General features: G+C 60.4%; 50 protein-coding genes and 1 pseudogene (2 of these 51 cut by a window edge). 32 read left to right on the top strand and 19 right to left on the bottom strand.

Annotated features, from left to right (window positions below; all coding sequences use genetic code 11):
* Positions 1-700: the 3' portion of a fibril amyloid transporter FapF gene (gene fapF / locus AC3WWR_RS08015; RefSeq protein WP_432668192.1), read on the top strand. 581 nt of this gene lie to the left of the window's left edge; the window shows 700 of its 1,281 coding nt (coding positions 582-1,281); its start codon lies off the left edge, out of view; its stop codon occupies positions 698-700.
* A 160-nt stretch (positions 701-860) separates the two neighbouring features.
* Here fapF and AC3WWR_RS08020 read toward each other — a convergent pair whose 3' ends face one another.
* On the bottom strand, positions 861-2,186 hold the full coding sequence (locus AC3WWR_RS08020; RefSeq protein WP_020797154.1) for a sigma-54 dependent transcriptional regulator: 1,326 nt from the start codon (positions 2,184-2,186) through the stop codon (positions 861-863).
* 343 nt (positions 2,187-2,529) lie between these two features.
* Between AC3WWR_RS08020 and AC3WWR_RS08025 the strand changes: the two genes are divergently transcribed.
* The 3 genes from AC3WWR_RS08025 to nhaB all read left to right on the top strand — a co-directional run bounded on the left by AC3WWR_RS08025 (position 2,530) and on the right by nhaB (position 5,950).
* Entirely contained in the window at positions 2,530-2,796 is a 267-nt protein-coding gene (locus tag AC3WWR_RS08025) for a hypothetical protein (RefSeq protein WP_033041741.1), read from the top strand.
* 283 nt (positions 2,797-3,079) lie between these two features.
* Complete coding sequence (locus AC3WWR_RS08030) at positions 3,080-4,369, top strand: hypothetical protein (RefSeq protein WP_492598627.1); 1,290 nt, start codon at positions 3,080-3,082, stop codon at positions 4,367-4,369.
* A gap of 78 nt (positions 4,370-4,447) precedes the next feature.
* Positions 4,448-5,950: a sodium/proton antiporter NhaB gene (nhaB, locus tag AC3WWR_RS08035; RefSeq protein ID WP_168758220.1), complete on the top strand. Its 1,503-nt coding sequence runs from the start codon at positions 4,448-4,450 to the stop codon at positions 5,948-5,950.
* A gap of 115 nt (positions 5,951-6,065) precedes the next feature.
* On the opposite strand, the gene AC3WWR_RS08040 is transcribed toward nhaB, so the two are convergent.
* Genes AC3WWR_RS08040 through gnd form a run of 3 tightly spaced genes read right to left on the bottom strand, consistent with a single transcriptional unit; the run spans position 6,066 to position 9,384 of the window.
* Complete coding sequence (locus tag AC3WWR_RS08040) at positions 6,066-6,887, bottom strand: HAD family hydrolase (protein WP_492598628.1); 822 nt, start codon at positions 6,885-6,887, stop codon at positions 6,066-6,068.
* The gene (gene zwf / locus AC3WWR_RS08045) at positions 6,884-8,407 is read right to left on the bottom strand and encodes a glucose-6-phosphate dehydrogenase (protein ID WP_492598629.1); all 1,524 of its coding nucleotides are present in this window, start codon (positions 8,405-8,407) and stop codon (positions 6,884-6,886) included. The genes AC3WWR_RS08040 and zwf overlap by 4 nt, the downstream gene beginning before the upstream one ends.
* Positions 8,404-9,384: a phosphogluconate dehydrogenase (NAD(+)-dependent, decarboxylating) gene (gene gnd, locus AC3WWR_RS08050; protein ID WP_033044628.1), complete on the bottom strand. Its 981-nt coding sequence runs from the start codon at positions 9,382-9,384 to the stop codon at positions 8,404-8,406. Before gnd ends, zwf begins: the two co-directional genes overlap by 4 nt.
* A 273-nt stretch (positions 9,385-9,657) precedes the next feature.
* Between gnd and AC3WWR_RS08055 the strand changes: the two genes are divergently transcribed.
* The 4 genes from AC3WWR_RS08055 to AC3WWR_RS08070 all read left to right on the top strand — a co-directional run bounded on the left by AC3WWR_RS08055 (position 9,658) and on the right by AC3WWR_RS08070 (position 14,579).
* The gene (locus AC3WWR_RS08055) at positions 9,658-9,834 is read left to right on the top strand and encodes a DUF6026 family protein (protein ID WP_020797161.1); all 177 of its coding nucleotides are present in this window, start codon (positions 9,658-9,660) and stop codon (positions 9,832-9,834) included.
* Positions 9,835-10,031: 197 nt separating this feature from the next.
* Entirely contained in the window at positions 10,032-11,777 is a 1,746-nt protein-coding gene (locus AC3WWR_RS08060; RefSeq protein ID WP_492598630.1) for a phosphoethanolamine transferase CptA, read from the top strand.
* A gap of 236 nt (positions 11,778-12,013) precedes the next feature.
* Positions 12,014-14,254, top strand: coding sequence for a TonB-dependent siderophore receptor (locus AC3WWR_RS08065; protein WP_020797164.1), 2,241 nt, complete (start codon positions 12,014-12,016; stop codon positions 14,252-14,254).
* Positions 14,255-14,363: 109 nt separating this feature from the next.
* A complete protein-coding gene (locus AC3WWR_RS08070; RefSeq protein WP_020797165.1) occupies positions 14,364-14,579 on the top strand; it encodes a hypothetical protein in 216 nt (71 codons plus the stop codon).
* Positions 14,580-14,711: 132 nt separating this feature from the next.
* On the opposite strand, the gene AC3WWR_RS08075 is transcribed toward AC3WWR_RS08070, so the two are convergent.
* The 3 genes from AC3WWR_RS08075 to zapE all read right to left on the bottom strand — a co-directional run bounded on the left by AC3WWR_RS08075 (position 14,712) and on the right by zapE (position 17,060).
* On the bottom strand, positions 14,712-15,203 hold the full coding sequence (locus AC3WWR_RS08075; RefSeq protein WP_492598631.1) for a GNAT family N-acetyltransferase: 492 nt from the start codon (positions 15,201-15,203) through the stop codon (positions 14,712-14,714).
* A gap of 138 nt (positions 15,204-15,341) precedes the next feature.
* Positions 15,342-15,923 (bottom strand): DinB family protein, encoded by a 582-nt coding sequence (locus AC3WWR_RS08080; protein ID WP_033042461.1) that lies wholly within the window; start codon positions 15,921-15,923, stop codon positions 15,342-15,344.
* A gap of 18 nt (positions 15,924-15,941) precedes the next feature.
* Complete coding sequence (gene zapE, locus AC3WWR_RS08085; protein WP_033042471.1) at positions 15,942-17,060, bottom strand: cell division protein ZapE; 1,119 nt, start codon at positions 17,058-17,060, stop codon at positions 15,942-15,944.
* A 168-nt stretch (positions 17,061-17,228) separates the two neighbouring features.
* Between zapE and AC3WWR_RS08090 the strand changes: the two genes are divergently transcribed.
* Positions 17,229-18,281 (top strand): aldo/keto reductase, encoded by a 1,053-nt coding sequence (locus AC3WWR_RS08090; protein ID WP_168758225.1) that lies wholly within the window; start codon positions 17,229-17,231, stop codon positions 18,279-18,281.
* 24 nt (positions 18,282-18,305) lie between these two features.
* Here AC3WWR_RS08090 and speB read toward each other — a convergent pair whose 3' ends face one another.
* Positions 18,306-19,265 (bottom strand): agmatinase, encoded by a 960-nt coding sequence (speB, locus tag AC3WWR_RS08095; RefSeq protein WP_083349175.1) that lies wholly within the window; start codon positions 19,263-19,265, stop codon positions 18,306-18,308.
* 13 nt (positions 19,266-19,278) lie between these two features.
* Entirely contained in the window at positions 19,279-20,370 is a 1,092-nt protein-coding gene (locus AC3WWR_RS08100) for a polyamine ABC transporter substrate-binding protein (protein WP_492598632.1), read from the bottom strand.
* Positions 20,371-20,471: 101 nt separating this feature from the next.
* On the opposite strand from AC3WWR_RS08100, the gene AC3WWR_RS08105 reads away from it, so the two are divergent.
* Positions 20,472-21,365 carry a LysR family transcriptional regulator gene (locus AC3WWR_RS08105; RefSeq protein ID WP_492598633.1) on the top strand — a complete coding sequence of 298 codons (894 nt, stop codon included), beginning with the start codon at positions 20,472-20,474 and terminating at the stop codon, positions 21,363-21,365.
* 189 nt (positions 21,366-21,554) lie between these two features.
* Entirely contained in the window at positions 21,555-22,982 is a 1,428-nt protein-coding gene (locus AC3WWR_RS08110; RefSeq protein ID WP_020797175.1) for a nucleobase:cation symporter-2 family protein, read from the top strand.
* On the opposite strand, the gene AC3WWR_RS08115 is transcribed toward AC3WWR_RS08110, so the two are convergent.
* The gene (locus AC3WWR_RS08115; protein WP_179055670.1) at positions 22,972-23,895 is read right to left on the bottom strand and encodes a carbon-nitrogen hydrolase family protein; all 924 of its coding nucleotides are present in this window, start codon (positions 23,893-23,895) and stop codon (positions 22,972-22,974) included. The genes AC3WWR_RS08110 and AC3WWR_RS08115 overlap by 11 nt on opposite strands.
* Positions 23,896-23,979: 84 nt before the next feature.
* Between AC3WWR_RS08115 and AC3WWR_RS08120 the strand changes: the two genes are divergently transcribed.
* Positions 23,980-24,888, top strand: coding sequence for a LysR family transcriptional regulator (locus AC3WWR_RS08120; protein WP_083349179.1), 909 nt, complete (start codon positions 23,980-23,982; stop codon positions 24,886-24,888).
* 120 nt (positions 24,889-25,008) lie between these two features.
* On the opposite strand, the gene AC3WWR_RS08125 is transcribed toward AC3WWR_RS08120, so the two are convergent.
* Positions 25,009-25,260, bottom strand: coding sequence for a hypothetical protein (locus AC3WWR_RS08125; RefSeq protein ID WP_008061409.1), 252 nt, complete (start codon positions 25,258-25,260; stop codon positions 25,009-25,011).
* A 164-nt stretch (positions 25,261-25,424) separates the two neighbouring features.
* Between AC3WWR_RS08125 and AC3WWR_RS08130 the strand changes: the two genes are divergently transcribed.
* On the top strand, positions 25,425-25,742 hold the full coding sequence (locus AC3WWR_RS08130; protein ID WP_020797178.1) for an ElaB/YgaM/YqjD family protein: 318 nt from the start codon (positions 25,425-25,427) through the stop codon (positions 25,740-25,742).
* Between the two features lie 84 nt (positions 25,743-25,826).
* Here AC3WWR_RS08130 and AC3WWR_RS08135 read toward each other — a convergent pair whose 3' ends face one another.
* On the bottom strand, positions 25,827-26,867 hold the full coding sequence (locus AC3WWR_RS08135; protein ID WP_020797179.1) for an Ldh family oxidoreductase: 1,041 nt from the start codon (positions 26,865-26,867) through the stop codon (positions 25,827-25,829).
* A gap of 183 nt (positions 26,868-27,050) precedes the next feature.
* Between AC3WWR_RS08135 and AC3WWR_RS08140 the strand changes: the two are divergent.
* Positions 27,051-31,901 (top strand): annotated as a pseudogene (locus tag AC3WWR_RS08140) (dermonecrotic toxin domain-containing protein).
* A gap of 96 nt (positions 31,902-31,997) precedes the next feature.
* Positions 31,998-32,999, top strand: a complete 1,002-nt coding sequence (locus tag AC3WWR_RS08145; RefSeq protein WP_020797181.1) for a FecR family protein — start codon at positions 31,998-32,000, stop codon at positions 32,997-32,999.
* Between the two features lie 54 nt (positions 33,000-33,053).
* Here the strand turns inward: AC3WWR_RS08145 and pvdQ are convergent, their stop codons facing one another.
* Positions 33,054-35,390: a bifunctional acylase PvdQ gene (pvdQ, locus tag AC3WWR_RS08150; protein WP_020797182.1), complete on the bottom strand. Its 2,337-nt coding sequence runs from the start codon at positions 35,388-35,390 to the stop codon at positions 33,054-33,056.
* 255 nt (positions 35,391-35,645) lie between these two features.
* Here pvdQ and AC3WWR_RS08155 point away from each other — a divergent pair, with 255 nt between their 5' ends.
* Positions 35,646-36,017, top strand: coding sequence for a hypothetical protein (locus AC3WWR_RS08155; RefSeq protein WP_020797183.1), 372 nt, complete (start codon positions 35,646-35,648; stop codon positions 36,015-36,017).
* A gap of 23 nt (positions 36,018-36,040) precedes the next feature.
* Here the strand turns inward: AC3WWR_RS08155 and AC3WWR_RS08160 are convergent, their stop codons facing one another.
* Positions 36,041-36,229 carry a hypothetical protein gene (locus AC3WWR_RS08160; protein ID WP_020797184.1) on the bottom strand — a complete coding sequence of 63 codons (189 nt, stop codon included), beginning with the start codon at positions 36,227-36,229 and terminating at the stop codon, positions 36,041-36,043.
* A 380-nt stretch (positions 36,230-36,609) separates the two neighbouring features.
* Here AC3WWR_RS08160 and AC3WWR_RS08165 point away from each other — a divergent pair, with 380 nt between their 5' ends.
* The 7 genes from AC3WWR_RS08165 (at position 36,610) to AC3WWR_RS08195 (ending at position 41,545) form a co-directional block, all read left to right on the top strand.
* Positions 36,610-37,056, top strand: coding sequence for a DUF411 domain-containing protein (locus tag AC3WWR_RS08165; RefSeq protein WP_020797185.1), 447 nt, complete (start codon positions 36,610-36,612; stop codon positions 37,054-37,056).
* Positions 37,056-37,490, top strand: coding sequence for a YqaA family protein (locus AC3WWR_RS08170; RefSeq protein WP_033040427.1), 435 nt, complete (start codon positions 37,056-37,058; stop codon positions 37,488-37,490). Before AC3WWR_RS08165 ends, AC3WWR_RS08170 begins: the two co-directional genes overlap by 1 nt.
* 83 nt (positions 37,491-37,573) lie before the next feature.
* On the top strand, positions 37,574-38,596 hold the full coding sequence (locus tag AC3WWR_RS08175) for an alpha/beta fold hydrolase (RefSeq protein ID WP_083349186.1): 1,023 nt from the start codon (positions 37,574-37,576) through the stop codon (positions 38,594-38,596).
* A gap of 13 nt (positions 38,597-38,609) precedes the next feature.
* The gene (locus AC3WWR_RS08180) at positions 38,610-39,563 is read left to right on the top strand and encodes a D-2-hydroxyacid dehydrogenase family protein (protein ID WP_033040422.1); all 954 of its coding nucleotides are present in this window, start codon (positions 38,610-38,612) and stop codon (positions 39,561-39,563) included.
* A 138-nt stretch (positions 39,564-39,701) separates the two neighbouring features.
* Positions 39,702-40,235, top strand: a complete 534-nt coding sequence (locus tag AC3WWR_RS08185) for a tetratricopeptide repeat protein (RefSeq protein ID WP_492598634.1) — start codon at positions 39,702-39,704, stop codon at positions 40,233-40,235.
* Between the two features lie 66 nt (positions 40,236-40,301).
* Positions 40,302-40,787: a sigma-70 family RNA polymerase sigma factor gene (locus AC3WWR_RS08190; RefSeq protein WP_020797190.1), complete on the top strand. Its 486-nt coding sequence runs from the start codon at positions 40,302-40,304 to the stop codon at positions 40,785-40,787.
* Complete coding sequence (locus AC3WWR_RS08195; protein ID WP_020797191.1) at positions 40,784-41,545, top strand: anti-sigma factor family protein; 762 nt, start codon at positions 40,784-40,786, stop codon at positions 41,543-41,545. Before AC3WWR_RS08190 ends, AC3WWR_RS08195 begins: the two co-directional genes overlap by 4 nt.
* Before the next feature lie 104 nt (positions 41,546-41,649).
* On the opposite strand, the gene AC3WWR_RS08200 is transcribed toward AC3WWR_RS08195, so the two are convergent.
* Both AC3WWR_RS08200 and AC3WWR_RS08205 read right to left on the bottom strand, forming a co-directional pair.
* On the bottom strand, positions 41,650-42,948 hold the full coding sequence (locus AC3WWR_RS08200; RefSeq protein WP_083349188.1) for an ATP-binding protein: 1,299 nt from the start codon (positions 42,946-42,948) through the stop codon (positions 41,650-41,652).
* Between the two features lie 4 nt (positions 42,949-42,952).
* On the bottom strand, positions 42,953-43,654 hold the full coding sequence (locus AC3WWR_RS08205) for a response regulator (RefSeq protein WP_020797194.1): 702 nt from the start codon (positions 43,652-43,654) through the stop codon (positions 42,953-42,955).
* A gap of 264 nt (positions 43,655-43,918) precedes the next feature.
* Between AC3WWR_RS08205 and AC3WWR_RS08210 the strand changes: the two genes are divergently transcribed.
* The 8 genes from AC3WWR_RS08210 (at position 43,919) to AC3WWR_RS08245 (ending at position 54,547) form a co-directional block, all read left to right on the top strand.
* Positions 43,919-45,076, top strand: coding sequence for an efflux RND transporter periplasmic adaptor subunit (locus tag AC3WWR_RS08210; protein WP_020797195.1), 1,158 nt, complete (start codon positions 43,919-43,921; stop codon positions 45,074-45,076).
* A gap of 15 nt (positions 45,077-45,091) precedes the next feature.
* Positions 45,092-48,190: a multidrug efflux RND transporter permease subunit gene (locus AC3WWR_RS08215; protein ID WP_492598635.1), complete on the top strand. Its 3,099-nt coding sequence runs from the start codon at positions 45,092-45,094 to the stop codon at positions 48,188-48,190.
* 84 nt (positions 48,191-48,274) lie between these two features.
* Positions 48,275-48,916 carry a DUF1345 domain-containing protein gene (locus AC3WWR_RS08220; RefSeq protein ID WP_020797197.1) on the top strand — a complete coding sequence of 214 codons (642 nt, stop codon included), beginning with the start codon at positions 48,275-48,277 and terminating at the stop codon, positions 48,914-48,916.
* A gap of 290 nt (positions 48,917-49,206) precedes the next feature.
* Positions 49,207-50,232, top strand: coding sequence for a LacI family DNA-binding transcriptional regulator (locus AC3WWR_RS08225; RefSeq protein ID WP_151141968.1), 1,026 nt, complete (start codon positions 49,207-49,209; stop codon positions 50,230-50,232).
* A gap of 165 nt (positions 50,233-50,397) precedes the next feature.
* The gene (locus tag AC3WWR_RS08230; protein WP_020797199.1) at positions 50,398-51,180 is read left to right on the top strand and encodes a sugar phosphate isomerase/epimerase family protein; all 783 of its coding nucleotides are present in this window, start codon (positions 50,398-50,400) and stop codon (positions 51,178-51,180) included.
* Positions 51,173-52,147, top strand: coding sequence for a sugar kinase (locus tag AC3WWR_RS08235; RefSeq protein ID WP_033040412.1), 975 nt, complete (start codon positions 51,173-51,175; stop codon positions 52,145-52,147). Before AC3WWR_RS08230 ends, AC3WWR_RS08235 begins: the two co-directional genes overlap by 8 nt.
* A gap of 112 nt (positions 52,148-52,259) precedes the next feature.
* A complete protein-coding gene (locus AC3WWR_RS08240; RefSeq protein WP_020797201.1) occupies positions 52,260-53,555 on the top strand; it encodes an MFS transporter in 1,296 nt (431 codons plus the stop codon).
* 14 nt (positions 53,556-53,569) lie between these two features.
* A complete protein-coding gene (locus tag AC3WWR_RS08245) occupies positions 53,570-54,547 on the top strand; it encodes a 2-hydroxyacid dehydrogenase (protein WP_020797202.1) in 978 nt (325 codons plus the stop codon).
* Positions 54,548-54,688: 141 nt separating this feature from the next.
* Here AC3WWR_RS08245 and AC3WWR_RS08250 read toward each other — a convergent pair whose 3' ends face one another.
* Entirely contained in the window at positions 54,689-55,876 is a 1,188-nt protein-coding gene (locus AC3WWR_RS08250; RefSeq protein WP_033040407.1) for a pyridoxal phosphate-dependent aminotransferase, read from the bottom strand.
* A 40-nt stretch (positions 55,877-55,916) separates the two neighbouring features.
* A complete protein-coding gene (locus AC3WWR_RS08255) occupies positions 55,917-56,216 on the bottom strand; it encodes a hypothetical protein (RefSeq protein ID WP_042955339.1) in 300 nt (99 codons plus the stop codon).
* Positions 56,217-56,218: 2 nt separating this feature from the next.
* Here AC3WWR_RS08255 and AC3WWR_RS08260 point away from each other — a divergent pair, with 2 nt between their 5' ends.
* A complete protein-coding gene (locus AC3WWR_RS08260) occupies positions 56,219-56,503 on the top strand; it encodes a helix-turn-helix transcriptional regulator (protein WP_033040402.1) in 285 nt (94 codons plus the stop codon).
* A 313-nt stretch (positions 56,504-56,816) separates the two neighbouring features.
* On the opposite strand, the gene AC3WWR_RS08265 is transcribed toward AC3WWR_RS08260, so the two are convergent.
* Positions 56,817-57,422 carry the 3' portion of a glycerate kinase gene (locus AC3WWR_RS08265; RefSeq protein WP_432668206.1) on the bottom strand. Its footprint extends 537 nt past the window's final position, so only the last 606 of its 1,143 coding nucleotides appear in the window; its start codon lies beyond the right edge, outside the window; it ends in the stop codon at positions 56,817-56,819.

The raw sequence follows: 57,422 nt of genomic DNA on the forward strand, positions 1-57,422 counted from the left end.
CTATCGCGAGTCTACGTACTCCTCCGGTGGCGCCGGCGGCGCCGCCAACGGGGTTTCAGACGAAACCGTTACCCGCGACCCGGCCATCGGCGATGTGAACGTTGGCGTGGCCTACAAATTCCTCGACGAGTCGGCCAACCTGCCCGACGCGGTGGCGACACTGCGCATCAAGGCGCCAACCGGGGAAGACCCTTACGGTATCAAGCTGATCGAGGTCCCGGGCAACGATAACCTCGCGGTACCCGAAGACTTGCCGACCGGCAATGGTGTCTGGTCGATCACCCCGGGGATCTCGCTGGTCAAGACCTTCGACCCGGCCGTGCTGTTCGGCAGCTTGGCCTACACCTACAACATGGAGGACTCTTTCAGCGACATCAGCCCTCAGGTCAATTCCAAGGTGCCCGGGGACGTGAAACTGGGCGATTCCTGGCAGATCGGCGCCGGCATTGCCTTCGCCTTGAACGAGAAGATGAGTATGTCGTTCTCCTTCACCGATCAGTTCGCACGCAAGAGCAAGATCAAGCCGGACGGCGGCGATTGGCAATCGATCTCCAACAGCGACTACAACTCGGCCAACTTCAACATCGGCATGACCTTGGCCGCCACCGACAACCTTACGATCGTTCCCAACCTGGCCATCGGCCTGACCGACGACTCGCCGGACTTTTCCTTCAGCCTGAAATTCCCGTACTACTTCTGACCCACGACAAAGCCCCGTTGCGACTTCAATCGCAACGGGGCTTTTTCTTTCTGTAAGAGCGAGCATGCTCGCGATGGTCCTCAACGATTACGCGGGAAGCCTGGCACCCCGTGGTGTCCTGTGGTCCATCGCGAGCGGGCTCGCTCCTACAGTATCGGGTTCAGCGAATTTGATGCTTGTGCAACAACCGGTAGAAGGTCGGCCTGGATATCCCCAGCACCTTGGCGGCAATGCTCAGGTTGTCGCTGTGGCGGTTTAGTACATCACACAAGGCCTGGCGCTCTGCCCGGTGTTTGTAGTCTTCCAGCGTGCCCATCGGCGCGGCAACGGTGTGATGGCTGATCAGCCCGAGGTCACGCGCTTCGATCTGCCGGCCCTCGGCCAGCACCAACCCGCGCCGAACCCGGTTGGCCAGCTCGCGCACATTGCCCGGCCAGTCATGTTTGCCCATGGCTATCAGTGCGTCTTCGCTGAAGCTGCGGGGACGGCGGCCAGTTTCATGGCTGTAGAAATGGGAAAAATGGTTGGCCAGCATCGACAGGTCGCCATTGCGCTCACGCAGGGGCGCGGTCGCGACTTGCAACACGTTCAAACGATAATACAAGTCTTCGCGAAAGCCTTTTTTTTCAATCGCCGCTTCAAGATCGACATGGGTTGCCGCCAGTACCCGCACATCCACCGGAATCGGCTGACTGCCGCCCACCCGCTCGATGTGTTTTTCCTGGAGGAACCGCAACAGGCTCGCCTGCAGTTCCAGGGGCAGATCACCGATCTCGTCGAGAAACAGCGTGCCGCCGTTGGCCGCTTCGATCCGCCCGACCTTACGTTGATGGGCACCCGTAAAGGCGCCCTTCTCGTGGCCAAACAGCTCGGACTGGATCAGGTGCTCGGGAATAGCCCCGCAATTGATAGCGACAAAGGGCTTGCTGTGGCGCAGGGATTGTCGATGCAGCGTACGCGCCACCAATTCTTTACCAGTACCGCTTTCGCCACGAATCAACACCGGCGATTCGGTGGGCGCCAGCTTGCTCAGTAACTTGCGCAATTCGCGTATGGGCTTGCTGTCGCCCAGCAGTTCGTGCTCAGGCTGATCGATATGAACCGTGCCCTGTCCGCGCAGCCGCGCCATGCCAAAGGCCCGACCCAATGTGACCTGGACCCTGGAGACATCGAACGGCAAGGTATGAAAATCGAAAAACCACTCGCAGACAAAGTCCCCGACATTCTGTAGCCGCAGGACATCCTGATTGAGTACGGCGATCCACTCGGTACCGCTTCGGCTGATCACCTCTTTGACGGTATCCGGATGCTCAAGGTGAAAGGGCTGTAATCGTAACAAGCCCACGTCACAACTTCGATCGGCGGCGTTGTCCAGCGAACAGCTATCAACGTCCCATCCCACGGAGCGTAATCCCGGCAGCAAACGATGGCAGTCGTCGCAGGGATCCACCACTAATAAACGACGTAACGCAGGCGCTTCGTTCATGTGATTTCCTTGACGCCAAATTTTAGGATTTTTTATTAAAAACAGTCATTTGGCGGACCTGGCTGTAACGTTAGCAAGAATTTGACGGGCGCTTGTACCGTTTGACTATAGGGCTTCTAGATAAAGAGTTATAAGAAGCGGGATTTTCCAGCCATCTGACGAAAGTTTTCTTTCATTACGCTTTCAACGCGAGGCTGTATCCTTGGGATGCGAAAGAAAGTTGAAATTTCTTTTGCTTGAGTGTGACCTGAACCCCGGTTGCGGGCATCAGTACAAGTAACCAGCCGAACGGTAAGCCCAACCGACGGCAATTGACTTGACTGGGCCTATAGAGAGACGACCTATGAACGCCCCACTCCGTGTCAACGAAGCTCTTTTGATTGCCGACCGCGCATTTAAACCGTTCAAATGCGTGGCCTGGGCCCCACAAGACGGTAATGGCGAACTGACCCTCACCGTGATCGACCGCACCAATAACAATATTGGACGCAAGCAGATCCCGAGCAGCGCCTATACCGATCCAGCGCAGCTTGAGTGCTTGCTGCAACAGGCCCGCGCCGAGCTGAGCGAAGAAGGCTACACGTTGCAATCATGGTCGATGCCGCAATAACTGTATGGCGGATTACGCCAGGTAATCCGCATTCCTGGCTGGAATTATTTGGCTGTTTTTTCACGCCAAGCGCACTCAAGACGCTTTCTTACTTGAACTTCGACGCACCCTTAATTCTTTGCTGGCTTGCCATTGGTTCGAAAAGACACTGTTGTGGCACACAACGACCCTCCGTCTGTTAGTTCTGACAGTTGTGCATTTAATCATTCAGGGATTGAATATTCTTTAGAAAGTCGCCACCGCCCAACTTCTGGATAAGGACGACTCGCAAGGAGATGCGTGCATGTCAATCCAGTCTGTTTTGGCTTTCCCGGCAATTGTCCGTGATGCTGGAAAGCTAGACACTACCTTCGCTGCCAAAGGCACCGCCCAGGTGTATTTCTTCGGCAGCACTTCAAGCTTGGCCAACGACATCGCAATTGATTCACAGGGCCGGCTATTGGTGGCGGCTAAGGTTACCCTGCCTGGTGGCAGCCGCTTTGGCCTGGCACGTTTGCTCAGGGACGGTTCAGCGGACCTGGCTTTTGGCAAACAAGGCAGTGTCATCGGGCAATTCGAACCGGGTTTCGAGGCCATGGCGGGCAAGGTAAAGGTGCTGCCCAATGGGCACATCTTGATCGTCGGCCTGCAATACGAAAGCGAACACTGCACACTCCCCGCGCTGGCGCTGTTTGACTCGCTGGGTCAACCGGTCAAGCGTTTTGGCGACAATGGCCGTCGCGTCGTGCGGCTGCCAGGCAACTTCTCCCAGGGCATGCGCGACGTCTGGCTACCCCCGGGCGTACCAGGCGCCGAGGCCTGCGGCGTCGACGTGCAGGACGACGGTCGCATACTGTTGGTGACCAATCATCACTTCGAACTCGCCGATCATGCCGCCATGTTGATACGGCTGACCGCAGAGGGCGCGCTGGACAACAGCTTCAATGGCCGCGGCTTTGTGATGGTCAGGCACCTGCTGATGAATACCTGGCTCAGCAGTGTGACGGTGCAAGGCGACGGCCGCATCCTGGTGGGTGGCTCGATCAATTTCCCGGAAGAAGGCCTGGTGGCCCGCTATCATGCCGATGGCAGCCTGGACAGCAGTTTTGCCCTGGATGGCTTCATGAGTTTCCTGGCATGCGGACACAGTGCCCAGGTCAGCCAAATCGTCCAGCAGGCCAACGGCGACGTGCAATGTTTTGGCAGCAGCCGCGACCCCATGCGCTGCATGGCCATGAAAATGCATGCCAATGGACGCCCGGATCATCATTGCAATGGCGGCCAGGCGCAATTACTGGAAATCGGTCGCAGCGGTTGCCAATGGACTGCCGCGCAAATGCAGCCGGACGGCAGCGTGTTGACCGCGGGCGCCACCATTGGCGGCGTCGAGGCCGACTTTGTATTGGGCCGATACCTGCCGGGCGGGCAGCTCGATGGCGACTTTGGCGACGGCAGCGGATTTGTACGCACCCGACTGGGCCGCAGCCTTGACACGGCCACTTCAATCGCGGTGCAGAATGATGGCAACATCCTCGTCGGCGGCTATTCGCTGGACGGTACGTATCGGGCGATCGTCGCACGCTACTTGGGCTAACTCGATAGACTTTTCCTACGCTTGATCTTCTGTTCGGCTTACGGCAAGTTGCGCGCTTCTTAACTCAAGGAGTAGCCGATGTCCGGCTCGATGGCCCAGGCGTTCGCGCACAATTTTCTCGGCAACTCACCGCGCTGGTACAAGGCCTGCATTGTCGGTTTCCTGCTCCTCAACGCCGTGACGTTATGGACCGCAGGCCCGGTGGTGGCTGGCTGGTTGCTGGTGCTGGAGTTCATTTTTACGCTGGCCATGGCCCTCAAATGTTATCCGTTGATGCCCGGCGGCCTACTGTTGGTCGAAGCGCTGTTGTTGAAAATGACCACGCCCCAGGCACTCTATGACGAGTTGCTGCACAACTTCCCGGTGATCCTGCTGCTGATGTTCATGGTCGCCGGTATCTACTTCATGAAAGACCTGCTGCTGTTCCTGTTCTCGCGCCTGCTGCTAGGGGTACGCAGCAAGGCCCTGCTGGCGCTGATGTTCTGCTTTCTGTCGGCGTTCCTGTCGGCGTTTCTCGATGCCCTGACCGTAACCGCGGTAATCATCAGTGCCGCCGTCGGGTTTTACTCGGTGTACCACCGCGTCGCCTCGGGCAGCGATCCGCGCCAGGACAGCGAGTACAGCGATGACCAGCACCTGCCCACCCTGCATCACGCCGACCTCGAGCAATTCCGCGCGTTTTTGCGCAGCCTGCTGATGCACGGCGCCGTGGGCACTGCGCTCGGTGGTGTGTGCACGCTGGTGGGCGAACCGCAGAACCTGCTGATTGGCCATGAAATGGGCTGGCACTTCGCCGAATTTTTCCTGCAGGTCGCGCCGGTGTCCTTGCCTGTGCTGGTCGCAGGCCTGATCACCTGTGTCCTGCTGGAAAAGCTGCGCTGGTTTGGCTATGGCACGTTGCTGCCGGACAACGTTCGTACCGTGCTGGCCAACTACGCTGCCCAGGATAATGCCGAGCGCACTTCCCGCCAGCGTGCTGCGTTGCTCGTGCAAGGTGCGGCGGCCTTGATCCTGATTGCCGGGCTGGCCTTTCATGTGGCGGAAGTGGGCCTGATCGGGTTGATGGTGATCGTGCTGATCACCGCATTCACCGGCATCACCGACGAGCACCGCCTGGGTAACGCATTCAAGGACGCCATGCCCTTCACCGCATTGCTGGTGGTGTTTTTCGCCGTGGTGGCGGTAATCCACGATCAACAGTTGTTCACGCCATTGATTCATTGGGTGCTGGCCCTGCCCGCCAACCAACAACCGGGCATGCTGTACATCGCCAACGGCTTGCTCTCGGCCATCAGCGACAATGTGTTCGTGGCCACCATCTACATCACCGAGGTAAAACAGGCCTTCCTCTCCGGGCACATGAGCCGCGAACATTTCGAGACGCTGGCGATTGCAATCAACACGGGCACCAACCTTCCCAGCGTGGCGACGCCCAATGGCCAGGCGGCATTCCTGTTCCTGCTGACCTCGGCGATTGCACCGCTGATTCGCCTGTCGTATGGACGGATGGTGTGGATGGCGTTGCCGTATACCGTGGTGATGGGGATTCTGGGTTGGTACGCCGTGAGTTTCTGGTTGTAACACCTAACAAATGTGGGAGCGGGCTTGCTCGCGAAGGGGCCGTGCCAGGCAACATTATTGTTGAATGACACACCGCCTTCGCGAGCAAGCCCGCTCCCACATTTGGATTGTGTGGCTATCGAGGGAGGATGTAGCGCTCGATGGCCTGGGCCGCCCCGTCCTCGGTGTTGGCCCCCGTTACCACATCGGCCTGACGTTTGACTTCGTCCTCCGCCTGGCCCATGGCGATCGACAACCCGGCCACATGAAACATCGCCGGGTCATTGCCGCCATCGCCCATGGCCGCTGTCTGCTCCAGCGGCACACCGAGAAACTCGGCCAGCGTCGCCAACGCCTGCCCCTTGTTAGCCTGCATCGCAGTCACGTCCAGATACACCTGCTGTGAACGCGAGACTTGGGCCTGGCCTTCAACTTTCGCCAGCAACCGGGCCTCCAGCTCAACCAGCAACTGCGTGTTGCTGCTGGCGGCGACGATCTTGTCGATGCGGGCCAGGTACGGTTCGTAGCTTTCGACCACCACTGGCGGATATCCCAGCCCGTGCTGTTCGCGCGGCACCAAGGGGCCGGTCGCGTCTTTCACCAGCCAGTCACCGCAACTGAACACCCAGACTTCGATCTCCGGTTGATCGGCGAACAGCGCCAGGGTCATCAATGCCGCCGCGGTCGGTAAATAATGCGCGACGAGCAAACTGCCGTCGGGATGAACGACGGTGCCGCCGTTGAAGGCTGCCGTGGGCAGGTCAACGCCCAAGGCCTCGATCGTTTGCAGCATGGCCCTGGGTGGACGCCCCGTGGCCAGGCTGAACGACACTCCGGCTTCACGCAACGAACGGACCGCGTCGATGGTGCGTTGGCTGAGGCTGTGATCGGGCAACAATAACGTGCCGTCCATGTCACTGAGCAGCAAGCGGATGGGTTGTTGCGACTCGTCACTCATCCGAGGCCGTGCCAGACGCGACCATCGCGAGCCAGCAGTTCTTCGGCGGCTTGCGGTCCGTTTTCGCCTGCAGCGTAGCCCTGCACGCTGGCATCCTGCTGCCAGGCGTCCAGGAAAGGCTGCACCGCACGCCAGCCGTTCTCGATGTTGTCGGCACGCTGGAACAGGGTCTGATCTCCGGTGAGGCAATCGTAGATCAAGGTTTCGTAGCCGGTGGACGGCTGCATTTCGAAGAAATCCTTGTAGGCAAACCCCAGTTCGATGTTGTCCATCTTCAGGGTCTGGCCGGGGCGCTTGGCCAGCAGGTCGAACCACATGCCTTCGTTGGGTTGAATCTGGATGCGCAGGTAGGTGGGTGCCAGCTCATCGACTTCGGTATCGCGGAATTGCGCATAAGGCGCAGGTTTGAAGCAGATGACGATTTCGGTGTCGCGCACGCTCATGCGCTTGCCGGTACGCAGGTAGAAAGGCACGCCAACCCAGCGCCAGTTATCGATCATGACTTTGAGGGCGACATAGGTTTCGATGTTGCTGTCGGGCGCTACCTTGTCTTCCTGGCGATAACCGCGCAGTCGCTGACCATCGACTTCGCCAGCGGTGTACTGGCCACGCACCGAATTGGCCCGGGCCTCCTCCACCGACCAGGGACGAATCGCGCCGACCACCTTGGCTTTCTCACCGCGAACCGCATCGGCGCCGAACGCGGCCGGTGGCTCCATGGCCACCATCGCCAACAACTGGAACAGGTGATTAGGCACCATGTCCCGCAGGGCGCCAGTGTTTTCGTAGAAACTGCCACGGGTTTCGACGCCGACGGTTTCGGCGGCGGTGATTTGCACGTGGTCGATGTAATGGTTGTTCCAGAACGCTTCGAACAGGCTGTTGGAGAACCGGCTGACCAGGATGTTCTGCACGGTCTCCTTGCCCAGGTAATGATCGATACGGTAGATCTGCTTTTCCGTCATGACCTTGAGCAGGCAGGCGTTCAGGGCCTCGGCGGTCTGCAGGTCGGAACCGAAAGGCTTTTCGATCACCACCCTGCGAAACACCTCGGGGCTTTCCTGCAGCAAGCCGGACGCGCCGAGACGGCGCACCACTTCACTGAAAAAGCGTGGCGCGGTGGCCAGGTAGAACACCGCGTTGCCAGTGCCGCTGGCGGCGATTTTTGCCGCCAGCGCTTGATAAGTGCCATCGTCCAGGAAATCGCCCTGGACGTAGCTGATGCCTTTGGCGAGGTTGGCCCACACAACCGGGTCAAGGGACTGATCGCCCTTGCCGATTTTGCCGGCCACCTCATTGCGAATGAAGTCCTCGAGCTTTTGCGCGAAGCCTTCATCGCTGATGGCGTTATGGTCAACGCCGACGATCCGCAAGCCATCCCCGAGTAAACCGTCGCGCTTGAGGTTGTACAGCGCCGGCATCAGCAGGCGCTTGACCAGATCACCGTGGGCGCCGAACAGGAACAGCGTGGTGGGTGGCGCGGGTTCAGTCTTGGATTTCCTGCGGATCCCATGGGTCATTTTTTCGCGGTCTCCACGTGGCCGCCGAAGCCGAAGCGCTGGGCCGAGAGAATCTTGTCGCCAAAAGTGCCCTGGCCACGGGAACGGTAACGGGCGAACAACGAGTTCGACAGCACCGGTACAGGTACGGCCTGCTCCATGGCGGCCTCGATGGTCCATTGGCCTTCACCGCTGTCAGCCACGGAACCCGAGAAGCCGTCGAGTTTCGGATCGCTGGCCAGCGCGTCGGCCGTCAAGTCCAGCAGCCAGGACGACACGACGCTGCCCCGACGCCAGACTTCGGCGATGTCGGCGACGTTCAGGTCAAAACGCTGGTCTTCCGGCAGCTTGGTGCTGGACTTGGTCTTGAGGATGTCGAAACCTTCGGCGAAGGCCTGCATCATGCCGTATTCGATGCCGTTGTGGATCATCTTGACGAAATGCCCGGCACCGGCGGGACCGGCGTGGATGTAACCGCGCTCGGCGCGATCGTCATCGGATTTGCGGTCCTTGGTGCGCGGGATATCGCCCATGCCTGGCGCGAGGCTGTCGAACAGCGGGTCAAGACGCTTAACGGTCTCGGTATCGCCGCCGATCATCATGCAATAGCCGCGCTCCAGGCCCCAGACACCGCCGGAGGTGCCGACGTCGATATAGTGCAGGCCTTTTTCCGAAAGGGTCTTGGCCCGGCGGATGTCGTCCTTATAGAAGGTGTTGCCACCGTCGATGATGGTATCGCCGGCTTCGAGCAAGGTGCTCAGGGTGTCGATGGTGTCTTCGGTCGGTGCGCCTGCCGGCAACATGACCCACACCGCTCGTGGTTTGGCCAGGCCAGCGACCAGGGCCGGCAAATCGGCGACGCCGGTGGCGCCTTCGCTGCTCAAGGTATCGACGAAGGCGGTATTGCGGTCGTACACAACGGTGGTATGTCCGTTGAGCATCAGGCGCCGCGCAATATTGCCGCCCATGCGGCCCAGTCCAATAATCCCGAGTTGCATGTGCTGATGCTCCCTACTACAAATAAAAGTGTGTCAAAGGTTATAGCCCAACGCGACTCATGAGGTTAGTCCAGAGCGTTGGCATGAAGTTTCCGGGCATTGTGCCCGATCCTGATGGATAACGTCGGGAATCGTGCCGAAGACACAACGACCATGAAAAATAAAAAAGTTCCCTTCAGGGGCAAAAGAAATCAAAATTGGCGCCGATAGTAGATGAGCCACCGATTTCGGCGGCCAACCTACAGTTGAGACACGCCATTTGCGAGGTGAGCAATGGGCACAGTACACACCGCACTGCCAGCACAAACCCTTTACGTCACTATCCGTCGCGATGAATTGCGTCAGTTGAAAGACGAGCGTGACCAGTTGAAACAGGAGCTGGCGCAATTGCGCTTGCTGATTCAGGGCCAACAGCCCTTGCCATTGCCCCAGCGGGCACCGCACGCCTGATCTCCTCGCCTTTGTCGGAAGTAGTACTGCACTGCTTCCGGCGCGCCGTATCCCCTTTTGCCTGCGATCACTCACGAAATTTTCACATTCGCCTGTTGATACTCCGGCGCATTGTGCGCCGCCTGGACTGTGCGCGGCCGCCGTTTTCGGCGCTTGCGTGGCCTGGCGGTACGAGTGACTACTGGCTGGAGCGTTGAATGACTTGGTTTAAACGCAGCGATTCGTCTGCGGAAGGTTTCGATTGGGCAGGGTTCCTCTGGCTGTTCCTGTTCTTCTGGTATTTTTCCGGCATCACCCAGCTGTTGATCCAGCTGACCGGCACCTCCGGTTTCACCGGGTTTCGCCAGGCGTTCGTGATGAGTGCCATCTGGTTGGCGCCGATGCTGTTGTTCCCGAGGCAAACCCGAGTGATGGCCGCGGTCATCGGCGTGGTGCTGTGGGCGTGCTCGATGGCCAGCCTCGGTTACTTCTTCATTTATCAGCAGGAATTCTCCCAAAGCGTCATCTTCATCATGTTCGAGTCGAACGTGTCCGAAGCTGGCGAATACATGACCCAGTATTTTGCCTGGTGGATGGTTCCGGCCTTCCTCGCGCACACTGCGGTCGGCTATTTCCTGTGGACACGCCTGCGCCCGGTGTACCTGCCTCGCGCCAAGGCCCTGGCGGTGGCCACCGCCATACTGGTCGGCGTGGTCGGTTTTCCGCTGGTCAAACAAACCCTGCGTACCGGCAGCTTCGCCGAGGGCTTCGAGAAATTCGAAACACGCATCGAGCCGGCTGTGCCGTGGCAGATGGCCGTGGCCTATCACCGCTACCTCGATACCCTGGCCAACATGCAGCAGATGCTGCACAGCGCGAGCAAGGCCGCACCACTGCACAACTTCAAGGATTCGACGGCCAACCAGCCCGCCACCCTCGTGTTGGTGATCGGCGAATCCACCAACCGACAGCGCATGAGCCTGTACGGCTATCCTCGGCAAACCACCCCGGAACTGGACAAGCTCAAGGACCAACTGGCGGTCTTCGATAACGTCATCACGCCGCGCCCCTACACCATCGAGGCATTGCAACAGGTTCTGACTTTCGCCGACGAAGAAAACCCTGAGCTGTACCTGTCCACGCCTTCATTGGTCGCCATGATGAAACAGGCTGGCTACAAGACGTTCTGGATCACCAACCAGCAGACCATGACCAAGCGCAACACCATGCTCACGACCTTTTCCGAGCAGGCCGACGAACAGGTGTACCTGAACAACAATCGCAACCAGAATGCCGCCCAGTACGATGGCGATGTGATCGAGCCGTTCAACAAGGCCCTGGCCGACGCGGCACCGCGCAAGCTGATCGTGGTGCATTTGCTTGGCACGCACATGAGCTATCAGTACCGCTACCCTGCGACCTTCGACAAGTTCAAGGATCGCAACGGTGTTCCGGCCGGCGTAAGGGACGATCAACTGCCCACCTATAACAGCTACGACAACGCCGTGCTGTACAACGACTTCGTGGTGTCGAGCCTGATCAAGGACTTCGCCAAGTCTGATCCGAATGGCTTCCTGTTCTACCTCTCCGACCACGGCGAAGACGTGTTCGACTCCCCTGGCCATGGCACCCTCGGGCGCAACGAGAGCAAGCCGACGGCGCCGATGTATACCATCCCGTTCATGGCCTGGGCCTCGCCAAAGTGGCGCGAAACCCACGACTGGAACTTTGCCGGCGACCTGGGGCGCCCGTACAGCAGTTCGCACCTGATCCATACCTGGGCAGACCTGGCGGGGTTGAGTTTCGATGAACTCGATCGCAGCAAGAGCGTGGTCAGCGACAGCTTCAAGGCGCGCCCATTGCTGATCGGCAACCCTTATGAGCGGCAACAGCGGCCCTTGATCGATTTCAGCCTGATCAAGCCAAAAGCTGCGCCAGTCTTGCCTGAAGTCGTGCAAAAGTAGTCCTTTCAACACCATTCAAACCTGTGGGAGCGAGCCTGCTCGCGATGACGTCGGCACAGTCAACATTGATGTTGATTGATCCATCGCCATCGCGAGCAGGCTCGCTCCCACAGTTGTTTCGTGTTGTAGGAAGCAACGTCATAATAATAATTATTCTCGTTTACCCCTAAATCCCTCCCCCCTCCTTCGTCTTTGCATAAACGGAATTTTCCCTCGACGACAAGGAGTCGGCCGCGATGTTCGCGCCTATCACCCGTTCCATGACTTTTACCCTTGGCCTGTGCGGCGCCGCACTGAGCCCGGATCTACTGGCTGAATCCGAGACCGAGCCCGCCCCGCTGGCGTCCACCCTCATGCTCGGTGCCACCAACGTCACCGCCCAGAACCTGGGCAGCACTACTGAAAACACCGAGTCGTACACCACCGGTGCCATGAGCACGGCCACCCGCCTGAACCTGTCGATCAAGGACACGCCGCAATCGGTTTCCGTGGTCACGCGCCAGCAAATGGACGATTTCAAACTCGGTAGCCTGTCCGAAGCCATGAGCCAGACCACAGGCGTGGTGGTCCAGCACAACGACTCGGACCGTGTCAGCTATTCCTCGCGTGGCTACACGATCAACAATTTCCAGGTCGATGGCATGCTGAATACCTTCAGCTACATGAAGTCCGATTCCGACACCATCATCTACGACCGCATCGAAGTGGTACGCGGTGCAACGGGCTTGACCACCGGCGCAGGCGACCCTTCGGCCACCATCAACATGGTGCGCAAGCGACCGACTTCGCAGTGGGAGGCCAAGACCGGCGTCAGTGGCGGCAGCTATGACGACTACTACAGCTACCTGGACGTCGGCGGTCCGCTGGCTTTCGACGGGCGACTGCGCGGTCGTGGAGTGGTGGCCTATCGCGACAGCGATTCGTACCGGGACAAATACCAGCAGCAACGGGAAGTCGGCTACGGGGTGCTCGAGGCCGACCTGACCGACGACACCCTGCTGGCGGTGGGTTACGACTATCAGGACAAGCACGTGCAAGGTACGTCCTGGGGCACGGTGCCGTACTGGAACGCTGACGGCAGCAAGGCCAACCTTGGGCGCTCGACCAACATGGCCACGTCCTGGAGTTCCTGGCCGCTCAAGGACAAGACTGCGTTCGCCAACCTCGATCACCAGCTCGGTGGCGGGTGGCAACTCAAGGCCGCCTACACCCACCGTGAAAGTGACACCGACGGCAAGATCTACTATGCCGGTGGCGGCTTTCCCGAGGCGGACCGCAGCGGCATGGTCGCCAACGTCAGTCACATGATCGGCACGCAAAAAATGAAAGCCTATGACTTCAACGTGTCCGGCCCCTACACACTGCTGGGACGCTACCACGAAATGATGGTCGGCTATGGCGAGGCCGAACGCAGCGAAGAAAGTCCTTTCACGCAAGACGGCCCACGGGCCGCGGATTACGAAAACGTCCCCGACTGGAAGTACATGGGCAACATCGGCAAGTTTCCCGACACCGTCACCGGCCTTTCCGGGGCTAAAGACAACACTCGGCAAAAGGCCGGCTACCTGGCCACGCGCCTGAGCCTCACCGATGAACTGCACGCGGTACTCGGCAGCCGCTACGGCAGCTGGAAGGCCTCAAGCACCACCAACGCCTATGACGCCAACCTGCAACTGACCAGCGTCGACCACAGCAGCCAACAGCACAATGATATGTGGACGCCGTACGCCGGGTTGCTCTACGACCTCACCCCGCAGTACACCGCATACGTCAGCTACACCGATATTTTCAAACCACAGTCCAACCGCGACAGCAATCGCAAGTACCTTGAACCTGTGGTCGGCAGTAACTATGAACTGGGTCTCAAGGGCAGCCTGCTCGAAGAGCGATTGAACCTCGCCACCGCGTTGTTCTGGAGCAAGCAGGACAACGTCGCGGAACTTGACGATTCCGTTCCGCCGGACCCGGTCACCGGCGAAGAGTTCTTCAAGTCCGGCGGCAAGGGCAACAAAGTCCAGGGTTTTGAAGCCGAGGCGTCAGGCGAAGTCATGCAGGGCTGGAACATGACCGCCGGTTACACCTACACCCACTCGGTCAACGGTGAAAAGGAACGTAACAACACCAACCAACCGTTGAACATGCTGCGCTTCTCCACGGCTTATCACTTGCCCGGCGAGTGGCAGCCGTTGACCGTGGGTGCTGCAGTGAACTGGCAGAGCGACGTGTATCGCAACGCCAGTCGCCCGGTCGGGCGCGGCGCCGATGGCAGCCTGGTCACCGCGCGCACGGACATCCGCCAGCAGGCCTACACCGTGGTCAACCTGATGTCGCGCTACGCATTCGAGCGGCACCTGTCAGCCTCGTTGAACGTCAACAACCTGTTCGACAAGAAGTACTACGATAACGTCGGGTTCTATAACGGTGTGTATTGGGGCGATCCGCGCACGGTGACCCTGAGCCTGGACTGGACACTCTAGAGGCGATGTTAATTCCCATTTAACGGAATCGGCGGATAATGAGCGTTCGACTTTGATTCATTGACTCATGGACGAAAGGCATCCGACATCTGTAAGTGGGAGGCACACCATGAAAAGATCCACGTTGATCCTCGCAGTCCTGATGACGTTAGGCTCCGCCAGCGCCTTTGCCGAAGGCGGCGCCGAACGCATGCGCTACTACTACGAGACGTTGCACTACAACCAGCAAGTGGCGCTGGGCAACATCACGCCAGGCCAGGCGAAGGAACTGCGAGTGCCGGACGATCAAACCGCGCAAATGACCGAGTCCTATAGGCCGAAATGATTGACCTCTGACTGTCTGTCTTTCTGTAGGAGCGAGCATGCTCGCGATGGTGGTCAACGATGACGCGGGGCACCAGATACCCCTCGTTGTCCTTGAGTCCATCGCGAGCATGCTCGCTCCTACACAGGGGGATTAAAGCGGCTTGATCCAGAACATCATGCGCCCGTGCGCCGGATCGAACTCTCCCGGGGCAAAGCCGAACTTGGTGTAGGACGCCTGCGCCGGCCCATTGCCTTCCAGCACCTCAAGGGTGATCTTGCAGCAGCCGCGCTGGCGAGCGATGTCCTCGACCTTGTGCAGCATCCGCTGGCTCAGACCCAAGCCGCGAAACTTCGGCACCACCGCCAAGTCGTGCACGTTGACTAACGGCCGGCAGGCAAACGTCGAAAACCCTTCAAAGCAATTGATCAACCCGGCCGGCTCGCCGCCCACGAAGGCCAGCACGCTGAACGCATGGGGGCGCTTGGCCAATTCAGCCGGCAGATGTTCCAGTACTGTGGCAGGCAGGGAGTGACCACCCCCCATTGGATCTTCGGCGTAACTGTTCAATACCAGGCAGATCGCCTCGGCATGTACCGGATTGGTATAGCTGGCTTGAAGCACAAGAATTTCTGCGGAATCCATTTCCATCCTCGATCACATAAAGTAGTACCGGTGCGTAATTGGCATCGGAGTGCGACCCTATCCTGAGCGTCATGTGTGTTGCAAGATCAAAAGGCCGCAGCCTTCGGCAGCGCCTGCAGAGGCTGCGATCTTTTGATTTCAATGCCCCCAGATCAACGCTTCGGTCCATCCCAGCTCGGCAAAATCCTCAGCCCGCAGGTGCGACTCGCCGGCACAGAAAAACTCGTCCAGCTGCGGCGGCTTCACCGAAGTCCCACTGAACATCGCGTGCACCTGCCCGCGATGATGAATCTGATGCTCGAAAAGATGCGACAGCAGGCGCAGGCGGCTGTCGTATTGCGGTGTATCCCGGGCAATGGTCACGATCTTGCCGAGGTCGACGTCGCGCATTTGTTCGCAGTAGGCGATCAATCGCCGGTCGACCTGCGCCTGTTCGCGCTTGAGGTCGACGGCCTGGGTAAACGGCTCGTCGTCCTTGAAGAACACGTAGCAATCAGGATGAGGGTCGTCACCGCGCAACTCGCGCTCAAGGGCATCCACGTAAAACCAGTCGCAGGTCAGGATGTGGTTGAGGGTTGCGATGATACTGGGAAAGAAGCTGACCCGGGGGGCCGCCAACGCCTCCTGGCTCAACTGACACCAGGCCTTGGCCAACCGGTGATTGGCCCAGGCATTCTGATAGGCCATGGTCAACAAATGGTGTGACAGAGGTTGATTCATGTTCACGCCTCCTGGAATTCACGCCTCGGCAAAACGTTGCAGCTGCATTTCCTGCAGGCGACTGAGGGTGCGGCGGAACGGAAATTCCAGGTAGCCCTCAGTGTAAAGCGCGTCCATGGGCACCTGGGCTTCGAGGTACAGCGGCACTTTACGGTCGTAACACTCGTCCACCAGCGCGATGAAACGCCGTACGCCATCATCGTGCACCGACAACTGCGGCAATTCCCGGTCGCCTGCCACCACGCGCTCGACCCCGTCCTCAGTGCCCCGGGCAATGCGCCCGGCGCGCTTTTGCGCGCTGAGGTTGGGCACGTCACCTAGAAGAATAGCGCTGAAGGTGTCGCACAGGGTCATGAAATCCATCGCGGCAAAGGGCTGCTCGCAGAGGTCGGCATAACGGCACCAAAGCACGCTCTGGCTGGCCTGAACCACTTCCAGCGAACGGTAGCCGACCTTGATCGGCGCGCTGGAAACCGCTTGGCCCAGGGTCAGTACCTTGAATACGTCTGCCAGTGCACTGGGCTGACCGGGCGCCGCCACCCAGTAACGTTGCAAGCCCTGCCCCGGATGCAGGCGATGGTCTTCGCCGCCGTCCACCGCGATCACTTGCATGTGCTGCTTGATCGCGGCGATGGCCGGCGTGAAGCGATCGCGGTTGAAACCGTCGGCGTACAACTGGTCCGGTGGCAGGTTGGAGGTGCAGACCACCACCACGCCCTGTTCAAACATCACCTGGAACAGGCGCCCGAGGATGATCGCGTCGCCGATGTCATTGACGAACAATTCGTCAAAGCACAGTACCCGCACTTCTTCGCTGAGTTCGCGGGCCAAGGCCTTCAATGGGTCGGCGGTACCGGTCAGCTGGAATGAACGCTGGTGCACCCAACCCATGAAATGGTGGAAATGCTGACGCCGGGCCGGCACCCGCAGGTTCTGGTAGAACTGGTCCATCAACCAGGTCTTGCCACGCCCGACCGGACCCCAGAGGTACACGCCCATCATCGGCCTGCGGCCTTCATGAAGCGCTTCATGGCACTTTTGCAGAGCCCAGACGGCATGTTCCTGAGCTTCGTCCTGGACGAAACCCTTCTGTTCGATCGCGTGCTGCCAGGCACTGAGGGGAGAGTCGACATTCATGCGCGGCAGTATGCCACCCGTCGACAGCGTCATCTGTGAAATCTCACGCCGTTTGTGTGCTTTTCGCTAAAGGAAAATACGCCTTGACGGAAAATATGATTGGCATCATATTTAATAGATGACACATAACATATAAATTATTCGAACGGTCCCTCAGGAGTCTCCCCCATGCATTACAAAGTTTTCGGCCGTAAAACCGGCTTGCGGGTTTCCGAACTGGCGTTGGGTGCCGGCAACTTTGGCACCGGCTGGGGTCATGGTGCCGAGCGCGAAGAAGCCAAGCGGATCTTTGATGGTTACCTCGCCGCGGGCGGTAATTTCATCGACACCGCCAACGGCTACCAAGCGGGCCAGTCGGAAGCCATGCTCAGCGAATTCATTGCAGTCGAACGCAACCATCTGGTCATCGCCAGTAAATACACGCTGGGCACGACGCCGGACGCCGGCATTTCCCACACCGGTAATAACCGCAAGAATATGGTTCGCGCCGTTGAAGAGAGCTTGAAGCGGCTGAAAACCGATCACCTGGACCTGTTCTGGGCACACATGAGCGACGGCGTGACGCCGATGGAAGAGATCCTGCGCGGTTTCGACGACCTGGTGCGCGCCGGCAAGATCCATTACGCCGGGCTGTCGAACTTTCCGGCGTGGCGCATCGCCCGCGCCGACCTGTTGGCCGAAGTGCGCGGTTTTGCGCCGATTGCTGCGATCCAGGTCGAGTACAGCCTGGCCGAACGCAGCGCCGAACGCGAACAACTGCCCATGGCTGAAGCCCTGGGCCTGGCCGCGACCCTGTGGTCACCGCTGGGAGGAGGTTTTCTCACCGGCAAATACCGCACTGGCGATGGCGACAACCGCGCCAGCAAACTGGGGATGTTGGTTCACGCCGAGAAAAGCGCCCGCGAGACCGCCCTGCTCGATACCCTGCTGGCCGTCGCCACGGAGCTGGGCGCGAGCCCCACCCACGTGGCCATTGCCTGGTTGCGCGAACAAGCCAGGCGCTCGACCACCACGCTGATTCCGATCCTGGGCTCGCGCACCCGTGAACAACTGGATGCAACCCTGGGGGCGTTGAACGTAGAACTGGACGAAGAGCATCTGGCGCGGCTCGACGGGGTCAGTGATGTGCCCAAGGGCGTGCCGCACGAATCCATAGCCGGGTCGTTCGCGCGGTTCAGCGGGGGTGTAACCCTGGATCTACCGAAAATTCCGGTGGCCTGACACCGCCCCCTGTAGGAGCGTGTGTTACAGATCGAGCTTATGTTTCGCCGCATACAGGCACAGCATCTCCATCGCCAGCGTCGCCGCCGCCAATGAAGTGATGTCCGCATTGTCGTAGGCCGGCGCCACCTCCACCACATCCATGCCCACCAGGTTGATCCCGCGCAAGCCGCCGAGGATTTCCAGCGCCTGCACGGTACTCAAGCCGCCACACACCGGGGTGCCGGTGCCCGGTGCGAACGCCGGGTCGAGACAATCGATGTCGAACGTCAGGTACACCGGGTTGTCGCCGACCCTTGCACGAATGGCCTCGACGATCGCATCGACGCCACGCCGGTGCACCTGCCGCGCGTCCAGCACCGCAAAGCCCTGGTGATCATCGTTGGTGGTGCGTAAACCGATCTGCACCGAACGTGACGGATCGACCAGTCCTTCCTTGGCCGCATGCCAGAACATGGTGCCGTGGTCGATGCGCTTGCCCTCTTCGTCCGGCCAGGTATCGCTGTGAGCGTCGAAGTGAATCAGCGACAGCGCACCATGCTTGCGCGCATGGGCCTTGAGCAGCGGATAGGTGATGAAATGGTCGCCGCCGAAGGTCAGCATGGCACTGCCCGCATCGAGGATGTGCTCGGCATGGGCTTCGATACGTTCGGGGGTCGACTGCGGCGAACCGTAGTCGAAGTCGCAGTCACCGAAGTCGACCACCGCCAGATGATCGAATGGGTCGAAGGTCCACGGCCAGTGGCGCTCCCAGGCGATCCCGGTGGACGCGGCACGGATTCCCCGGGGTCCGAAGCGGGCGCCGGGGCGGTTGCTGGTCGCGGTGTCGAACGGCACGCCGCTGACCGCGACGTCGACGCCGCGCAAGTCGCGGCTGTAGCGTCGACGCATGAAACTTGTGATGCCGGCATAGGTGCTTTCGGCGGCGGTTCCATAAAGGCTGTCACGGGTGATGGCCTGGTCGTTCTGCAGGGGGACGTCCATTGAAGGTTCCTTGTTATTGGCGGCTACGGAAAGTGGTCCACACGCGGGTACGCTGGCGCATGTCCTTGAGGTTCATGCTGCGGTCGGCGTACAGGCGCTGACGGATGTCGGCGGGTGGAAATATGTCCGGGTCGCTGCGCACCGCCTCGTCGACCAGCGGCGTCGCGGCCTGGTTGGCGGTGGCGAAGAACAGTGTGTTGGTAAGCGCGGCGACGGACTCGGGGCGCAACATGAATTCGATGAATTGGCGCGCGGCTTCCGGGTGTGGCGCATCCTTGGGGATCGCCAGGTTGTCCTGCCAAACCAGGGTGCCTTCCTTGGGAATCCGATAGGCGATTTCATAGGGCTTGTTGGCTTTGCGCGCCTGATCGGCAGCCATGCTGGCATCACCGTTGTAAGCCAGGGCCAGGCAGACGCTGCCGTTGGCCAGGTCGTTGATCTGCCGGCCGCTTGCGACATACAGCACCGAAGGCTGTAGTTGATGCAGCAGCGCTTGCGCCGCGTCGAGATCTTTCTTGTCGGTGCTGTAGGGGTCCTTGCCCAGGTAATGCAATGCCAGGCCGATCACTTCCTGCGGCGAGTCGATGATCGCAATGCCGCAGTCCTTGAGCTTGCTGGCGTACTCGGGTTTGAACAGCAGGTCCAGGCTGTTGAGCGGCACGTTCGGCAGGCGTTTGTGCAGCGCCTCGATATTCATCCCCCACCCCAGGGTGCCCCAAGTGTAAGGCACGCCGAATTGATTGCCGGGATCAACCGCAGCGAGTTTCTCCAGCAAGTCCGGATCAAGATTGGCGTAGCCCTTCAAGCCTTCGTGGGCGATGGCTTGCAACGCACCGGCCGCCAGGCCACGGGCCAGGACACTGGACGACGGCACCACCACGTCATAGCCACTGCCGCCGGTGAGCAATTTGGTTTCCAGCACTTCCGGCGCGTCAAACGTGTCGTAGCGCACGTGAATACCGGTTTCCTGTTCAAAGCGCTGCAGGGTTTCGGGCGCGACGTAATCGGCCCAACTGTACAGATTGACGACTTTGTCCTCGGCCTGAGCCGCGGTGGCCATGGCAAGGAACAGCGCGGGAACACACAGCTTGAATAGGCAATTCATGACCAACACCTGACCGGGGGAAGTGGATGCAGGATGCGTCGTCGATTACATTGGTAAAATATAAAGATTGTTAACCTGACATTATCCCGGAGTAATGTTTGATGCTCGGTCAACTGCATGACCTGGACCTTCAATTGCTGCGCCTGTTTGTCAGCGTGGTCGAGTGCGGTGGCTTCAGCGCAGCCCAGGGTGAACTGGGCCTGAGCCAGTCGAGCATCAGCCAGCAAATGGCCAGGCTGGAGACCCGTCTCGGCTATCGCTTGTGCAGCCGTGGCAAGGGTGGCTTTCGGATCACGCCCAAAGGCGAACAATTGCTTGGCGCGACGCGCAGCCTGTTCCAGTCCATCGAGGCGTTTCGTCACCAATCCAACGGCGTGGCCGGGCGCTTGATCGGCGAGGTGCGCCTGGGCTTGTCCGAAGCGCTCGACCAATCGGTGCTGCAGCGGGTGGCCGAAGCGATCCGGCGCTTTCGCGAGCGTGACGAATCGGTGCGCATCGAGTTGATGAGCGCCATGCCCGGCGACATGGAGCGCTTGCTGTTGCAGCAGCGGCTGGACCTGGCCATCGGCTATTTCTCGCAGATCCAGGGCGCGTTTGACTACCGCGAGCTGTTTACCGAAACCCAGCACCTGTATTGCGCCGTTGGCCATCCCTTGTTCACCGACGAGGCGCCGGATGACCAGGCGCTCCAGGCATGCGACCGGGTCGATCACCCCTACCGCTTCCTGCGCAGCGACGAACCCTTTCAAGGCAAGGTCTGCTCGGCGCGCTCCGAGCAGGTCGAAGGCACCCTCGCCTTTATCCTGTCTGGCAAGCATGTGGGATATCTGCCCAGTCATTTCGCCCGCAGCTGGGAGGGCAAGGGCTTGCTGCGTCCAGTACGTCGCGACGACTTGAGTTTCGAGGTGGCGTTTCACCTTGCTCGCCATCGCGCGCAGGTACCGGGGGATGCGCAGAAGGCGTTTGAAGAGGACCTGCTCGCGGCGTTTGCCTGAACACTCTGTGCCTTGGGTATGTATCCGTGGCGAGGGGATAAATCCCCTCGCCACAGATAAATCCACCCACCACAGATGAATGCCCTCACTACGGGATTGGGACAATCCCGAGTTTCTGTTTCAAAGTCTTTCTGGCATCCTGCGCCTCCATTTTCTGACCCGGCCCCGCCTCCCGGCACATAAACCACCATGACTTCCCCTGAAAAAACCCCGCGCCACAGTGACCTGCTCTACGGCCTCGACGACCGCCCGCACCTCACCGCCACGGTGTTCGCCGCGCTGCAGCACGTGCTCGCCAGCTTCGTCGGGATCATTACCCCGACACTGATCATGGGCAGTGCCCTGGGCTTGCAGAGCGAAATCCCCTACCTGATCAGCATGGCGCTGTTCGTCTCGGGCCTGGGCACTTTCGTCCAGGCGCGGCGCTTCGGTCCGGTGGGCTCGGGCCTGTTGTGCCTGCAAGGCACCAGTTTCTCGTTCATCAGCGTCATCCTCAGTGCCGGTTTCATGGTCAAGGCCCGAGGCGGCGGCACCGATGAAATCCTTTCGACGATCTTCGGCGTGTGCTTCTTCGCCGCCTTCATCGAAGTGGTGTTGAGCCAGTTCATCGGCAAGCTGCGGATGCTGATCACCCCGGTCGTGACCGGCACCATCATCACCCTGATGGGCCTGTCGTTGATCAAGGTCGCCATGACCGACATCGCTGGCGGCTTCGGCGCCCCCGACCTCGGCGCGGCCAGTCACCTGGGCCTGGCAGCCCTGGTGCTCGGCACCATCGTGATATTGAACCGGGTGGACGTGCCGTTCCTGCGCCTGGGTGCGATTGTCATCGGCCTGACCCTCGGCTACGCCGTCGCCTGGATGCTGGGCCACGTCGATTTCACCAGCTTGCCGGCCGTGCCGCTGATGAGCGTGCCGGTACCGTTCAAGTATGGCTTTGCCTTCGACTGGGTGGCGTTCGTCCCGGTGGCGGTAATTTTCCTGGTGTCGCCGCTGGAAGCGGCCGGTGACCTGACCGCCAACTCGATGATTTCCCGTCAACCGGTCAAAGGCCCGGTCTACATTCGCCGAATCAAATCCGGGCTGCTCGCCGACGGCCTCAACTCAGCCATGGCCGCGGTGTTCAACAGCATGCCGATGGTGACCTTCGCGCAGAACAACGGGGTGATCCAGCTGACCGGCGTGGCCAGCCGCTACGTGGCGTTTTTCATTGCCGGCCTGTTGGTGCTGCTGGGGCTGTTCCCGATGATCGGCGCCGTGCTGCAGCTAATGCCCAAGCCGGTGCTCGGCGGTGCTGAGCTGGTGATGTTCGGCACCGTCGCCGTGGCCGGGATCAAGATCCTCGCCGAAGCCGGTTTGCATCGACGCAACATGCTGATCGTGGCGATTTCCATCGGCATGGGCCTGGGTGTGGCGGCCGTGCCGGAAGTGTTGCGCGAGCTACCCAAGGCGCTGCATAACATCTTCGAATCGCCGATTACCGTCGGCGCGTTGTGCGCTATCGTGCTGAACATCTTCCTGCCCGAGGAATTCATCGAGCTGGAAGAAGACGATTTCGATCCGGAAGCCTCGATCCTCCAGGTCATGGAAAACCCGGAGGTGCCGGTCAAGTGTTGAACCTGACGCCGGGTTTGGCACGCTCATCCACGGTCAACTCGAACACGTCGGGGCGCGCGTAATGACCGACGACGTCATAGTCGTAACGCGCGCGGATCAGGTCGTCGGTGTCGATTTGGGCGGTGAGTAATCCGCGCCCTCCCCGCAGCGGCCCGGCGAGTATGTCCCCCATCGGCCCGACGATCACGCTGCCACCGGCAATCAACGGACGGTCCGCCGGCCAATGGGGGATCTCCACGCCCAGGGCCTGCGGTGAGTCCTGGACCTGACAGGCGCTGACCACGAAGCAACGCCCTTCATGGGCGATGTGGCGCATGCTCACCTGCCACATCTCCCGCTCGTCCACCGTGGGTGCGCACCACACCTCCACGCCTTTGGCGTACATCGCGGTGCGCAACAGCGGCATCATGTTTTCCCAGCACACCACCGCGCCGATCCGCCCTGCCTGGCTGTCGATCACCGGTAAGGTCGAGCCATCACCCTTGCCCCAGATCAGCCGTTCGGTGCCCGTGGGCATCAGCTTTCGGTGTTTGGCGACCAGTCCAGCCTGCGGATCGAAATACAGCGCGGTGCAGTACAAGGTGCTGCCAGCGCGCTCGATCACACCAATGACCAGATTGGCCCCGGTGCGCGCCGACAGCCCCGCCAGCGCTTCGGTTTCCGCGCCAGGCACATCGATGGCGTTGGCGAAATATCGGGCAAATGCTTCCCGGCCTTCCGGCAGTCGGTAACCCAGTTGCGTGCCGAACCCCTCGCCCTTCGGGTAACCACCCAGCAACGCTTCGGGCATGACCACCAACGCCGCACCGGCTTCAAGGATGGCATTTTCGTACGAGAGAATCTGCTCCAGGGTCTCGGCCTTGCCGCCGGGTAGAGCGCCGATTTGCAGTGCTGCAACGATTGACTTGGGCATTGCCGTAACTCCATTCGAATCGGGTGTTGCTCATTCTCAGGCGCTACCGGATCATGAATAAAGCCCTGTTCACTGCTGAATGATATGAACCTGATGAATATCGCCACCGTCGACCTCAACTTGCTCAAAGTTTTCGAAGCCTTGCACGAAGAGTCCAGCGCCAGCCGCGCGGCGTTGCGCCTGGGCGTCACGCAGTCGGCGGTAAGCGCGGCATTGCGCCGGCTGCGCGAGCTGTATGGCGATCAGTTGTTTGTGCGCACCGGCCGCGGCCTGGCGCCGACGCTCAAGGCTAATCAGTTGAAGCCGGTGGTCAGCGACGCGCTGAACAAATGCCGGCAAAGCCTGGCGATGGTTGACCCGGCGGCCCATCACTACGAAGGGCGCTCGGTCACAGTGGGCATGTCGGATGATTTCGAAATCGCCTACGGTCGCCGTTTGATCGAGGAAATCGCCCGTTGCGCGCCGAAACTGAGGCTGATCTTCCGCCAGACCCACAGTCAGATCGTCGCCCACGCCTTGATGGAGCGCAGCATCGATCTGGCAATCACGGCCGGTGGGTTTGCCGAGCGGTTGCTCAGTCGCCAGGTATTGGGTGAAGGCGATTACCTGTGCCTGGTCGACCCGATGAGTCTCGCCGCGGGACAGCAAACCATCGAGCTTGAAGAGTTCGTCACCCGTGAACATATCCTGGTGTCATCGGGTGGCTTTATCGGGATCACTGACGAAGGATTGGCCGCACTGGGCCTTAGCCGCCGGGTGTGCGCTTCGACCACGCATTTCGCCGCGTTGCCATATCTGCTCAAGGGCAGCCAGGCGGTGGCGACCATTCCGGCCCATGCCGCCCGAAGCATCGCCACGCTCAGCGGCCTGGCACTACTGCCCTGCCCCCTGGCGTTGCCGCGCTACCCGATCGAAATGGGTTGGCGCACCAGCACCCAGCTCGATCCCGTAGTCGTGAAGGTGCGTGAAGCGATTGCCGCCAGCTTCCTGTAGGAGCGAGCACGCTCGCGAAAAACGTCTGGACAGCGTGGTCTCCCAGAAAGCCCTCGTTATCGTTGACGTCCATCGCGAGCTTGCTCGCTCCTACAGTAGATCGGGTACAGCCGCGAGAAATTATTTGGCGGCCATCAGCCGATTGACTTCACTTCGCACCATGTTCGAGAACTCCGGTGGCGACATGCCATCCAGCTCGGCGCGCACCCACTCGGCCCATTTGCCCTTGCGCTTGGCGCGCTCACCGAACAGACGTGCGGCTTCGCCCTTGGCCTTGCCCAGGTTGTTTTGCCAGAGTTCGAACAGACGGGATTTCTCGTCTTCCAGCGCTGCGCGCTCGGCAAGGGGTTTGTCGGCCAGATTGAAACTCATGGGAAATTACCTGCTGCGTAAATAGGCTACATCTTACACTGTAGGAAGAAATGTCCTGCGCTGGATTTTTCAACAGGATGGCGTCCGCACGCAATGTCACTGCAACTTTTTCTATCGCGGCGGACTCCATTGTTCACTGTCCATTACCTGCAAGGAGTCACCCAATGGCCCGCAAAACCGCCGCACAAGCTGCCGAAGACCAGATCAAGGACCAGGCTTTCAGCGAACTTCAGTCGCTGATCGAAGAGTCGGAAAAACTGCTCAAGAGCAGTGCGTCACTGGTCGGTGAAGAAGCGGACACGCTTCGTGGACAAATCTCCCAGAAACTCCAACAGGCACGGGACTCCGTTACCAGCGTCCGCGCTCGGACCCTGCCGGCGGTCGAAGCCACACAAACCTACATAGGTGGGCACCCATGGCAGACCGTGGCCATTTCCGCAGGTTTTGGGTTGGTCGTGGGCTTGTTGTTGGGGCGACGGTAAGCACTACCGACAAACAACCTCAAAATGAAATGCATTCCTTGTGGGAGCGGGCTTGCTCGCTCCCACAAGTCCACATTTCAATATCTAGTCGCCAGCCAATTCCCGCAAATTCGCCAGCGTATCCGCATCGAGCTGGATGCCGCCCGCACTGGACTTGGCGCGCTGATGATGACGCCGATCACCCGGTAACCGCTTGAGCCCCACACCGTGCATCTGCCGCACCAACTCCTGGCTGCGCTCGGCAAAGCTCTGCCCGGCCGCCTTGGCCGGATCGATAACGATCAACAGTTGGCCGGTCCACGGAGTCTTGGCCCCCGGGTGGTTCTTCCAGTCGAACTCGAACGAGAAGTTGCCGCCGGTCAACGCCGCCGCCAAGAGCTCCACCATCATCGACAGCGCCGAACCTTTATGGCCACCAAACGGCAGCAACGCGCCTCCCTCCAGAATTGCCTGCGGGTCCTGGGTCGGCTGGCCAAGGCTGTCGACGCCCATGCCCTGCGGCAAACGTTCGCCCTTGCGCGCGGCGATCTGCACATCGCCATGGGCAATGGCGCTGGTAGCCAGGTCGAAGACAATTGGCTCACCGTCTGCCCGTGGGGCGGCGAAGGCAATCGGGTTGGTGCCGAACAGTGGGCGATCGGCGCCGTGTGGCACCACGCAGGTCATGCTGTTGACCACGCTCAACGCCACCAGCCCTTCATAGGCGAACGGCTCGACGTCCGGCCACAACGCCGCGAAGTGATGGGAGTTACGAATCGCCAACACCGCAATGCCGGCACTGCGAGCCTTTTCCACCAGCAAGGCGCGTGCGGCGGCGAGCGCCGGTTGGGCGAAACCATTGCCGGCATCCACCCGGACAAAACCCGAGGCCACGTCCTCGACCACAGGCACGGCCTGGCCATTGACCCAGCCGCTCTTGAGCGTGGACACATAACCGGGCATGCGGAACACGCCATGACTGTGGGCACCATCGCGCTCGGCACCGGCGCAGTTGAGGGCCAGTGTCCTGGCAACCTCGTTGGAGGTGCCGTGCCGAACGAAAATGCGTTCGAGCAACAGGACGAGAGAATCGAAATCCAGGGTTGAGTTGGCCGAACTGACTGCCATTTCAGGCGAAGCGGTCATCTGAAGCTCCAGTTTTATTGTTAGAGGCGGGCGACATGTCGATTAAGCGCTTTCTTACCGGCGTCCTGTCAAGTCTCTCGCGCAAGCAATATGTACCGCACCCAACCTGATCCCGCTCCCTATTGTCGCCCCTCGATTCAACGACCTGCGCCGAACAGTGTCGCAGTCCAACGAGGAAGCATCATGACAATACCTGCATTGCCGTATTTTTTTGACGAGGCTGAGCGCGCGTCCAGTGCCAGGCAACCCGGCGAGCGGGAAAATGCGCTGGGCTTTACCCTGGACGATCTGAGTTGGCTGAAGACGGTTTACCTGCCGACCCAGGCAGCCCGCAAAAGCCATGTAAAACCGATGCAGGTCTTCAATCTGCTGTTGTCTTTGACCGACAAGGCCGACATCCCGTTGGCCGGCAGCTTTGCCATGAGCCGACCCGGCAATGGCGAGGTCACGCTCTACACACCGTGGAAAGGCTTGATCAAATTCGCGGACATGATCGACCTCAAAAGCAAACTTGAAGAGTGGTTGGCGCAGGCCACTGGACAACGTGAACTGTTGCGTTTCCTCTCCATCGAACAACGCATGGCCGCCGTCGCAGCACGCGATATTTCCACCCGCGAAATCGACGGTGCCGTGTTTGAAGATCAGGAACTCACGCTCAAGCAACAGCAGGAACACAACCTGAAGGCGATGATCGACGAATTGGTCAAGATGCCCACCTTGCAATCAATGCTGGACGACACCCTCAAGCACTCGCTGTACAAGTCGTTCCCCAAACTCGACCAGCGCCTGACGCAGCTGAAAAGCTTTGTCGGTACAGGTTCTGCGTTTGATGACGGCAAATCGACTCATACGGTTGCCTCGATGCCATTGAGCAGCGCGCTGCTGGTTTTTTACCTGACGAACCAGTGGCCAAGGGGCGACTCCCGGGTGTTTGCACACCCCGAGCACGTCATCAGCAGCGATGCCGACAACCAGGCCTGGGAAAGCGCAATAAAAGAAATCGCGCAGAGTCTCACCCCGCACCTGCACAGCCTGCTTGCGACGTTCTGGAACACGCCCATGGCCAATGGCTTGTCGCGACAGGCTTTTTTTGCCGAGAGCTTGCGTGACACTTTTCACGCGAGACTGTTACACCAGCGTCAACAGGGCACTTTGACCACAGAGCAATACCTGCGACTGATGAATGTCAGCCTCGCCCCCGCCTCGACTGACCCTCTTCGCATAGAAAAAGTACGGGTCACCGCCCCCTTCAAACATTTCGCGGAGCTTGCCTCGACCTAGATGATTGGCGGCGCCAACTCGTTGGGTTTCCTGTACAGCCCGTCCCGAGGCATCGAGGCCTCAATCGACCTGCCGGCGGTGAAAAAAATCGTCCTGCAGATGCTCGAAAGCGAGGGGCATGAAGACACGTTGCTCAATTTCATGTCATTGGACGAACGCAGCACCTTTCTGGGTCTGCAACCGAACGAACGGCTGATCATCGGTGAGCCCATCGTCGGCTCGGTGTTTACTCGCTTGATGCATGACATCGTGGATAAACAACGGCAAAACCTCAGCCATGCGTTGAGCCGTTACCGTGAAAGCGAAGGCATGCTGGACCCTCACGCCTTGCTCGACAACGCCCTGGACGTCCGGGGATTGATCGATCACCACTTGCTGCTGGCTGAAGCCCAGGGACGCTGGAGCACACGGCCGGACCGCGGCATTAACGCGCGACCGGCCACCGTGCGCGCCGAGTCGGCTAAACAGGAGCTGTCGCTGCTGAATTCGGTCGAACAGGCGCTCGATCAACTTCTTGAAAAACACCCGGCCATTCCCACGGCGACCCGCACGTTCACCGATGCGCGAAACCTGGTCAACCTGTCGCTGGCGAGTTTGCAATCGAGTTTTACCCATACCCTGTCAACGGCCCTGCGCAGTGAACTGAAGCTACGCACCGTCTCGCGCACCCTGGGTGCGTCAGAACGGGCGATCATCAAAACCGTGCTCGATACGCCCATACACTCGCAGCGAGCAGCATTGAACGGCTTTTTACCGGAAGTCTTTGCCTTGGCGTTGAAGGCTGGCACCACTGCAACCCCGCTGAAACTGGCCAGCTGTTTTGTCTTGACTGAACGCGGTGGCCTGGATCCGGTGCACTCGGGCAAAGCCATTCTGTGGACGCCAGCACTGGGATTCGAAGCCTTCAAGGCACTGACGCCGCTAAAGGACGAGCTCGAACGACGCCTGGAAAACGAAAATCATCGTTTTATGCTCCTGGAAAACCTCGGCCGCAGCGAGCGGTCGCCGGGCAAAGTCTACACGCTGGCGCCGCTGCAACGGATTCATGGGCATTTCCTCGACCATGTGCAAAAGCCCTTTGTTGATCTGGACCAAGCCTTCGTCACCCGTGCACTGACCACCCCACTCTCCCCCGCGCCGCTGGCCAACCTGTTGAATCTGGTAGCCCTGCGTGAGCCGATGACCGGCCTCGGTCGCGCGACTGACATCGCCCAGTCCCTGACCACCCAGCAAAAACTGCCGGCCTGGCTGGCCAAGGCGTCGATCAATGAGCTGATCCTGCATGGCGAACTGCTTGAGCAATACCTGAAAAACGTAAAGGACGACCAGGATTACCTCACCGGCATCCGCTCATTGCAGCGCACTGCCCACCATGAACTGGAAAAACAACTCAAGGCAGACAACTTCAACATCGACCCCGACAAGGTCCAGGTCGAGATCAGCGCGAGTGCCAGGACTGCGTCCAGCAGCCAGACCCTGACCGATTTTGCGTTGGCTCACCTCAAGGACCTGGACACCGTCCACCTCAAACTGACGTCCCTGGACACCACGGCCATTGCGCAAGGCTTCGACGAACGCTACATCAAAGACCTGATACGCAATCTGAAACCGGGTGAGCATCAGCGGAAAATACTCAGCGCAGCCCTCGCCGATACAGAGGCAAACAGGGTTCGCCGGCAGCGTTTCTACACGCAACTGCCCTGGCAACTGATGCACCACGCCCATGAAGAAAAACTGCAGGAGCGCTTGAGCGAAACCGGTTTTGACCTTGTCCGCCAAGTCATGGACATGCCGGACGCCATCGCCCGAGCCGCCGTCGAAGGTGCCCACGCCATCATTCGGCCTTTGGAGTTCCTCGGTGTCAGGAGCGGCCAAACCGTAAAGGTGCCAGGCATCTACCTGATCGGTTCATCGGCAGACAGCACAGCGCCGCAGGTGCTGTTGGCCCCTCACAGCCCTCGGCACGGGATGAAGGAATACGCAAGCGAAGCCCAGTTGTTGGCCGAACTGAAGACTCGCGGCCCACTGCTCGATTGGATACTCATGAACCTGGAGAACCCCGAGCGGATCTTGCTGGAGACGCGGATGGCAACGTCCAGCAACCGGGCGACAAGAGCCGCGCCGGTGGCCTCGGGCAATACCAGAGCCGAAGTCACGCTGGCATCCAACCCCATCAAGGGGCACCTGTTCGGTCAATTGTTCCATGACAATGCCGCGTTGTTGGGCCGATTGCTCGGTTGTCAGTCCGATGACAGGAAGCAGGGTGAATGGGCAACCATCAAGCACGTTCTGGGTGAAGACCTGCACGAGGCTTACTCGTTTTTCATGGGCAAGCTGGCCTACCCTGTCACGGTGTACTCCAGCTACCGTGACATCAAGCAATCCGCCGAAGACCTGCAAACGCATAAATGGACGGCGGCCATCAAGGCGTTCATCAGCGGCATTGCTCAACTCGCTTCGTTGCGCCAATCGCTGGACATTCCCGCACCGTCGACTTCCAGGCCGACCGTTGCGCTGCAAGTAAAACCTGAAGCCGTCTGCAAATGGCAAGATATCAAGGTTACCGCCCCCGAGCGCACTGGCCTCAAGCGCCATGAAAGCCTGCACGTCGACCTGGCTTCGCTCAAGCCCGACTCAACACCCGGGCTCTACGCGCACCCGACGACCCGGCAACTTTACGCGCCGGTGGAAGGCAAGGTATTTTCGGTGGCCAAACGCGACACCCGCTGGCGCATCGCCGACACACAGGCGCTCGGCCCTTATCTACGGCAAAACGAAGCGAAACAATGGGTGCTCGACCGGGCTGCACCCACACCGCAATTTGGCCTCATCCGCCGATTGGATGCACTGGCAGCGGCCTGGGACGGCATGAACATCGACGCCCATGGAATGGCGCAAATACGACGTCTTTTCCCGCTCAAGGCCCGGCAAATCGACGAAGCGCTGGACCTGGCAACGAGTTATGCCTGGAACAGTGTTCAAAACCTGCAGTTGCTGAAGAACGCCCACGACACGACCACCCCCGTGCACCAACTCATCAAGCGTTTCCTCGACGTGCCAGAAGTACTGCCCGCACATGTGGAAAAGCTGGAAGAAGTCGTGGGCGACATGTTCGCCGCCTTGTTGGACCCTTCCCTCAGAAAGGCCAAGTCCGATCGTTTTGTCGTCGGCAGGGTAATCGAAGGCGCCGAGAATACATTCGGTTTTGTCGTCCCGAAGGACATAAAAAAGAAAATCTATCTGGGAGAAAAGTTCTTTGACACCGGTTACGAGCACTACCGCCAACACCTTACCGACAAGACCTTCCCGATCAGTACGCATGCACGGGCGACGACTCTCCTGCATGAACTTTCACACATCGTTTGTCAGTCCGAGGACATTTCCTACATGGACCCTGGTAGACCTTTTGCCGATCTGATCGGCACTGCCAGCGGGACCGCCAGCCAGCTTAAACATGCGCTGACCAGTGTTCAGGACACCGCGTTGTCGATCAAGACACCCTACACACAACTGTTCATGACCCAGGATCCCGACACCGGCGAATGGGAAGACCCGGGAAGTACTACTTTGGAAGATACCGGTCGGGTAAAAGCGCATATTCTGGCGTTGACGGGCGCGCAAAACCTGAGCGGTGCCCGTGAGATCTTCAAAAAAAACTCACTGACTCGCCTGGCGGTACAACTTGGCAATGCTGACAGCGTGGCTTGGTTAATCAGTCAACTCGGGCGGGAGCTACACACCCACGCGCCTTGATTCAGAAAATAAACCGTCGTTTGATGGGTAAATGCCATGACGGCTGTTTTCGCAAGCTGCCCTCAAGGTTAGAATGCGGGAAATCAGGATGAGTCAATGACCGACACCCCTCTCTCGCAAGCCCAGTTTGACGCCATCACCGAAGCCGCCGCGCATTGGTGCATGCGCCTGCATGAACCTGACTGCACCGTTGAAGAGCGGCAGGCATTCGAGCAGTGGCTGGATGTTCATCCACTGCATCTGGTCGAGTACGAGGCCATGCTGGAAATCTGGGAAGTTGCAGGCGATCTTCCGCGACCAGACTCCAGCATTGCGCCAATGGTGCGCCGCACCCGGACGTCCTGGCGCACTGTCGGCATGGCGGCGGCGGTTTGTGCATTGGCGTTGCCTTTGGCGGCGTACAGCGGATGGAACCTGGGGTGGCTGCCCAATTCGTATCAACACTTCGAGGCGACCGACAGTGTGCGTCAGGTCACCTTGAACGACGGCAGCCAGGTCGAACTGAACCTGGGCAGCGAGTTGACCTACAGCAATTACAAGGATCGACGCCAGGTCACCCTGGGAAAAGGCGAAGCGTTCTTCAGCGTCAGCCACGACACGTCGCACCCATTCGTCGTCAAGGCGTCCGAAGGCCGAATCCGGGTCACCGGGACAAAATTCAACGTCTGGATGTATGAAGACCAGGTGAAGGTAAACCTGGTCGAAGGCTCGGTACTGGTCAGCAGCAACGATGACCTGTCGGGGGATGGCTTGAGGCTCGGCCCTTCGATGCAAGCGAGCTATCGCCACGGCGACCACGTTCCGCGGATCAGCCAGACCTACGACAACGACAACTCGCTGGCCTGGCGCAACGGCAAACTGGTGCTCGACGACCTGGCGCTCAGCGATGCCCTGCCATTGATCAACCGCTACCTTGAAAACCCCTTGATGGTCGCCGACAACAGCACCGGCGCGATCCGCATCGGCGGCATCTACAACATCAAGGAGCTTGATACCCTGGTGACGTCCCTGCCCAAGGTGCTGCCGGTCTACCTGACCCGCAACAAGGACGGCAACCCGGTCCTCAACTCCATTCCGCAGCAAGCCCCGAAAAGCTGAAGGCCGCAGCCCTCGCGGCTGCGGCCTTCACGCTTCGATCAATCCGTCTTCAGCTTACTGGGTGACCACCCTGGCGTCCTGTTCACGGATGGTCTGGGCCTGATAGTCCGGGTCCGCCAGGATCTGTTGCTCGGTGAACGGCAACACACTGAGCTGCTTCTTCGAAAAAGCCAGCGTCTGGTCCCGCGAGTATTTCGAGGCTGGATCGCTCGACAGCGAAAATGCCAGCAGCCCCTTGGCCTGCGGGCCCTTTTCATCGAACGTCACCACTTGCAGGTAGCTGGTGCCGCTGACCACTTCGCGTTTGCCGTCGGTCCTGGGCACGCTCTGGATGGCGTTGTAGACGCCCAACGTACCCGGCCCGCCATGGATCGGCGTTTGCTCCCCACCGCTGCTGACCACTTGGACATCGCCCCAGCGGGCATCTTTCCTGAGCCCTGACGCCTGGACCTGCTCTACCGATGCCAGCATCGCTTGGCGCAACGCCTGCGCCACCTGTGGACGATCAACCGCCACGCCTCTCGGCGTGTGTTGCGGGTCCAGCGGATCGAACGCCACGCGCCAGGCATCGGGCACCTGATCCAGCGCCTCCATGACATTCTGGAAATGCACGAAGCCCATGCCGCTGTCGAGGTTGGCCTTGCGATCCCAGGCCTTGAGGCTGGCACACAGCGGCGCCAGCGCCTGCGCATCGGCCCCCAGGTCGGCCGCGCAGAATTGCAACAGGTCCGGCATCACTTGCGCCGCCTGATACACCTGGTCATCCAGCACCATCTGTTGCAGATCCGCCGCCGCGATCGGCCCGGACTGGGCCAGTGAACCCAAGCGATCCAGGGCGAACCGCGCGCGCAGCCCCAAGGGTTGGCCGTCCTGGCTGATCAATGGCGAGAACCCGGTGAGCGGCTGCGCCGGGTTGGCCAGCCAAGCCGAATCATTGGAATGCTGCACGAAGTCCTTGCGCAGCAATTGCGGCAATTGGCTTGCGGCATAAATGCCTTTTTGTGCGGCGTGCGGGTCGATGTCCCAGGCGCAGGCGCTGTTTGAACCGTCGAGGATGATCATCTGCAAGCCGATTCGTGGATCACTGCACTGCGCGAGTTTTTCGTTGCTCACGTTCGGCACCACCGACAGGTTCATGTACAGCGTCTGGCCCTGATCGTCCGCCGCCAGGGTGTTGACCCACGGGATGCCCTGGATTTCATGGACCGAAGCCTGGAACTCCTTGAGGCTGCCGGCACGGTTCATGGCGTACCACTGCTGCAACACCCGGTCATTGTCCAGGTTGGCATCGCGCAAGCTATAGGCGAATTGATTATCCCAATCCAGCTTGCCCGGCCATTGCACAATCGGGCCAAATTGCGAGCTGTACACCACGTGGGACACCGCTTTGACCGTGCCATCCGGCTGTTTGAGGTCAACCGTCAGCGTCTGTTTGTGCATTGGCAGGGATTGGCCATCGAGCAGGTAACGGGTCGGATCCTTGGGATCGAGCTGCAGTCGATACAGCGTGAAGTGTTTGGACGAATCCACCGTGTGGGTCCAGGCCAGGTGCTGGTTGAAGCCGATATTGATCAACGGCAATCCAGGCAATGCGGCGCCCATGACGTCCAGTTTGCCAGGGATGGTCAGGTGCATCTGGTAGAAACGCATCCCGCCGACCCACGGAAAATGCGGGTTGGCCAGCAACATGCCGCGTCCGTTGAAGGAACGCTCGCTGCCCACCGCCACCGCGTTGCTGCCGCGATCGAGGGCAAAGCGCTGCAAGCGTAAAGCGGCCACCTGGAAAGAAGCCTGCTCATGGCCAGTTGCGGCGACCGCGGCCGGCGGCGTCGCACCCGCCAGGGCTTCGGCGAACTGCCCGACGCCGCCCTCGACCAGCAAGCGCCGGGTCAGCTTGACCAGATCCATCGCGGTGATGTCCCGCACCCAATCGCCCTGGCACTGCGGCGGCAGGCCCCGCGCCCGACGCTCGTCCAGGGAACGGTTGTAACCGGCCACATAACCTTCCATCAGCTGCCGCACTTCGAGGGGTTGCGCCTGCCAGAAAGCATCGACCGCCTGCGGGGTGTTCAACCAGGTGAAAAACAGATCGCTGACGCGGTTTTCACGCCCTTCGACGGTGGACGGGTCCGGACCGAAGAACCGTGAACGTTGACCGTTCACCGTGGCGATCTCGTTGGCCAGCAAACACAGGTTATCCTGAGCGTAGGCATAGCCGATGCCGTAACCGAGCCCCCGCTCGTTTTCGGCTCGAATATGCGGCACACCGAAACTGGTGCGGCGGATATCGGCACTCGCCTGCCCAGGCAGGTTGTGTGCGTTCGCCGCAAGGCTCAGCCCGAGAAATACACCCGCCAGGCTTATCCTGGCTAACTGGCTGGAAATAATCACACTCGCTCCTGATCGAAAAACGATGGTCACAGTTCTGCGTACAGACTGCGCATCCTGTTAGGGACGAAGCAAACGACGAAAATTTAGGAGACTGGATGGCGGTCGCGGACCGCATTTCAACGCCACCTTACACAGTGGTCACATCATGACGACGAAATTTCTACATTTAAGTCTTCATGATTTGGGTCGCTCATGCGTCTGTAAGGCAAGAGCGCCCAATTTTTCCCGATCAGGCTCTGAAAAGGAGTTTTTGCAATGTACAACTCGCAACTGCCAACGGACGGTAGCAAAGCGCCAAAGGGCACTTCCATTGGGGTCGGTGTTTTCGACCAGCGTACCGAGCGCCACGGCAACGAGCGCATCCGCATCCTGCTCAAGAGCTTTGGCCTGCGAACCAGTCTGATTCGCCTGAAAGTCATCGACGCCTTGCTGTCGGCCGCCGAGAACGACCGCAGCCTGGGCGTGCGCGGCGTGCACACGCAGTTGCTGGAACTGGATATTCCCTTATCGTTCCTGAGTGTGCGCGAAGTGTTGAAACGCCTGTGCAGCGAAGGCGTGATTGTCCTCAATGCGGACAAGAGCTACAGCCTCCACCCACGCGCCGTCGCCCTGCTGCACCACGACTGATCGAGCCAGGCCCGGCGCGTCGCTTAGGGCTTGACCTTGCGGCGCATCATGCCGTTGACGACCACCACGACCACCGCCACGCCAATGGCGATGTACTGGAACAGTTTTTCACTGATGACACCGGTGTTCTGCAAATACGAAAGGCCAAACATGATTCCCAATACCACGAGGGAGATCAGAATCGAGTATTTCAAACGTTGCGATTGAGTCATTGGTAATTCCTGAAGCTGAAAATATGTATCCGCTGTGTATCCATCAAACGGGGGCTTATGTTACAGCCGATGAAGATTTTTAGCTTTATCGCGGCGAAGGCGGCCTGACAGCCGCCCCATGTGTGATCGTACCCATGCTCTGCGTGGGAGTTCCTCCAGGGACGCTCGGCGTTCCGCTGACGACGCATGACGTGAGCCGTGTGCAACGGGTGCGGCCGCCAACCTGACAAACTTGTCATCTTCCCCTCATCCGCCTGACAACTTTGATCTACGATAATAAGGCCAAGCAACTCGGTAGCACTTCGAAACACACTCGCAGCGCCTACCCGCAAAAAACCCTCAAAATATGATTTTCGCCCGCAACCCGAGACCCTTCCCTCATGCGAACTCATTTACGTCTGGCTGCCTTGGGCGCCCTGTTGATTTCCTCCCTGGCCCAAGCCGCCGATCTGATCCCGATCGAGGTCCATCGTGATGCCAATTGCGGTTGCTGCAAGAAATGGATCAGCCATCTCGAAGCCAATGGCTTCAAGGTAGAAGACCACGTCGAAAGCAACATGAGCGAGTTCAAGCAACAACACGGCGTACCACCGCGCCTGGCCTCGTGCCACACCGGCTTGATCAACGGCAAATTCGTAGAAGGCCATGTGCCAGCCGATCAAGTACTGGCCCTGAGCAAACGCGATGACCTGTTGGGTGTTGCCGCCCCTGGCATGCCCATGGGCTCGCCGGGCATGGAAATGGACGGCATGAGCGATGCCTATCAGGTGATCGGCCTGAAAAAGGACGGTACGGATGTGGTGGTGGCGGACTACCCCGCCCATTGATTTTCACTGCCTGCTTCGGCTTGTTCCTGGCGGCATTCGGTGCCGCGACTTTACTGCCGCTGCAGTCCGAAGCAGTGCTGGTCGGGCTGATACTCAGCGATCGGTACTGGCTGTGGTTGCTGCTGGCTGTCGCCACGCTGGGCAACGTCCTCGGTTCAGTGGTGAACTGGTGGCTGGGGCGCGCCATCGAGCGCTTTCGGGACCGGCGCTGGTTCCCGGTCAGCGCCAGGCACCTGGAAAACGCCCGTCGTCACTATCAACGTTACGGCCACTGGTCGTTACTGCTCAGTTGGCTGCCGGTGATCGGAGACCCACTGACCCTGGTGGCCGGCGTCATGCGCGAGCCGCTGGGGCGTTTCCTGTTGATCGTGACCCTGGCCAAGGGCGCCCGTTATGGCGCAGTGGCGTTGGCCACCCTGGGGTGGATGAGTTGAACCAGGTGCCGCGGCGATTGCCTGTTTAATGTCGCCCTAATCGTGCCGATCCAGCATCGGCGGATTTTCAACGGAGTTCATCCATGCCCCTTACCCGCTCATGCTGGCTGCCCGGCCTGCTGCTGACCGCCGCCATGCCCGCCATCGCTGCCGAGGGCCCGGTCTACGGACCGGAGCTGCAAGGCTTCGAATACCCCTACACCCTCAAGCATTTTGCGTTCGAGTCCCAGGGCAAATCCCTGCAAATGGGCTACATGGACGTGGCAGCCCATGGCAAGGCCAACGGCCGCAGCGTGGTGCTGATGCACGGCAAGAACTTCTGCGGCGCCACCTGGGAAACCTCGATCAAGGCCCTGAGCGACGCCGGCTACCGGGTCATTGCCCCGGATCAGATCGGTTTCTGCACGTCCAGCAAACCGGACAATTATCAGTACACCTTCCAGCAACTGGCGAGCAACACCCAGCAACTGCTCAAGGCCCTCGGCATCCAGAAAGCCAGCTTGCTCGGACATTCCACCGGCGGCATGCTCGCCACCCGCTATGCGCTGCAATATCCCGAACAGGTTGACCAGCTTGCGATGGTGAACCCGATCGGCCTGGAAGACTGGAAAGCCCTCGGCGTGCCTTATCGCACGGTCGATCAATGGTATGAGCGCGAACTGAAGGTGACAGCCGAAGGCATCCACGACTACCAGCGCAACACCTATTATGATGGCCGCTGGAAGCCCGAATTCGACCGCTGGGTAGACATGTACGCCGGCATGGCCAAGGGCCCTGGAAAAAACCAGGTCGCCTGGAACTCGGCTTTGATCTACGACATGATTTTCACCCAACCGGTCTACTACGAGTTCAAGGACCTGAAGGTGCCGACCTTGCTGCTGATCGGCACCGCCGACACCACGGCGATCAACAAGGACATCGCGCCCCCCGAGGTCAAGGCGAAAATCGGTCATTACGACTTGCTCGGCAAGCAGGTGGCGAAACTGATTCCCCAATCGACCCTGGTCGAATTCCCCGGCATGGGGCACGCGCCGCAGATGGAAGAGCCGGCGCAATTTCACAAGGCCTTGCTTGGCTGGCTGGACAAAACCAACCCCGTTCCTTGATGAGGTAAGGCTGATGGCGGTACAGATTGCAGTGATCGATGATTGGCAGGATGTGGCCCGCGACGTGGTGGACTGGTCGGCGCTGGAGACCATCGGCCAGGTCGCGTTCATCCACGACTACCCCGCTGACAACCCGACCCTGGCCGCGCGCCTGGGCGAGTTTGAAGTGATCTGCGTGATGCGCGAGCGCACGCGCTTCGACGAAGACCTGCTGCGCCGCTTACCCAATCTCAAGCTGCTGGTGACCGGTGGCATGCGCAATGCCGCCCTCGACCTCAAGGCCGCTGCTGCGCTCGGCATTCAGGTCTGTGGCACCGACAGCTATAAACATGCCGCGCCGGAGCTGACCTGGGCACTGATCATGGCCGCAACCCGCAACCTGGTGGTCGAAGCCAACGCCTTGCGCGCCGGAAAGTGGCAGCAAGGCCTCGGTGGCGACCTGCATGGCAAGACCCTGGCGATCCTGGGCCTGGGCAGCATTGGCCAACGGGTCGCCCGCTTCGGCCAGGCGTTCGGCATGCGGGTCATCGCCTGGAGTGAAAACCTCAACGCCGAACGCGCCGCCGAGTTCGACGTAACCTACGTCAGCAAGCAGCAATTGTTCGAGCAGGCCGACGTGTTGTCGGTGCACCTGGTGCTCAGTGAGCGCAGCCGTGGCATGGTGGACGCGCAGGCGTTGGCATGGATGAAGCCCACGGCGCTACTGGTCAACACCGCGCGCGGGCCGATTGTCGATGAAGCGGCGCTGATCAAGGCCCTGCAGAAACAACGCCTGGGTGGCGCGGCGCTGGACGTGTTCGAGCAAGAGCCCCTGCCCGCGCATCATCCGTTCAGAACCCTGGACAACGTGCTGGCAACGCCCCACGTCGGGTACGTCAGCCAGCAAAATTACCATCTATTCTTTGCGCAGATGATCGAGGACATCCAGGCTTGGGCGGCGGGAAAACCGATGCGTCTACTGAGTTGACAGCGCCCGGTAACCTGGGGCTTTTGTTGCAAAAAATCGCCAAAAAAAACGAATAAATGTTCAGGCAGAAGTGTTTATGTTTCGCATGAAGGGTCATCAGCCCTTCTCAACGTTTTCGGCCCGTTCGGAGCATTGCCCATGAATCGCCGTCTCTCGATTGTTACTGCACCGCTGGTGCTTGCCGTCGCACTGTCCAGTTCCCTGGCATGGGCCAACGGCGAGGAAGATACCCCTGCCAAACCGCAGTGCCCTCGAGGGCAGGTGTTCGACAGCAAGGCACAAAGGTGCGTCAAGCAAACCAGCATGCTCTTGCCGGACGCCGACCGCACCGACTACGCCTATCAGCTGGCCAAGGACGGGCGTTACGAAGAAGCCTTGGCCCTGCTCGATACGCTCAAGCAACCCAACACTGCCAAAGCCTTGAACTATCGGGGCTACGCCACGCGTAAACTGGGACGTACCGATGAAGGCATCGGTTATTACCTGCAGTCGGTCAAGCTTGATCCGCAATATGCGCTGGTTCGCGAGTACCTTGGCGAAGCCTATATGATCAAGGGCCGGCTGGACCTCGCCCGGGAACAGTTGCAGCAGATCAAATCGATCTGCGGCAACACCACCTGCGAGCAATACCAGGACCTCGCCGAAGCCATCAACGCGTCATCGAAAACCTGACAACCCGATTGGAGGGAGGTCGCTATCGCCAGCGATCAGGACATTAGGGCAGAACTGGGACAGCACCTGGCGCGTCTGTGGCGTTACGGCTTGCTGTTGTCCCGACAACGGCATGTCGCCGAGGACCTCGTGCAGGCCACCTGCGTGCGGGCGCTCGAACGCGGCGGGCAATTTGAATCGGGCACGCGCATGGACCGTTGGCTGATGAGCATTCTGCATTCGATCTGGGTCAATGAAGTGCGAGCCCGCCGAGTGCACCAGGGCCAGGGCGTGGTGGATGCCGATCAAGCCCTGTCGTTCGATGGCGAACAAGCGGCACATACCCATGTTCGCGCCGCGCAGGTGATCCGGCGCGTAGAGGCGTTGCCCGAGGCCCAGCGCGAAACGGTGTTTCTGGCCTACGTCGAAGGCTTGTCCTACCGCGAGGTGGCCGATGTCCTGCAAGTCCCCATCGGCACCGTGATGAGCCGACTGGCCGCCGCCCGGCTGAAACTCGCCGAGTATCCGCCCCTGCACACGGTGCCGAACCCTTCCACCGGAGAACGTCGATGAACGCGAAACTGTCGGATGAGCAACTGGTGGCCTACCTGGACAACCAGCTCGATGCCGAACAACGCAGCCGCATCGATGCCGCCCTCGCCGAAGACCCGATGCTCGGCCTGCGCCTGCAATGGCTAGACCGCAGCAGCATGCCGTTCAAGTCAGCTTACGACGAAGTGACTCGACAAGCCCCGGTCGAGCGCCTCCAAGCCATGCTCGATACCCTGCCCGTCCCGACACGCCCTGCACTGAGTCGGCGCTGGTTCCTCGCGGCCGCCGCCGGATTGCTGGCGGGCGGTGTGCTGGCGGATCGTTTGTTCCTCGGTTGGCAAACCAGCCAGCAGACCCACAACTGGCGCGGGCTGGTCGCCGACTACATGGTGCTCTACGTACCGGAAACCCTCGACCATTTGCCCAGTGACGAAGCGACACAACTGGCGCAGCTACGCACCATCGACGCACGATTGGGCCTTAATCTGCTGCCGGCAAAACTGGCGTTGCCACGCGCCCAATTCAAGCGCGCGCAAATCCTTGAATACGACGGCGTGGCTATCGCCCAGATCACCTACCTCGACCCGGTCCATGGGCCGATGGCGCTGTGCGTCACGCGCTCCAACAGTGGCAGCCGGCATTTTGCCAAAGAGCGACGGCACGGGATGAACATCGTGTATTGGTCGGATATGGAGCACGCGTGGATGCTGATCGGGCGTAATTCGCCGGTGGATCTTGAGGAGATGGCCACGCAATTACGCACTCGGATCCGCGCCTGAGCCTTGTAGGAGCTGCCGCAGGCTGCGATCTTTTGATCTTGATATTGGAAGAAGCAAGATCAAAAGATCGCAGCCTGCGGCAGCTCCTACCGGGTGATGATGGATCAGGGCGCTGTCGGCAACCACAGCCGAAACCGTGCCCCACCCAACGGCGACGCTTGCACCGTCAACGTTCCACCCTGGGCTTCCAATGCCCGACGGCTGATTGCCAGCCCCAGGCCAAACCCGCCGGTGGCCCGATCCCGGCTGCGATCGAGTCGATAGAACGGTTCGAATATCCGCTCGCGCTCGTCATCCGGGATACCGATCCCGTCGTCGTCCACCCAGATCTCACAGCCTTTGGGGCACACCTGTACGCCTACCTGAATGCGCCTTTCGCAGTAGCGCATGGCGTTGCGCAACAGGTTTTGCAGGGCGCGGGCGGTCAGGCGTGGGTCGAGGCTAAAGCGTTCGAGCTGGCCGTGCAGCAACACGTCGATGACGATATCCGGCGATTGTTCTTCGTCGACGCTGCCCAGGATGCTGTCGATGAATTCATCCAGCGACACTTCGATAGGCTCCGGTAAACGCGCAGGGTTTTGCAGGCGGCTGTACGACAGCAATTCCAGCACCAGTTCGTCGAGCTCACGGATGTGATTGACCAACCCCTGCAAGCGCTCGCGGCTGGTGGCGGGCAAATCATCGGAAAGGGCCAGGGCCAGGCCAAAATCCAGGCGGGTCAATGGCGTGCGCAACTCGTGGGATACGGCGTTGAGCAGGTCCCGCTGCTGATTCAGCAGGTTTTCGATGTCGCCAGCCATCGTGTCGAAAACGTTGGCAAGACTGCCGATGTTGGAACTGGCGGCAATCTGCGTACGCTCGCTCAAGTGCCCCTTGCCGAAGCGTTCCGCCGCGCCCTTGAGCCGTTCCAGGTCACGCCAGTGCGGGCGCAGCCACAGCAACAGACAGGCGAGCATGGTCGCGCCGATCAGCACGTTGATGCTCCAGTACAACAGGCTGACGTCCATCGGGTCTGGCGGCACGACCATTTGCACCACGGTGCGCTCGTTCAGCGGTGCCACCGCCAGGGTGCGCCAGCCCCAGTCGCCAACGCGCACGACGTTTTCGCCGCGCTGCAAACGCTGCTGTTCTTCGCTCGACAAGCTGGCATCGTCAATGGCGCTGAGCACGATATGCAGCGGTTCAAATTCCTTGTCCATTTGCGCGGCCAAGGCTGGCCATTGTTCGCTCGGGACGGCCTTGAACTGCCTGACCATGAGGGTTTGCAAACCACGCGAGTAGTCCAGGTTGTAGGTGATGAAGCGCTCGTGGAAGACCTTGATCACCAGGTCCGGCACCAGGTAGATCGCGGTGCTGAACGAAACGATGGTCACCAGGTACAGGCGAAAGAGGATTCTGAACATCGTCTCAGCATTCCCACTCGGATCGACTGAACAGGTAACCCTTGCCCCACACGGTCTTGATCTTGCGAGCCTCGCCGGCATTGTCGTCGAACTTGCGCCGCAGCTTGGAGATGGCCACGTCCACCGAGCGGTCGGTGCCGTTGAACTCGATGCCACGCAGGCGTTGCAGGATCTGGTCGCGGCTCAACACTTCGCCAGCATGTCGGGCCAGCACCACCAGCAAGTTGTACTCGCCGCTGGACATTTCCACCGGTTGCCCGCGCCAGGTCACCGTGCGCTCGGACAGATCGATGCACAGGTTGCCCATGAGGATCCGGTCATTGGCCGCCAATGGCTCGGCAAGGCTGCTGCGCCGTAGCAAGGTGCGCACCCGGGCCAGCAGCACCCGGGGTTCGCAGGGTTTGGTGACGTAGTCGTCGGCGCCCATTTCCAGGCCCAGTACCTGATCGTGGCTGTCGTCGCGGGCGGTGAGCATGAGGATCGGCAAGCTTGCTGAATCGGCGCGCAGCAAACGGCAGACTTGCAAGCCATCGAGACCGGGCAGCATCAAGTCGAGGATCACCAGGTCCGGCGGTGTGAGCCGTGCGCGTTCGCGCACCTGATCGCCTCGACCGATTACGTTGACGGAGTAACCGTTGCGTTCCAGGTAGCTGGCGATCAGCTCGGCGAGTGCGGTGTCGTCTTCGACCAGGAGGATGTTGGGCATGGGTGTTTCCAGAAATGCTGTGGTGCCGGTCAGGCCGCTTTCGCGAGCAGGCTCGCTCCCACAGGAAATGCATTTCAACTGTGGGAGCGAGCCTGCTCGCGAAGACGATCTGACAGGCGCAATAAAATTCATGGCCTGAAGGATATACGCCCTCACACACACCTGAGCAAAACCCTTACACAATTTCACACAGCACCAACAAAGCTTCACCGTTACCATCGCCGTCGCCCAGTAGGATGCTGGGGGTCACTATTGGGGTCATCCATGTCAAAGAAACTGCTTGCCGGGCTCAGCCTGATCGCACTGGCGTTGACGCTGAGCGCGTGCGACAAGTCTTCGATCGCCGAAGAACAGCCGCCATTGGCCAGCGTTCGCATCGAAACCGTCGAAACCCGAGCGCTGTCGATCAGCAGCGAATTGACCGGGCGCATTGCCGCGCCGCGCATGGCCGAGGTGCGCGCCCGCGTCGCCGGCGTGGTACTGCAACGGGCCTTTCGCGAGGGCAGTGACGTGAAAAAGGGCGAGGTGCTGTTCCGGATCGATCCGGCGCCGTTCAAGGCAGATCTCGATAGCGCCGAGGCAGTATTGCGCAAGGCCGAGGCCAACGCGTTCCAGGCGAAACTGCAAGAGCAGCGGTACGCCCAGTTGATTGACGACAAGGCCATCAGCGGCCAGGACTACGACAACGCCCGGGCCAACGCCCGGCAAACCGCCGCCGACGTAGCCGCCAGCAAGGCGGCGGTTGAACGCGCCCGGCTGAACCTTGGCTACGCCACGGTCACCGCGCCGATTTCCGGACGTATCGGTCGCGCGCTGGTCACCGAAGGCGCACTGGTCGGGCAAAACGAGACCACGCCTTTGGCGCTGATCCAGCAACTCGATCCGATCCACGCCGACCTGACCCAATCAACTCGCGAACTCAACGACCTGCGCCGGGCGTTCCGGTCCGGCCAATTGAAGGAAGTGGGCCAAGGCCAGGCCAAGGCCACCCTGATCCAGGACGACGGGAGCCTCTACCCGTTGCCCGGCAAGCTGCTTTTCACCGACATCACCGTCGACCCGGGCACCGGCCAGGTCATCCTGCGCAGCGAATTCCCCAACCCGGACCTCGACCTGCTGCCTGGCAGCTTCGTGCGCGTGCGCCTGGAGCAAGCCGTCAACCAGCAAGGCATCAGCGTGCCGCAACGGGCCATCCAGCGTGACAGCGCCGGCATCGCCCAGGTATTGCTGCTCGACGCAGAGCAGCGCGTCAGCCAACAGCCGGTCGAACTGGGGCCGGTGCAGAACGACCGTTGGGTCGTCACGGGCGGGTTGAAACCCGGCGACCGCATCGTCATCGAAGGCCTGCAACACGCCCGCCCCGGCGAAAAAGTGCAGGTCGACGACACCCCTCTTCCACTTGCCCAGGTTTCTGGCCAGTAAGCAGGACGCTTGTTTATGCCGCAGTTCTTTATCGATCGCCCGGTGTTCGCCTGGGTGGTCGCGCTGTTCATCCTGTTGGCCGGTGCCCTGGCCATTACGCAGTTGCCGGTGGCGCAATACCCCAACGTCGCACCGCCGCAAATCGAAATCTATGCCGTGTACCCCGGTGCGTCAGCGCAGACCGTGGACGAAAGCGTGGTCAGCCTGATCGAGGAAGAACTCAACGGCGCCGACCATCTGTTGTACTTCGAATCGCAGAGCAGCCTGGGCAGCGCCACGATCAAGGCCACTTTCCAGCCGGGCACCGATCCGGAAATGGCCCAGGTCGACGTGCAGAACCGCCTCAAGGTGGTGGAGTCGCGTCTGCCGCAGGCGGTGAACCAGCAAGGCTTGCAGGTGGAAAAAGTGTCCGCCGGCTTCCTGCTGTTGATCGCCCTCACCTCAAGCGACGGCAAGCTGGACGACGTGGCGCTCAGCGACTACCTGGCGCGCAACGTGATGAACGAGATCAAGCGCCTCGACGGCGTCGGCAAGGCGCAGCTGTATGGCGCCGAGCGCGCCATGCGCATCTGGATTGACCCGCGCAAGTTGATCGGTTTCAACCTGACCCCGGCGGATGTCAACGCCGCCATCGTCGCGCAAAACGCTCAGGTCTCAGCCGGCAGCATTGGCGATTTGCCGAGCCGCACGACTCAGGAAATCACCGCGACCATCCTGGTCAAAGGCCAGCTGTCGAGCCCTGAAGAGTTCGCCGCCATCGTGCTCAAGGCCAACCCTGATGGTTCCACGGTGCGCATCGGCGATGTCGCGCGGGTCGAGATCGGCAGTCAGGACTACCAGTTTTCCACGCGCCTGAACGGCAAGCCGTCGACTGCCGTCGGCGTCCAGTTGTCACCGGGGGCCAATGCCCTGAACACCGCGACCCTGGTGAGGGCCAAGATGGACGAACTGTCGCGCTACTTCCCCGCGGGCGTCCAGTACACGATTCCTTACGACACCTCGCCTTTCGTCAAGGTCTCGATCACCAAGGTGGTCTACACCCTCGGCGAGGCGATGTTGCTGGTGTTCGCGGTGATGTTCCTGTTCCTGCAGAACATCCGCTACACCCTGATACCCACGCTGGTGGTGCCGGTGGCGCTGATGGGCACCTTCGCGACCATGTTGGCCCTGGGGTTTTCCATCAACGTGCTGACCATGTTCGGCATGGTGCTGGCCATCGGTATCCTGGTGGATGACGCGATCGTCGTGGTGGAGAACGTCGAGCGGATCATGGCCAGCGAAGGCCTGTCGCCCAGGGAGGCGACCCGCAAGGCGATGAAGCAGATCACCGGGGCGATCATCGGCATCACCCTGGTGCTGGTGGCGGTGTTCATTCCGATGGCCTTCATGCCGGGTTCGGTCGGGGTGATCTACCAACAGTTCTCGCTGTCGATGGCCACCTCGATCCTGTTCTCGGCCTTCCTCGCCCTGACCTTGACCCCCGCGCTGTGCGCGACCTTGCTCAAACCGATTGCCCAAGGCGTACACCACGAGAAGACCGGATTCTTTGGCGGGTTCAACCGCCGCTTCGAGCGACTTACCGAGCGTTATCAGGGCTGGGTTGCCTATGCATTGCAGCGCACCGGGCGTTACCTGTTGATCTACGCGGTGCTGCTGGTGGCCCTGGGTGTGTGTTTCATGCGCCTGCCCTCCTCGTTCCTGCCGGTGGAAGACCAGGGCTACACCATCACCGACATTCAATTGCCACCCGGCGCGAGCAAGCACCGTACGGTGCAGGTGGTCGAGCAGATCGAAGCGCACAATGCCGGCGAACCGGGCATCAGCGACAGCGTGGTCATTCTCGGTTTCAGCTTCTCCGGCAGTGGCCAGAACGCGGCGCTGGCGTTCAGTACGTTGAAGGATTGGTCCGAAAGAGGCGTCAAGGACTCGGCCGCTGCCATTGCCGACCGGGCCAACGCTGCCCTCAGCCAGATCAAGGATGCCATGGCGTTTTCGGTACTGCCGCCACCCGTCGATGGCCTGGGCACGTCCAGTGGTTTCGAATTTCGCTTACAGGATCGCGGCGGCCTCGGCCATGCCACGCTGATGCAGGCGCGCAGTGAATTGCTCGCGGCGGCTGAAAAGAGCCCGGTACTGATGAACGTGCGCGAAAGCGCCCTGGCCGAAGCGCCGCAAGTGCGGTTGGTCGTCGACCGTCAGCAGGCCAACGCTTTGGGCGTGTCGTTTGCCGACATCGGCAGCGTGCTCTCCACCGCGATCGGTTCGACGTACATCAATGACTTTCCCAACCAGGGGCGGATGCAACGGGTGGTGGTCCAGTCTGAAGGCGATCAACGCAGCCAGGTCGCCGATCTGCTGAAGATTCACGTACGCAACAACAACGGAAAAATGGTGCCTCTATCGGCCTTCACCCAGGCCGAATGGACCCAGGGCCCGGCGCAACTGACCCGTTACAACGGTTATCCGGCGATCAGCATCTCCGGCGAGCCGACACCCGGCCACAGCACCGGCCAGGCCATGGCGGAAATCGAACGGCTGGTGGCGCAAGGTCCGGCCGGATTGGGCCAGGAGTGGACCGGGCTGTCGTTGCAAGAACGTTTGTCCGGCAGCCAGGCGCCGATCCTGCTCGGTTTGTCGCTGTTGATCGTGTTCCTGTGCCTGGCGGCGTTGTACGAGAGCTGGTCGATCCCGACCTCAGTTTTGCTGGTGGTGCCACTGGGTGTACTCGGCGCAGTGCTCGCGGTGACACTGCGCGGCATGCCCAACGATGTGTTCTTCAAGGTCGGCCTGATCACCATCATCGGCCTGTCGGCAAAAAACGCGATCCTGATCATCGAATTCGCCAAGAGCCTGTACGACGAAGGCCACGACTTGATCGACGCCACCCTGCAAGCCGCACGCTTGCGCCTGCGGCCTATCGTCATGACCTCGCTGGCGTTCATCCTCGGCGTGGTGCCGTTGGCGATCGCGACCGGCGCCAGTTCAGCCAGCCAGCAAGCCATCGGCACCGGGGTAATCGGCGGAATGATCACCGCGACCCTGGCCGTGATCTTCGTGCCGGTGTTTTTTGTGGTGGTGATGAAACGGGTGCGCAAGCGCCATAAAAACCTATAACCAACACCACCCCTGTAGGAGCATGCTCGCTCCTACAAATTTCCTGCGCTATGGTGCACTGACGCCCTGCCACAGTGAGCCTCCATGCCCTACCTCACTCACACCCACCCTCGCCTGTCCGCCGCCGTCACCTTCGGCATCGCGGCTGGCATCCTGGTTCCGGCCGACTCGATCATCAGCAAAATTCTTATCGGCTGGAACGTCGGGGTCTGGACCTATCTGCTGCTGATGTTCTGGCTCATCGTGCGCTCCAAGGCGACCGATGTGAAACGCATCGCCGATATCGAAGACGAAAACGCCGGGCTGGTGCTATTCGTGGTGTGCATCGCAGCGATTGCCAGCCTGGCGACCATCGCCTTCGAACTGGCCGGCAGCAAAGACCTGGAAACCTCCCGCAAGCTGCTGCACTACAGCTTCACCGCATTGACTGTCATCGGTTCATGGTTGCTGATCGGGGTGATTTTCAGCGTGCACTATGCGCGGCTGTATTACACCTGGAATGGCAAAGAACCTGCACTGCGTTTTGCCGAAGGCTTGACCACACCCAACTATTGGGACTTCCTGTATTTCTCGTTCACCATCGGCGTGGCAGTGCAGACTTCGGATGTCGGCGTGGCCACCCGGGAGATGCGTAAGATTGTCCTGGCGCAGTCGTTGATAGGCTTTTTGTTCAACACGGCGATATTGGGGTTTTCGGTCAATATCGCCGCCGGGTTGTTTGGCTGACGTTGCCTTACTCCGTCGTTATCTCGCTAACCAGGGCGATCTCTCCGCGCTGGCGTTTCATACGTCGGCAACCCGCCTGACAGACGCAGATGATCCCACATAACGGGCTCGACCTCCTTTATCGCTGGGCTCGGCCCGGTTGAGTGCATTGGCCTGACCTCCATCCGTCGACATTCTTCACTTGATGATCATCCCGACCCTTGACGAACGATTGGTTTTTGGTGTTTCCTGAAACCGGTTTCAGCGCTATGCGCCAAACCCAATAAATCCAATAACAAGGTTTTCAGACCGTGAACGATTTCTCCGCCGCCCAGCGCAGCCGCGTGACCATGCTTGATGTCGCCGAACACGCCAAGGTGTCCAAAGCCAGCGTGTCGCGCTTCATCGGCGAGGATCGCGCCCTGCTCTCCGATGCCATTGCCGAGCGCATCGAGCAGGCCATTGCCGAACTGGGCTACCGCCCGAACCAGATGGCCCGCGGTCTTAAGCGCGGCCGCACGCGCCTGATCGGCATGTTGGTGGCCGACATCCGCAACCCTTATTCGATTGCCGTGATGCACGGGGTAGAAACCGCCTGCCGTCAGCACGGCTACAGCCTGGTGGTGTGCAACACCGACCGTGACGACGAGCAGGAACGCCAGCACCTGGCGCTGCTGCGTTCGTACAACATCGAAGGCCTGATCGTGAACACCCTCGGCCATCACCGTGACGAATTGCACGAACTGCATCGGGAAATGCCGTTGGTATTGGTGGATCGCAAGGTGGAGCACCTCGAGAGTGACATGGTAGGGCTGGACAACCCGGCAGCCGTCGACATGGCCCTTACCCATCTTGAAGAACGCGGTTACCGCGACGTGCTGCTGGTGACCGAACCCTTTGACGGCACCAGCTCGCGGATCGAACGTGTCAGCAGCTTCAAGGCGATGATCGAGCAGCGGCCCGCGCTTCGCGGGGCCATCACTGAGACCGGCAGCGAGCTGACTGCCAATCTGAAAACCTTTCTCGACACGCCAGGGCCCGGTCCCAAAGCGCTGTTTTGCGCGAATGGGATTGCGGCGTTGGCCAGCACCCATTCATTGCGCGAACTCAACTGCCACCTGTTCGCGGATGTCGGCCTGATCGCCCTCGATGACCTGGATTGGTACCCGCTGGTGGGTAGCGGCATCACCGCCCTCGCCCAACCGACCACCGAAATTGGCGCCAGTGCGTTTGAGTGTTTGCTCAAGCGTTTGCGGGGGGATGATGGTGCGGTGCGGACCTTGGATTTTTCGGCGAGATTGATTGTGCGGGGATCGACACTTGGAGATCTTCGGTGATTGTTCCGGCCTCATCGCGAGCAGGCTCGCTCCCACAGGGAACCCGGTGTACGCGCAATTTTTGTACAACACAAAACCCTGTTGGAGCGGGCCTGCTCGAGATGGCGCCCTAAAGATCGATATTTTTTGAACAAAAATGAAACCGGTTTCAGAGGTAGAAAAACAATGAATACACCCGCCGTTTCCATCAGCCTCTCCAGCTACGGTGCCGATCTTGTGCGCCAACGTGGCCAGGGCAGTTTTATCGAAATACTGGCCGCTGCCGGAGCCTCGCGAATTGAGTGGCGCGAAGAGCTACTGACCAACGAGGACCCCGCTCAACTGGCCATTGCCTCTCAAGCCGAGGGTCTGGAGAGCGTGTATTCCTCGCCGATTGAGCTGTGGCTGGCGGGTCAATCCAAACCCAACCCTGAACTGATTGCCGCCCTGCAACGGGCCCAGGCTTTTGGCGCCAAATGGCTAAAAGTGTCGCTGGGCTATTTCACCGACAACAGCGATCTGCAAACCCTCGCCCGGCTACTGCGCGAGAATGCCGTGCAGTTGCTGGTGGAAAACGACCAGACCCTGCACGGCGGTCGCATCGAGCCCTTCCAGCGCTTTTTCGCGCAAGTCGAGCAGCACAGCCTGCCAATCAGGATGACCTTCGATATCGGCAATTGGCACTGGCAGGACCAGTCGCCAGCGAGCGCTGCGCGATTGCTCGGGCGCCATGTGGACTATGTGCACTGCAAAGCGGTGACCCGTCGCACCGACGGCAAGCTGGTCGCCATACCGCCCGCCGCCAGCGACCTGCAACAGTGGGAACACCTGCTGCGGCACATGGCCCAAGGTGTCATGCGCGCGGCGGAATACCCGTTGCAAGGCGATGACCTGGTGCAGTTGACCCGCGAACACGTCGCCGCTCTCGCCCATCTGGGCCAGCCGCAGCGGGAGAATGCACATGTCTGAGATCGATATCCTGTCGTTCGGCGAAACCATGGCGATGTTCGTCGCCGAGCAGGCCGGTGATCTGGCCAGCGTCGGCCAGTTCCACAAACGCATCGCCGGCGCGGACAGCAACGTCGCCATCGGCCTGTCGCGCCTGGGCTTCAAGGTCGCATGGCTGAGCCGGGTCGGTGCCGATTCACTGGGCCGCTTCGTGATCGATACACTGGAGAAGGAAGGCGTGGACTGCCGCCATGTCGACATCGACACCGCTCACCCCACCGGTTTCCAACTCAAGTCGCGCACCGAGGATGGCAGCGACCCCGCCGTCGAGTATTTCCGCCGCGGTTCGGCGGCCAGTCACCTGTCACCACACTCGATCGTGCCCCAATTGCTCAATGCCCGACACCTGCACGCCACTGGCATCCCGCCAGCGCTGTCGGAAACCGCCCGGCAAATGTCGTTCGAATTGATGACGCGCATGCGCGAGGCCGGCCGCAGCGTATCGTTCGATCCGAACCTGCGCCCCAGCCTGTGGGCCAGCGAGCAACAGATGATCAGCGAGATCAACCGCCTCGCCGCGCTTGCCCATTGGGTGTTGCCAGGGCTCAGCGAGGGGCGCTTGCTCACCGGTTTTGACGATCCGGCCGACATCGCCGCGTTCTACCTCGATCAGGGCGCCGAGGCGGTGGCGATCAAACTCGGCCCGCATGGCGCTTACTACCGCACTCAACAGGATCAGGGGTTTGTCGCTGGCGTGCCGGTGCAAACAGTGATCGATACGGTGGGTGCCGGTGATGGATTTGCCGTGGGCATGATCAGTGCTCTGCTCGAGAACCACAGCTTTGCCGACGCCGTGCAGCGGGCCAACTGGATTGGCAGCCGCGCGGTGCAGAGCCGGGGGGATATGGAGGGGTTACCAACCCGAGCCGAACTGCCTCCCCCTTTCGCCGCTCGTTCCTACGCTCCTGCGTGGGAATGCAGCCCGTGACGCTCTGCGTCACAGGGGACGCGGAGCGTCCCTAGAGGCATTCCCACGCGGACCGTGGGAACGATCACCGTTACCTGCTGCGACAAAAACAACAAGCTCAGGAGCACCACCCATGAAAACCGCAACCCTCGCCACCCGCCGCTGGTGGTACATCATGCCCATCGTCTTTATCACCTACAGCCTGGCGTATCTGGACCGCGCCAACTACGGCTTCGCCGCCGCCTCGGGCATGGCGGCCGACCTGATGATCACTCCGGGCCTGTCGTCGATGCTCGGCGCGCTGTTCTTCCTCGGCTACTTTTTCTTCCAGGTGCCGGGGGCGATCTATGCGCAGAAACACAGCGTGAAGAAGCTGATTTTCGTCAGCCTTATCCTCTGGGGCAGTCTGGCAACCTTGACCGGTATCGTCTCCAACGCCTACTGGCTGATCGTCATCCGCTTCATGCTTGGGGTGGTCGAGGCCGCAGTGATGCCGGCCATGCTGATCTATCTGTGCCATTGGTTCACCCGCGCCGAACGCTCGCGGGCCAACACTTTCCTGATCCTCGGCAACCCGGTGACCATGCTGTGGATGTCGGTGGTCTCGGGTTATCTGGTGCAGCATTACAGCTGGCGCTGGATGTTCATCGTCGAAGGTCTGCCAGCAGTGTTCTGGGCCTTCATCTGGTGGCGTCTGGCCGATGATCGTCCGTCCCAGGCCAAGTGGCTCAACGACCAGGAAAAGCAGGACCTGGAAAGCGCCCTGGCCGCCGAGCAAGTCGGCATCAAGGCAGTGAAGAACTACGCCGAAGCCTTCCGCTCGCCGAAAGTCATCCTCCTGGCCCTGCAGTTTTTCTGCTGGAGCATCGGCGTCTACGGCTTCGTGCTGTGGCTGCCTTCAATCCTCAAGGCCGGTGCACAGATGGACATGGTGCAAGCCGGCTGGCTGTCGGCGTTGCCTTACCTGGCGGCGGTGATCGGCATGCTGCTGGTGTCCTGGGGCTCGGACAAACTGCAAAAACGCAAGCGCTTCGTCTGGCCGCCGCTGCTGATCGCCTCATTCGCTTTCTATGGCTCCTACGCCTTGGGCGCCGAACATTTCTGGTGGTCCTACACGTTGCTGGTGATTGCCGGTGCCTGCATGTACGCACCTTACGGACCGTTCTTCGCGATCATCCCGGAGATCCTCCCAGCCAACGTCGCCGGCGGCGCGATGGCGCTGATCAACAGCATGGGCGCCCTCGGTTCGTTTGGCGGCTCCTACCTGGTCGGTTACCTGAACAGCTCCACCGGCTCGCCCGGCGCGTCCTACCTGTTGATGAGCGGCGCGCTGATGCTCTCGGTGGTGCTGACGATTTGCCTCAAGCCCGGCGCCAGTGACCGGGAACGGCCCACGGTCGCATTAACCCGCACCGCTGCACATTCCTGAATTGGATGACGACAATGAAAAAGCAGGTTGTTCTGTACAAGAAACTCTCGCCGCTGCTGATGGCTCGCTTGCACGAGCAGGCCGAAGTGACGCTGATCGAAAACCTCGACGCCGATGGCCTGGCCCGATTGCGCGATGCCCTGCCCCGCGCTCACGGCCTGCTCGGTGCCAGTCTGAAGCTGGATGCCGAACTGCTCGACCTGGCGCCCGACCTTGAAGCCATCGCCAGCGTCTCGGTGGGCGTCGACAACTACGACATCGACTACCTGACCGAGCGCCGCATCCTGCTCAGCAATACACCGGACGTGCTCACCGAAACCACCGCCGATACCGGTTTTGCGTTGATTCTAGCCACCGCTCGACGCGTGGTGGAACTGGCCAATATGGTTCGCGAAGGCCGTTGGCAGCGTAACCTCGGCCCCGCACATTTCGGCAGCGACGTGCATGGCAAAACCCTGGGCATCATTGGCATGGGCCGTATCGGCGAGGCACTGGCCCAGCGCGGACACTTCGGTTTCGGCATGCCGGTCATCTACCACAGCCATTCGCCAAAACCTGCAGTCGAGCAGCGTTTCAATGCGCAGTACCGCAGCCTGGGCGAGCTGTTGCAGCAGGCGGATTTCATCTGCCTGACCTTGCCGTTGACCGCGCAAACCGAGCGGCTGATCGGCACCGAAGAATTTGCCCTGATGCGCCCGCAAAGCATCTTCATCAATATCTCCCGAGGCAAAGTGGTGGATGAAGCGGCGTTGACCGAGGCACTGCGTGCGGGGCAGATTCGCGCAGCGGGGCTGGATGTGTTCGAGCGTGAGCCGCTGGACCTGGACTCGCCGCTGTTGCAGATGGACAACGTGGTGGCAACGCCACACATGGGCTCGGCGACCCATGAGACACGGGAGGCAATGGCGCGGTGTGCGGTGGAAAATCTGTTGGCGGCGTTGGCGGGTGAACGGCCGGCTAATCTGGTGAATGTGCGGGCGTGGAAGGCTTGAGGAATTAGTTGTCCGTCAGGCCGTCTTCTCAGGCAAGCCCGCTCCCACAGTGTCGGTGGTGATCACAAAATCCGTGTCCACATCAGACCCTGTGGGAGCGGGCTTGCCCGCGAAGGGGCCGGTCCGAACAACAAAAAACTGTCAGGCCCGCCGCGCCTCCAGAAGGTCCATGGCGCACTGCCCAATTCGCTGACAGGCATCCGCCAGTTTGCGCCGGTCCACCACCAGCCCAATGCGGATATGCCCCGCCGCACTCGGCCCGAACGCCTCACCTGCCAGTACCGACACGCCATACCCCTCCAGCAGCCGCTCGGCGAAATGCTGGGCGGACAACCCGGTCTGGCGCACGTCGGCCATCACGAACATCCCACCATCCGGGCGAATGGCCCTGATACCCGGGCATTGGTTCAGGCGCGTACACACCAGGTCGCGGCGCTGGCGATATTCTTCACGCATCAGCGCCACCTCCGGCAGGTCTTCATCCAGCGCCAGTTGCGCCGCCTTCTGAACGAACTCCGGAATGCCAAACAGCATGCTCAACGAGAGATGTTCCAGGTGGTCGTTCAAGGTTTTCGGTCCGATCACCCAACCCACTCGCCAACCGCTCATGGCGTGGGATTTGGACAGGCTGTCGATGGTCGCGGTGCGCTCGGCCATGCCCGGCAAGCTGGCCGGGCTGATGTGTTCGCCTTCGTACAGCAGATCGCCGTAGACCTCATCGCTGATCAACCAAAGATCGTGACGCACACACAGCAAGGCCAGCTCCTGCCAGATCATCAGCGACAAACTGGCGCCGGAGGGGTTGTTCGGACTGTTGAGCAACAGCGCGCGGGTCTTGGGTGTGATGCGGGCCGCCACATCCGCCGGATCGACCCGAAAGCCGTTCTCCGGACGCACCGCCACCGGCACCACAGTGGCCCCGCACGCGCCGAATACGCCTTCATACGTTACGTACATCGGCTCGGCAACGATCACTTCGTCCCCCGGATCGAGCAGGCATTGCGCGACCGAATAAACCGCACATTGCGCACCGGGCATCACGATCACGTGATCGGCATCCACCACTTGACCACTTCGACGCCGATGACGGCGGGCAATGCTGTCGCGCAAACCCCGACTTCCGCGCACCTGCGAGTAATGAGTGTCGCCCGCCAGCAAACTGTTGATGGCGGCCTGGACGATGGGGCTGGGTGTATCGAAATCCGGGTCGCCGACCGATAGCAGCAGTACGTCGACGCCTTGTTCGCGCATTTGCAGTGCGCGGTCGTGAATCTGCCAGGCCGCAGCGCCATCTCCGGCGATGCGTTGGGTCAAGCCTGAATAGCGCATGTAGTTCTCCAATCGCGCGAGTTCCTGAGTCAACCCTATCTCAAATCGCGCCACGCGCCACTACCTCGATGAAATCGACGAACGGGTTAGGCAACAGAAATTCAGCAAATCCTCCTACATGGCTGGGTTCTTTTACTGACAGCCAACTCGGCGCAGTCGGATTAAGGTCCAGCACCTGTAATTTGTGACAGGTTCCAAGTGGAGTGATTCGCGCTATAAGGAAGTCGAGCCTCCAGCCCTGAATCAGGTGCCTGAAGGACGGCCGCGCGAACCATGCCATCAAGATGTAGGAAGATTCCGCCGCGCCCACGCCGTCAAAGATGATGAATGGGAGATTCAACTATGTACCGTGCCAATATCGGATCAGTTCGATCAACGCCCACACAGGCCAATTTCCAATCACAGGAGAGCCCTCAACCGAAAGCGATCAAGCTGACGGCTCGGGAACAGGAGTGCTTGAAGTGGACAGCTCTGGGCAAATCGTCCTGGGAAATCGCGCAAATCGTTCAATGCACTGAAGCAGGTGTGAATTATCACTTTTGCAATATTCGCCGGAAATTCGGCGTGAGATCGCGCTGGATCGCCATGGTGATGGCACTGCAACAAGGTCTGATCCAGTCACCTTGACCCCCTGTCTCTTCAGCGGTCGGCTTCTCATTGACCCCTGTTGAGACAATTCATGAGCCGGGACCCCATACCTCGATCCCGACCGTTTGACCTCTACCACGCCAGTGCCTGTGACGATGCGCCAGTGTCCCATGGGCACCGACCGAACAAAGGGCTGCGAATCATCATTGCCGACGATCATCCGGTCGTACTGACAGGCATCGAAATGGTTCTCTCCTCCTTTGCCGATTTCACATGCTCAGTGGTCGCCAGGGCTGAAAATGCCCTGTGCCCTGGTGATCGTCCTGACAATAAAACTGACTCCCCAGGCGCGTCAGGCCGCACGAGCGGCCATCCGCCAGACCCGCGCTACATCACCCGCTCGCTCACGCAATAGACGTGGCGCTTCGCTGCAGGCTTGCGCCAATGTCATCGGCCCGCTCGTCAGGGCAAACGCGGCGTCGATACCATGGGCATACAAGGCTTGATAGCCCTCGCCCAACGTACCGGCAATGACGATGACCGGAACACCGCATTCACGAGCAATACGCGCCACGCCAAAGGGTGTTTTGCCGCGCAATGTCTGTGCATCGAAGCGGCCTTCGCCGGTGATCACCAGATCAGCACCGGCAACCGCATCGGCCAGCCCCACCAGCTCGGCGACCACTTCCACCCCGGCCTTGAACTGCGCCCCCAGGAACGCCTTGGCGGCAAACCCCAGGCCGCCTGCTGCGCCGCTGCCCGGTTCGTCGCGCACGTCTTTGCTCAAGGCTTTTGCGCAGTGGTCGGCAAAGTGCCCGAGGGCAAGATCCAGTTGTTCGACCTGCGCAGGCGTTGCGCCTTTTTGCGGGCCGAAAATGGCCGACGCGCCGTGAGCACCGCACAATGGATTGTTCACGTCGGCGGCGATGTCGAAGCGCACCTCGGCCAAGCGTGGGTC

The sequence above is a fragment of the Pseudomonas sp. EB271-G4-1 genome (assembly GCF_058791355.1).

What these genes read in the sequence shown, in the direction of transcription:
- AC3WWR_RS08020 (WP_020797154.1), bottom strand. Translation starts at nt 2,186, where the DNA reads ATGAACGAAGCGCCTGCGTTACGTCGTTTATTAGTGGTGGATCCCTGC.
- AC3WWR_RS08025 (WP_033041741.1), top strand. Translation starts at nt 2,530, where the DNA reads ATGAACGCCCCACTCCGTGTCAACGAAGCTCTTTTGATTGCCGACCGC.
- AC3WWR_RS08030 (WP_492598627.1), top strand. Translation starts at nt 3,080, where the DNA reads ATGTCAATCCAGTCTGTTTTGGCTTTCCCGGCAATTGTCCGTGATGCT.
- nhaB (WP_168758220.1), top strand. Translation starts at nt 4,448, where the DNA reads ATGTCCGGCTCGATGGCCCAGGCGTTCGCGCACAATTTTCTCGGCAAC.
- AC3WWR_RS08040 (WP_492598628.1), bottom strand. Translation starts at nt 6,887, where the DNA reads ATGAGTGACGAGTCGCAACAACCCATCCGCTTGCTGCTCAGTGACATG.
- zwf (WP_492598629.1), bottom strand. Translation starts at nt 8,407, where the DNA reads ATGACCCATGGGATCCGCAGGAAATCCAAGACTGAACCCGCGCCACCC.
- gnd (WP_033044628.1), bottom strand. Translation starts at nt 9,384, where the DNA reads ATGCAACTCGGGATTATTGGACTGGGCCGCATGGGCGGCAATATTGCG.
- AC3WWR_RS08055 (WP_020797161.1), top strand. Translation starts at nt 9,658, where the DNA reads ATGGGCACAGTACACACCGCACTGCCAGCACAAACCCTTTACGTCACT.
- AC3WWR_RS08060 (WP_492598630.1), top strand. Translation starts at nt 10,032, where the DNA reads ATGACTTGGTTTAAACGCAGCGATTCGTCTGCGGAAGGTTTCGATTGG.
- AC3WWR_RS08065 (WP_020797164.1), top strand. Translation starts at nt 12,014, where the DNA reads ATGTTCGCGCCTATCACCCGTTCCATGACTTTTACCCTTGGCCTGTGC.
- AC3WWR_RS08070 (WP_020797165.1), top strand. Translation starts at nt 14,364, where the DNA reads ATGAAAAGATCCACGTTGATCCTCGCAGTCCTGATGACGTTAGGCTCC.
- AC3WWR_RS08075 (WP_492598631.1), bottom strand. Translation starts at nt 15,203, where the DNA reads ATGGATTCCGCAGAAATTCTTGTGCTTCAAGCCAGCTATACCAATCCG.
- AC3WWR_RS08080 (WP_033042461.1), bottom strand. Translation starts at nt 15,923, where the DNA reads ATGAATCAACCTCTGTCACACCATTTGTTGACCATGGCCTATCAGAAT.
- zapE (WP_033042471.1), bottom strand. Translation starts at nt 17,060, where the DNA reads ATGAATGTCGACTCTCCCCTCAGTGCCTGGCAGCACGCGATCGAACAG.
- AC3WWR_RS08090 (WP_168758225.1), top strand. Translation starts at nt 17,229, where the DNA reads ATGCATTACAAAGTTTTCGGCCGTAAAACCGGCTTGCGGGTTTCCGAA.
- speB (WP_083349175.1), bottom strand. Translation starts at nt 19,265, where the DNA reads ATGGACGTCCCCCTGCAGAACGACCAGGCCATCACCCGTGACAGCCTT.
- AC3WWR_RS08100 (WP_492598632.1), bottom strand. Translation starts at nt 20,370, where the DNA reads ATGAATTGCCTATTCAAGCTGTGTGTTCCCGCGCTGTTCCTTGCCATG.
- AC3WWR_RS08105 (WP_492598633.1), top strand. Translation starts at nt 20,472, where the DNA reads ATGCTCGGTCAACTGCATGACCTGGACCTTCAATTGCTGCGCCTGTTT.
- AC3WWR_RS08110 (WP_020797175.1), top strand. Translation starts at nt 21,555, where the DNA reads ATGACTTCCCCTGAAAAAACCCCGCGCCACAGTGACCTGCTCTACGGC.
- AC3WWR_RS08115 (WP_179055670.1), bottom strand. Translation starts at nt 23,895, where the DNA reads ATGCCCAAGTCAATCGTTGCAGCACTGCAAATCGGCGCTCTACCCGGC.
- AC3WWR_RS08120 (WP_083349179.1), top strand. Translation starts at nt 23,980, where the DNA reads ATGAACCTGATGAATATCGCCACCGTCGACCTCAACTTGCTCAAAGTT.
- AC3WWR_RS08125 (WP_008061409.1), bottom strand. Translation starts at nt 25,260, where the DNA reads ATGAGTTTCAATCTGGCCGACAAACCCCTTGCCGAGCGCGCAGCGCTG.
- AC3WWR_RS08130 (WP_020797178.1), top strand. Translation starts at nt 25,425, where the DNA reads ATGGCCCGCAAAACCGCCGCACAAGCTGCCGAAGACCAGATCAAGGAC.
- AC3WWR_RS08135 (WP_020797179.1), bottom strand. Translation starts at nt 26,867, where the DNA reads ATGACCGCTTCGCCTGAAATGGCAGTCAGTTCGGCCAACTCAACCCTG.
- AC3WWR_RS08145 (WP_020797181.1), top strand. Translation starts at nt 31,998, where the DNA reads ATGACCGACACCCCTCTCTCGCAAGCCCAGTTTGACGCCATCACCGAA.
- AC3WWR_RS08155 (WP_020797183.1), top strand. Translation starts at nt 35,646, where the DNA reads ATGTACAACTCGCAACTGCCAACGGACGGTAGCAAAGCGCCAAAGGGC.
- AC3WWR_RS08160 (WP_020797184.1), bottom strand. Translation starts at nt 36,229, where the DNA reads ATGACTCAATCGCAACGTTTGAAATACTCGATTCTGATCTCCCTCGTG.
- AC3WWR_RS08165 (WP_020797185.1), top strand. Translation starts at nt 36,610, where the DNA reads ATGCGAACTCATTTACGTCTGGCTGCCTTGGGCGCCCTGTTGATTTCC.
- AC3WWR_RS08175 (WP_083349186.1), top strand. Translation starts at nt 37,574, where the DNA reads ATGCCCCTTACCCGCTCATGCTGGCTGCCCGGCCTGCTGCTGACCGCC.
- AC3WWR_RS08180 (WP_033040422.1), top strand. Translation starts at nt 38,610, where the DNA reads ATGGCGGTACAGATTGCAGTGATCGATGATTGGCAGGATGTGGCCCGC.
- AC3WWR_RS08185 (WP_492598634.1), top strand. Translation starts at nt 39,702, where the DNA reads ATGAATCGCCGTCTCTCGATTGTTACTGCACCGCTGGTGCTTGCCGTC.
- AC3WWR_RS08195 (WP_020797191.1), top strand. Translation starts at nt 40,784, where the DNA reads ATGAACGCGAAACTGTCGGATGAGCAACTGGTGGCCTACCTGGACAAC.
- AC3WWR_RS08200 (WP_083349188.1), bottom strand. Translation starts at nt 42,948, where the DNA reads ATGTTCAGAATCCTCTTTCGCCTGTACCTGGTGACCATCGTTTCGTTC.
- AC3WWR_RS08205 (WP_020797194.1), bottom strand. Translation starts at nt 43,654, where the DNA reads ATGCCCAACATCCTCCTGGTCGAAGACGACACCGCACTCGCCGAGCTG.
- AC3WWR_RS08210 (WP_020797195.1), top strand. Translation starts at nt 43,919, where the DNA reads ATGTCAAAGAAACTGCTTGCCGGGCTCAGCCTGATCGCACTGGCGTTG.
- AC3WWR_RS08215 (WP_492598635.1), top strand. Translation starts at nt 45,092, where the DNA reads ATGCCGCAGTTCTTTATCGATCGCCCGGTGTTCGCCTGGGTGGTCGCG.
- AC3WWR_RS08220 (WP_020797197.1), top strand. Translation starts at nt 48,275, where the DNA reads ATGCCCTACCTCACTCACACCCACCCTCGCCTGTCCGCCGCCGTCACC.
- AC3WWR_RS08230 (WP_020797199.1), top strand. Translation starts at nt 50,398, where the DNA reads ATGAATACACCCGCCGTTTCCATCAGCCTCTCCAGCTACGGTGCCGAT.
- AC3WWR_RS08235 (WP_033040412.1), top strand. Translation starts at nt 51,173, where the DNA reads ATGTCTGAGATCGATATCCTGTCGTTCGGCGAAACCATGGCGATGTTC.
- AC3WWR_RS08240 (WP_020797201.1), top strand. Translation starts at nt 52,260, where the DNA reads ATGAAAACCGCAACCCTCGCCACCCGCCGCTGGTGGTACATCATGCCC.
- AC3WWR_RS08245 (WP_020797202.1), top strand. Translation starts at nt 53,570, where the DNA reads ATGAAAAAGCAGGTTGTTCTGTACAAGAAACTCTCGCCGCTGCTGATG.
- AC3WWR_RS08250 (WP_033040407.1), bottom strand. Translation starts at nt 55,876, where the DNA reads ATGCGCTATTCAGGCTTGACCCAACGCATCGCCGGAGATGGCGCTGCG.
- AC3WWR_RS08260 (WP_033040402.1), top strand. Translation starts at nt 56,219, where the DNA reads ATGTACCGTGCCAATATCGGATCAGTTCGATCAACGCCCACACAGGCC.